The organism is Deltaproteobacteria bacterium (assembly GCA_026388545.1).
Taxonomy (GTDB): domain Bacteria; phylum Desulfobacterota; class Syntrophia; order Syntrophales; family UBA2185; genus JAPLJS01.
Genome location: JAPLJS010000047.1, coordinates 1 through 53,844, shown reverse-complemented (window position 1 = coordinate 53,844; position 53,844 = coordinate 1). Strand labels below are relative to the sequence as shown.

The window sequence follows — 53,844 nt, the reverse complement described above, 5'->3', positions numbered from 1 at the left end:
GTATCGCGAAGCACCCTTGCAGAGGCAAACGAAAAACGGGACTGGCGAATGTATGCCGACTTCTGCCAAATTCTGATTTCTCAAGCACGCTCCCTTTATGCCGATGAAGACTTCGGTGTCGAACTCAAAGAAACCGCCTACGCTTTGGATTCAACTACTATCGACCTTTGCCTATCGCTTTTCCCTTGGGCGTCTTTCCGCAAGCATAAAGCTGCCGTCAAAATGCATACTCTCCTGGATCTTCGCGGCAACATCCACTCGTTCATCGAGATTACCGAGGGAACGCTCCATGACGTCAATATCCTTGACATCCTGGTTCCGGAACCGGGATCTTTCTATATCATGGATCGCGGTTACCTGGACTTTGAAAGACTCTACGTTTTTACCCAACTTCTTGCCTTCTTCGTTACGCGGACCAAGAAAAACACCAAGGTCCGGAGAGTCTACTCCCATCCGGTGGATCGAACCAACGGTCTTCGATACGACCAGACAGTAATGCTGATCACGCCCCAATCACTGGCGGGTTATCCGGAGAAACTCCGCCGCGTAAAGTACTTCGATGCCGAGCGAGAGAAACAGCTCGTTTTTCTCACAAATAATTTCGTCCTTCCCGCATTGACTATCGCCAAACTCTACAAGTGCCGATGGCAAATCGAATTGTTCTTCAAATGGATCAAGCAACATCTTCGTATAAAGGCCTTCTACGGAACATCCGACAATGCAGTAAAAACTCAGATCTGGATCGCCGTTTCTACCTACGTCCTTGTTGCCATCATCCGAAAACGCCTCCACTTGGAGATGAATCTCTACACAATTTTGCAGATCCTGAGTGTCACCCTCTTCGAAAAAGTGCAACTTGATCAGCTATTTACAAATTACGATTACAAAAAAATGCCGGATTTAAAAGAGCAGCCATGTAACCAACTAAATTTGTTCGACTATTAAGCGGACGCGTATGATACTAAATATATGCAAGTATGTCAAATATTTTATATCTTTCTTTTTTATCCTTCACCCTAATCATCGAAATAGGGGATGACTTGCAGAAGGGCAGCGTCCGCCTTTGTCATCACTGAAGTATTGCCCGTTAATTGCCATCTCGAAAAAGCGGGTAACGTCAATTGTGAGAGAGGCCTTCAATGAAAGCGTGAAGGCCGAATTACATTCGTCTTGAGGAAGAAGCGTAAATCTGATAAAATCTTTTTATATCCATAGCAAAGACCAGGAGCTTAGTGCGCAAGCCTCGCCTTGTGCGAATTTTTTCTCTGCCGAAGGAGCCTCTTTTTCTAGGGACTTCATTTTTAATATTTTGAAAGGAGAGTGTAATGGGATTAGTTTATGAGAAGGAAGGGCATATTGCAAAAGTAGGTCTCAATCGCCTTGAGGAAAAGAATGCTCTTGATCCCGGAATCTTGATGGACCTGCATCGTGCGTGGACGGACGTCAATCAGGACGAGAAGATGCGAGTAGTTATTCTCTATTCCTGTTTGCCTGAGATCTTCTGTTCCGGGATGGATCTAAAAACGGCTATTCCAGTACTGACAAAGGCCAGAGAACCTGAGAACGATGCAGAACGATGGCTGATACAGGTGGGACCGCATGTGGGGGAAGCCATGCTGAAACCCAACATTGTAAAAAAGCCGGTAATTGCGGCCATTAACGGTTATTGCCTGACGGGAGGGTTTGAGATGGTGATGGGTGCTGATCTCAGGATCGCCTCGGAAAATGCAGTTTTTCAAATGAGGGAAGCTAGTCTGGGGATCATGCCGGTTGGTGGTTCGAACGTTTATCTGCCTCACATTTTGACACCCTGCAGGGCACTCGAAATCCTTCTTACATCAGGGAATTTCCGTGCAAGGACTTTGTGTGAGTGGGGTTTTATCAACCATGTGGTGCCATCACAGGATGACCTGATGAAGAAGGCTATGGATATGGCGGACAAAATTGCCGGCAATGGTCCCCTTGCAGTTCAAGGAATAATTCAATGCTTCCGGGAAACCCGGGATATGTCTTATGCAGAAGCCTTCAGGAAAGAAATCGAGATCGGTTTACCGATATTCGGGAGTGCTGATGCACGTGAGGGCATTCTTGCCCAGAAGGAGAAACGTAAACCAAATTTTCCCGGAAAATACTGACGCTTTCGCAAAAAGTCCTTTTGCCGGAGCTTTCCCCCGCGACGGCAGGGGCAAAGGCAGATTCCTAATGTGTTGTGCATCTTTCATCACGGCTGCGTACATCTATGCAGGCATCGTTCCGAGGGACGGAGAGTGTTACCGACACTCCGCCAGGCAGATGGTTGAACATGCAGTATGCCGCCATATCTTCACTACTGCAATCATTTTTGTCTTCTGTCTTCTTGACAATCCGGGATCATGATATTATATTTACAGATAAGTGAGAAGATCGATTAACGAAAAATACTTGAACATCACGGAAACATCACGAAGGAGGCTGATTATGAAAGATCGGATGAATGCACTACAGGTTGCCTTGAACAACGAGATGAAAGAACATGAGTTTTATTTAAAAAATGCTGAGAGAACCAAGAATCCCGTCGGGAAGGCAATGTTTCAGCAGATAGCCGGAGAGGAACTGGAGCACCACGAGAGGCTGAAACAGCTCCACGGGAACTGGGAAAAGGAAAAGAAATGGCCCGACACCGTTCCCCTGAAGGTGAAAGATACCACTGTTAAAAATGTTCTGAAGATTGCGGCACAAAAAGCGCCCAAGACAGCGAAGGGCGATGCTGATGATCTAAAGGCAATCCGTACAGCGATCGAATTTGAGGGTAAAGGTGCGGAGTATTATGCAAAACTCCGCGACGAAGTCTCCGATCCAAAAGAAAAGGCGTTCTTTAATCTTCTTGCTAATATTGAACACGAACACTACGTGTCTCTCAAAGACACGGAAGAATATATGACTGACCCCGTGTCCTGGTTCAGAAAGAAGGAAAATACAGGCTTGGACGGAGCCTGATCATACTGTGGGATTTCTTCCCCGCTGGTTCTTCATGTGATTGAGATACCTAAAGGGATCTTTTGGGACATTACGTTCATAAAGATCCCTTTTTAATTTCTCTATCTTCCCCGTCATTCTTCCTTTGATCTGCTCTTCTTTCTGAAAATAACCCTGATTGGTGATTGATCAAAACCGAATGCCTCTCTGATCCTGTTGATCAGGAAGCGCCTGTATGAAAAGTGAACGGCGCCGGGTTCACGGATAAAAAAAACAAACGTGGGTGGAGCGACGGCTACTTGAGTCGTATAGCTGAAGGTATTTGATCTGTTTTGGTGGCGCGGTGGGGGGGTCAATTCGACTAATTTTCTGACAACGCTATTAAGTTCGGCGGTGCTGACACGTTTTGTATACTGGCTTAAAACCGTTTCAATGATGTCAAAGATTTTGGATACCCGCTGCCCGGTGAGTGCCGACACAAAGATGATAGGAGCATAGTCCATAAATTTAACCGTATCTTTGATATTATTTACATAATTTCCCACCGTGGCGTTATCTTTCTTTACGGCGTCCCATTTATTGACGACAATGACGCAGGCAACCCCACTTTCGAGTGTCAACCCTGCAATTTTTGCATCCTGTTCGGTCATGCCTTCCTCGGCATCAATGAGAAGAAGAGCGATATCACAGCGGTTTATGGCTTTAAGAGCCTGGACAATGCTGTATTTTTCGAGAGTAAGGCTTACTCTGCTTTTTCGCCTGATGCCTGCCGTGTCGACCAGCAGATATTTTTTACCGTTCAACTCGAAGGGGGTATCTATGGCGTCTCTTGTTGTGCCCGGTATAGGGTTAACGATGGTTCTTTCATATCCGAGGATTTTGTTCACTAACGAGGATTTTCCGACATTCGGTTTCCCGATCACCGCTATTTTGATCCGCTTTTCCCCGTGAAGATGTTCTTCAGCGGGAGATGAAAGAGAGAGAGCTACATCATCCATTAATTCGTGAATTCCCAGGCCGTGCTGTGCGGAGATGCTGTAAACCTTTTCAATTCCCAGTTCGTAGAATTCAAAAATATGGTTTTCGTGCTTCGGACCGTCGATCTTGTTGATAACAAAGAAGACCGGTTTTTCAAACTCTCTGAGGATATTTGTGATTTCCCTGTCGGATGGTGTTAAACCTTCCCTGCCATCCATGAGAAAGATAATGATATCAGCCTCTTCAATGGCTAAATGTGCCTGCTCTCGCATCTGTGTAAGAATTGTATCTGTAGATGTCGGCTCAAATCCACCCGTATCGATCAGTGTGAAATCTTTATCATACCATGTGCAATCCACATAGTTCCGATCTCTCGTGGCGCCCGGCTCGTCAATGACAATAGCCTTGTTTTTCTCTGACAGGCGATTAAAAAGCGTCGATTTCCCGACATTGGGCCTGCCGATGATGGCAATAACAGGTTTCACTCGACATTAACCTCATAACAGTACTTCATTTCGCAATATCCTTGTCATTTCAACCCCTTCGTATCCCCGCCGTCGGCGGGGACAAGCTTACTGGGGGTAACCTCCGGGAGTGATCTTCATTGAAACCAAAACTGAAGAAGATCACCGTTGTTGCAATTCTATCTGAGAGTGTTACATTTTATCTCTTAGATGATTGATCTATTATTAATGATGTTCAGTAGCATATTCGGCTAACGATAACAATTCTTTCCTCGTTTAGTTTAGTCCAAAGCAAAGGGCTTGAAGTTGCGGGATATTCTGCACGGGGCTTACGAGGGATGTCCCTTTCTTATTCCACTTCCACGAGGGGAGGCAGTCACCACGACGGCAGGCCAAATTACGCCACAGCCCATCCCGGATGGACCGGCAAAAGGGAGGTACTGCTCGAAAAAAGACTTGGATGCAATGCTTGATACATTCTACGATTTACGGGAATGGAACCGGGACGGCATTCCGACAAACGAGAAACTCATCGAACTCGGGTTGATATAAGAAATCGTTCAAAGTTTATGTGCTTCTCCGTGATATTGAACATCAGTAGTGAACGGCTGGAGGAAAAGGACTTATCTAAAAACTGAATTATTGAATAGGCTCTCTTAGTATTATTCTAAGGCATCATGATAGGATTCTTTCAGTTGTTCAGAACCTTTGAAACATGAACAAATGAAACCTCTGCATTTTTGTGTTCCTCCATGAAGAATCTGAGAGCACGTGCTGTTTGGGGGAAAGGATGGCCAATCCCGATGGCGGTTCCGTAGTGCAGAGCACATTGTTTTAATTTGCGGAGTTGTAAAAGGATGGCCGGTTCGAAGGGAATGGTATCCAGAAAATAGTGCCGGTACGCTGCAGGCATATGCAGTGTTCTGGCAATCTTGTATCCCTGTGATTGCAGGGAAGTACGGCTATCGACAAAAAACAGCCCGCTGTCTTTAATAATCCTGAGGGTTTCCGTCATTTTTTCATGTGATCCTGTAAATCGTGAGCCCATATGGTTGTTGATTCCTGTCGCAAGTGACAAGCCGGCAATATTCTCTTCTATGATTCTGTTTATCTTTTTCGGACCGTCTCCTACATAAAGGGCTCCGGGTCCCGGGTCAAGTCTCGGATCGGAAGGCTCCATGGGCTGGTGAAGCATGACCTCGTGCCCGTAATGATTAATTTTTTCAGCCAGAATATTGGAATATCTCAGCCGGGGAAGAATTGAAAAGGTCAGGGGAATGTTCAATTTCAAAAACTGTCTGGTTTGGGATACACTGTGTCCGATATCATCGATAATCAGCGCAATGGAAGGGTTCAGGGAAGAGCCGGCGGTGCGTTTCTCGTAGGCGAAGACGTGTGAGAAGCCGCTGAGACCTAAAAGATAACCTCCCAGCAGAGAGGCGCCTTTTAATAGAAAGCTCCTTCTATCCAATAGTCTCCTCTTTTTCAGACTTAAAAATTACCATATGCTTTTCGCTCGGCGCCTGCAAAACTATCTGAACTTTCTGATTGCACATTCTGTATAATAGGTTTGATTAAACCAAGAAGCACTTTTTCAAGCTAATACAATATATAGTGGTTAATGTCAAGTATAGATACAACATATTGTTGTATTATTTCTTGGGGATTTATGTTTCAATAATCATGTGGGTTTGTCAGTACTTGTGCATAACACATTGTACGGGTGGTGGGGCATGTGCTTTGAGTGCGGCTTAATATAGGGGATGATTTAGGCGAAATTGCCCATGATGAAGGCGTGATCCCTTAACCAATCACGCTTTTTCCTGTAGTCCGGAATAATTGACTGAACTTTTTTCCAGTATTCGGGTGAATGATTTTGATAAAAGAGGTGACAGAGTTCATGGGTGATTATGTAATCAAGAACGGAAATAGATGCCATGATAATTTTCCAGTTGAAGCGGACAATACCCGAACGGGAGCAACTGCCCCAGCGAGTTTTCTGATCCTTGATCTGGATAGAAACTGGCCATCTGCCCAGTTGATGGGCAATGCGAGGTAATCGTTCATCAATCTTCTTTTTTGCATGTTCCTGGTACCACTCTATTAAAGATTCCTTTACCGCCATTCCTGCATCTTTCTCTTGCAGGTTTTTGCTGATCTCCACTTGAAGACGACCGCTTATGAGGTGGCATGTATTACTCAGTCTGTTGACCGATCTAAGAACTTTCAGGCGATACTGCCTGCCCAAATACGGAAATGACTCACCGCTTACAAATTCCTTCGGGGGGTGAAGCCTGCGCTCACGTATTATTCGCTCCTGCTTGTCGAAAATCCATCGGGCCTTTTTCTCCACGAGTGAACGTATTTTTTCCCCACTGAGCCGCTTCGGTGCGCGGACCGTTACAATTGTTGGTTCTACATAGATAGCCACGGTCTTTTTCCGGCTACTATGGACGATTTCATAGTTAATCTGCTTGTTACCAAATTGAATGATATTCATATTTAAGTTTCTTTCAGGTGAATCCTGGCCAGGTTCATAATCTCGCCGGTGAGAGGCTCTACCTGCTCTTCCTGAAATCCCCTTTGTCTCAAAAGGCTCTTGATCTCTCGTCTCATTTCTCTTTGAACATCATTTTTTTCCGTCCAGTCGATGACCGTCTTGGCCTTGATGGCCTCAATCACCTCTCCGGTAAAGGATGCCTGCTCTTTCTCAGAAGCTAAAAATAGGGATTCTCTGAATGGAGAAAGCACACCGTAGAAAGAAAATTCCTTCACATTTTGCAAACCCAGTGAGTGTGCATAAACCTCTCGTTGTTTTTCCTGGCTGCTCATGTCCAGAAGGTCCAAGAGTAATTTTGCCTCGTCCTGCCGCTCTTTCCTGTCTTCTTCTATCAGTTTTTCCAGCCGGTCTCTGAGAGAACCGTAGAAGGCAGGATCGGTGGCAATTTTTTCTGTGATGGTCTGACGGATGGCATATTCTACATGGCTGGCCTTTGCTTTTGAACTTCCCTTAACTTCCAGTTTTTCCCGGAAATCAGGGGCTGTGATATTGATGGGTTCTAAAATCTGTTCCATTCCCGTTTCGGCGATATGCGCATGGATAAGGGCTTCCACCTTCCGGCTGCACTCAATGAGACTGAGGCGCTCATCGCGATAGAGGTTTCTCGCGCCTTCTCGGATGGTGCCGAAAAATTTAAAATCTGCTAAATACGGCGCCGCCTTCGGGTCCGGCATGAGGAAATCCATACTCTTCGCCATGCTCAGAAATGCGGCGTCGAAATCCGCCCGGACATCTTTCGGCTTAAGAATCTCCATGCATTGCTGGAGAATATCTTCCGGTTTTTCCCGGGTGCGGTCTATCTTCTCAAAGAAACTGAGAGTCTTTTTATGCCAGTAATCTAAATTGGCAAGCTCTCGCGAGATGTCGTCCACACCGAAGATGCCTTCCAGGTCTTCTTTCTCGAAGATGACCAGCGCCTCGGCCAGTTCCCGCCCGATTCCCACATAGTCAACAACGAGACCGAATTCTTTCCGGTGATAGGTACGATTCGTCCGGGCCACGGCCTGAAGCAGGGTGTGCTCCTTGAGCCTCTGATCCAGATACATGACCTGCTCAACCGGGGCATCAAAACCGGTCAGCAGCTTATCGCAGACAATCAGGAACTGAAGCGGATTCCGCGGATCGTTGAAGGCCTCCTTGATTTGTTTCTCATCTTCCCTTGTGCGCCTATACTTTTCCTTCCATTCCTTTGGGTCGCCATTGTTTATGGTGATGACAATTTCGGATCGCTCAGGGCCGATCAGCTTATCCATTATTTCTTTATAGCGAATGGCCATCTCTCTGTCCGCAGCCACGATCTGCGCCTTGAAGCCGTTCGGCCTGATCTTGTCATTGAAATGTTCCACCATGTCATGGGCGATGCCTTCAATCCGCCGGTCAGCCCTGGCAATGGTCGCCGCTGTGCCGTATTTCTTTTTGAGGATGGCCTTCTCTTCTTCTGTTTTATCCTGAAAAAGGTCTTCAAATAACTGATCCAGGGATTTGCCGACGACCTGTAGTCTCGCCAGGCGGCTTGCGTAACGCACTGGTACGATTTCCTGGTCTTCTTCCGCATTATGAATTGTGTAGGCATCCAGATAACGCTCCCCCGGCGGGCTGAAATGACGGTAGGTATTGCGGTCCCGCTTGCTGAGCGGGGTGCCGGTGAAAGCGAAGAAAGAGGCATTGGGCAGGGCGCGACGGAGGTTGAGAGCATAAAAGCCGTACTGGGTACGGTGGGCTTCATCGGTCAGGACAATGATATTTTCCGCCTCAGAGAGGGGTTTATCGGGAGGCTTCCGGAACAGATGCACCGTGGTCAAAATCGTCTGTCCAACGTCCTGACTCAGCAGCTCGTAAAGTTTCCTGTGGGTGCCGCCTTTTTCCCTTATCTGTATGGGATTGGGGAAGCGGCAATTGCGAAAGGTCTTGCTGATCTGGTCGTCCAGGTCTATGCGATCCGTTACCACCAGGATAATGGGGTTTTTCAGTTTTTCTTCCTCCCGCCGGAGCTTGACGGCGGCAAAAAGCATGGTGAGAGATTTGCCTGATCCCTGCCAGTGCCAGATGATTCCCTTCTTTTCCTCTTCTGTCGTAACCCTTTTCAGAATCTTATTCACAGCCGTAAATTGCTGATAGCGGCAGACCTTCTTCACCGTTTTCGCCTTTTCCTTTTCAAAGACGATAAAGTTTTGGATTATGTCGAGGAGGTTTCTTTTGTTCAGGATGCCTGCGATCAGCACCTCTTGCTGTGTCGGGCGCTCCGAAAGATCATCTTTTTTGATCAGATCGAGTTTGAGCATCTCTTGAACCGAGGGATGCTCCGCCATATTGGGAAACTTTTCCTTGCCTGGGGCTTTCCACTCGTGGGAAAATTCCGCACTGGATAGAATTGTTCCATACTTTGCGCCGAAAAGATTGAGGGCGATGAGTATCTGGTTCGTGTGAAAAAGGTTTGGGATTTCTTCCTGATAACGTTGTAATTGTACGATCCCTTCACTAATGCCCATCTGTTTGGCTACAGGGCTTTTGCATTCAATCACAACAAAGGGGATGCCGTTGATAAAGATCACAATATCCGGGCGGTCTGTCTGTTTCGGACCTTTTACCCAGAACTGATTGACCGCAAGAAATTCATTCTTTTTCGGATCATCGAAGTTTATGTAACGAACGGTCAGTTTCTGACGTTTAGCCCCAATATCCTGGTTAATGGATATCCCTGCTACCAAATCCTGATGAAAGGTACGGTTTGCCTCGATCAGATTTTCGGCATGGATGTGGGTGATTCTGCGGACGGCCTTGTTGATGCTCTCTTCGGTAAGGCGGGGGTTGATCTCGGCAAGCGTTTTCTTGAGTCTTGATACAAGCACTACTTCTCTCCGGGATGCCCGTTCGCAGTCATCCCGCAATTCCGGGTCCAACTCATCGCCGTGGATGTACCCGTATCCCATGCGTTTTAACTGCGCGATCGCCGGGCTTTCGGAGAGGGTATCTTCGTTAAATATCGGCTTCATGGTTACACGTTCACCCGAACCTTACCGGTTAACAATACCTGCATCAAGCCTTTTTTCAATGATTCCAGTTGGTCTTTGTAACTTGACTCTTTTTTAATGTCTTCGTCAAGAGAATTTAGGATATCTACGATCTGTTTCTGCTCGCCTATCGTTGGCTTTATTATGGGCATATTGGCATACTCTTGCCCATTGATATTTGGCTGTGCACCCGCTCTAAGTATACCTTTAACCCAATTGTAGTAAAGAATAGAGTGAGTATAATGGAATAGAAATTCTGGTAAAAGCACTGTGGGATTTGGTCGGAAACGGATCATGTATCCTGCGAATGCAGATAAACCATCTTCCTCTCTGTATAGATAAGTTTTTCCGACCGTTGCGCCACTTCTGGCGAATAGAAAATCGCCTTTATTGAGAAGATATGGTCCAGCAACATCTTGTCTTATACTTTGCCATGTAGCTGCTGATAATTTTCCATCTTCTGTTACATCTGTTATGCGGATATATCGCGGCAGACGGTCATTCCTATCTATAGCAGCTACGTTTGCCCCATATTCTGGTTTACCATCACAAAGGTCTCCTAATCGCTTGACTTCCCATTCTTCCGGTATCTCCCCAATCTCAGTCTTCTTAAATTTCTGATGACCGATGCCGCGGATCAGGAGGCGCTGCATCAGGCCTTTTTTCGCTTCTTTGGTATTTTCGATGATCTGGGCTGTCTTTTCAATTGCGTCATCAACGGTTGTTAAAATTTCTGCAATCTTTTTTTGTTCGGGAAGTGGGGGTAGCGAAATTTCAAGTGCTTTTAGTTCTGGGGCCTTAATAGTCTTAATAGTTGTTGCTGATGATGCATCATTCAGACGTTTTTGAAACAAATCACTTAGAAGAAATTGTTTCATCCACAAGGGATATACCTTGTTATGATTTGGAGAGATCCTCATAAGATTGGCTGTCATGTTAGCATTTTCTAAACTGTTTGAAATATATCCTATTTTCCCCATCGTACCCCTTACGGAGAGAACAAAATCTCCTTCATGTAAAATAGTTTTGGGAAATTTGAGAGATGTTTCTTTCGCAATATAACGATATTCCGACATATTATTTGAAAGTTCACCATTACCCTTTATCAATTCTCCTCTTATTTCAGGCACACCTTGATGTGGATCGACATATTCGATGTTGTAATATGTTGGGTATCTGTAAACTTCATCACATACATCTTCCAAACTCAGAAGCTCCCAATCCACCGGAATCTTGCCGATAGGCGTGTCCTTATATTTAATACCCGTTTTTAAACTGCTTACCTGCTCTGCCATGATTGTGCTCCGAAGACCTGGAGAATGAAGGATTCAAAGGCCTTTTCATATTCCTGTGGACTTACGTCACTTCCCGGCAATGAGGGAATGTCCAGGCCGCTTCGGGAGAATTCGTTTGCCACTAATTCAAAAGAATCCCGGAGGCGCGAACTTCTCATATAATCACTTAAATCTTCCCGGTTCACCTCATTGAGTGCTGTCCAGCACTGGGCGAGGGCCGAATACAATGCCATCCAGTCGATCCAGAGGGGTCTTTTGACCTCTGTGATACTGCCTTTCGATAAAAATTCCCACCACCGCTCCTGGGACAGCCAGTATTCTGTTTTCCTTTTCCCTTTTATACGGGTGAGGACAAGACCGGAGCGGGAAAGGTCAATCAGGGCGTCCTGCGTTCCCCGGAGTGAAAGACCGATTGATTTTGCCACCTCCGAGGGATGGCCGCCGTCATGCGTAAGCAAATATGTCAGGCACTCCGCCCGTGAGCTGACGCCGAAGAGCACCCGCAACAGGAAGCGTAAGGTCGTATGCGATGTAATGGGTACCTGTCTTGTTAATTTACGGAGCGTTAACATGGGGCGATAAAAGCCATAGGCCATAAATGCAGTATCGGGATTCCCTATCGTGGGATAGGGTTGACCGTCCTTCTGATAAAAGAGAGGGGTTGCATGTCCAGTTTCTGCGGCTGTAGATGGTTTATAGAGATTAGCGAGATTCATCCATTTTCTATCGTCGCTGTTCACTGCGAGCCAGGCGGCTACGGCCCCCATGAGCATGCATTTTGCTGCCTCTTGTTTTCTTAAAATTCCTCTTAATCTCTGCAAGTCAATCCAGTAGCCGTTGACAACCAGCCAGTCCATCACCTCATCGAAGAGCCTCGGTTCATACCTCCCCATTTCGAGGGTAAAGAGCAATAAGGCTTCGGGATCGATAACCCAGGGATCATCAGACCTGGCTTCACCCAGCACCCCTAAAGCCGACCACTGACGCCAGAGGAAAGAGAAAATATTTTCCATGAATATGTTTCTAAATTCTTTCAGAGACATTTTTATATCCCAGGTAGTCCAGAAGATTCTTCAGAGTCTGCCGGTATCCATCCGATATGTCGTGTGTCATGCTCCACCGTGCCGCCTGCTCCAGTTCTTCCGCGCTTGGATTCAGGGCAATCAAATCGTCAAGATGCTTTCCAGTTCCTTGGTCCACAGCGGCATAGAGCTTAAAATGTATCTGATCGTAGCGCCCGAGAAAATGAACGATCAGCTTCTGCCCGTATTGCCGGGTGATGACCCTCTCCATTACATCTTTTGGGAGACCGAGATCGACAGCCGAGGCTGGTCCCGCATTGAGCCAGCCTTCAGGGAGGTTGAAATCGCGGGCGACTTTTCTCACGGCCGCGGTTAGTTCAGGGATCAATGGCTCGGCTTTGATAAGATCTATATTACCGGCCTTATCCCTTTTTACAAAGGCCAGCACATCCACATCTTTTGTAGTTCGTTTTACGAGACCGAGAACGTGCAGGGCCGAGCCGCCGCACACGAGAAGCTCTACCGGTTCTTTTACCGAATATGCCAGATGCTCTCCCAGCGCGCTCAGGATAACATCGACATCTTTCTCATTGCGGATCATATTTATGCCTTGTATCCTAATTCTTTGAGAAATGAATTCATCTTTTCTTCGATCACTGTACGCTCCTTTTTCAGTGTGAACAGCTCATCGATGACTTGCTGAATGTCAATGAGGGCTTCTTCTTCCGTGACGTCAATGTAGCGGGTGATGTTCAGGTTATAGTCATTGGCGCGTATCTCATCAAGGGGTACAGGCCGGCAGTATTTTTCGACAGTTCGGTATTCCCGGTAAGCGCTGGCGATTTTTTCAATGTCTTCTTTCCGCAGCTTGTTCTGATTCTTTCCTTCAAGGTAATCGTTTGCCCCGTAAAGAAAGAAAACCTTTCCCTTGCGCACCTTTGGCTTGTCCCGGTTGATGATGAAGAGGCAGGCAGGAATGCTTGCGCCAAAGAATAGATTGGAAGGGAGTCCGATAACGGCCTCCAGCAAATCATCTTCCAGGATTCCTTTTCTGATTTTACCCTCGGCGCCAGCCCGGAAGAGAACCCCGTGCGGCATGACGACACCGGCACGTCCGTTGACAGTCAGTGTAGCGATCATATGCTGGACAAAGGCGTAATCCCCATAGCCCTTCGGCGGGATGCCGTAACGAAACCGTCGATAGGGATCATGCTGTGCCTCTTCATAACCCCAGTTCTTGAGAGAGAAGGGGGGATTGGCAATGACGATGTCGAAGGTCATGAGTTTTCCGTCTGCTTCAAGAAGTTTCGGTGATCTGAGCGTGTCACCTTTTTCTATGCGGCTATCGGAAAGTCCATGAAGGAGTATATTCATTTTGCAAATTGCCCAGGTGCCGATATTTCTTTCCTGTCCACGCAGAGTGATGTTTCTTGGATTTTGTCCAATGTCCCGGAGGTGATAGAATGATTGAATAAGCATCCCGCCGGAGCCGCAGGTCGGATCACAGATTCTCATCTTCTCCTGGGGATCGAGAGTCTCCACGAGAAGCGTAACGACTTCTTTGGGTGTGTAAAATTCGCCTCCCTTCTTCCCGGCGTCATCGGCAAACTGGTCAATCAGGTATTCATAGGCCCGTCCCAGAATATCGGGTTCGCTTAAATCTTCATTCCGCAGGCGGATTTTGGAAAAATGGGTGATTAATTGCGAAAGGGTAACATCCGGTAACCGGTCTTTGTCGTTGAAATCCGTGACTGCAAGCACACCCTCCAATGTCGCCGTATTCGCTTCTTCCAGTGCATCATTGGCTTTATTGATGACCGTGCCTAAATCCTGAGTATGGGTCTTGATGTGATCCCACCGTGCGATATCCGGAACGAAAAATTCATGTTCATCACGCTCTTCCCAGGCCAGTTGCTTGTTTCCCGTTTCCTTTTCAATCCTCTTACCCTCCTCTTCAAAGACGTCGGAGAGACGCTTCAGGAAGAGCATTCCGAAGATGTAATTCTTGTAGTCTGCCGCATCAATGCTCCCCCGAAGGATATTGGCCGACTCCCATAGATGGGATTTCAATTTCTCCAGGTCTATTTTAGACATAATATTGACCTCAAAATTTAAAATTCACGATTGCATTTGTATATAATGAGAAAGCTTTAAATATTTCCACTTTGTCATTTCGACTATAAGGAGAAATCTTATAAGTTATTGATAAACAATAAGATTGCCGCGTCACTTTGTTCCTCGCAATGACATGGCGTGAAAATTTTCAAAAATCTCAGAGAAATGTACCTGAGAAAATAAAGTATGTCAATAATTATTAATATTATAGTTTAACATCAATTAATATGATGATAAACTAAATTAACAGGGTTATTCATTAAATGACACACCATCATCTTTCAGGGATACATAACCTGTAGGCCCAATAATCAGATGATCGAGAGGTGTTAGATCTACGGTAAGACAGGCTTTAACCAGTTTTCGGTTCAATGATAGATCATGCTGGCTTGGCTTTAAATCACCGGAGGGATGGTTATGGACGAAGATGAGTCCTGACGCATTCAATTCCAAGGCTCGTTTGATAATTTTCCTGGGATAGACGGCAGACTGATCAACAGTTCCTCTGAACAGGTCTTCAATCGTAATAACAATATGGGCAGTATTCAGGTAGATGACTTTAAAGACCTCATCTTTTAAATCGGCCATGGAGAGAGAAAGATATTCGACGACATCTTCCGGACCATGAATAGCCGTTTTTCTTAGAACCTGCTCTTTTAACTGGCGTTTGGCCATCTCAGTTGCGGCAAGCAGCTGAGCCACCTTGGCCGTTCCTAAACCTTTTATCTTTTTCAGTTCTTCGCTGTCAGCACTGAGCAATCCCTTCAAGCCGCCGAAATGTTGCAGCAATTCACGGCTTAACGTGACTGCATCCTTTCCCTTTATGCCGCTACGGAGCAGAATTGCCACCAACCCAGCATCGGAGACCGATTCCGGTCCTTTCTCCAGTAACAATTCCCGGGGTCGTTCCGATTCAGGCCAGCCTTTGATACCTTTTGCGTTGCTATTGATATTTGATTTCTTCATTTTTCCTTCAAGTTTATGTTTTGTCCGTATATCCGAATTCCTTGAGCATCCGTGCATCATGGGTCCAGTCTTTACTCACTCGGACAAACAATTCTAAGTAAATCTTTGAGGCAAAGAATTTTTCCATGTCCAGCCGTGCACGCGTGCCGATCTCTTTGAGCATGGAGCCCTTTTTGCCGATAAGAATCCCTTTTTGTGAGTCTTTCGCCACATTGATCGTTGCCTGGATGCGTATCAGGTTTTTCTCTTCATCTTCTTTGAATGAATCCACGACAACTGCTGTTGTATAGGGGATTTCCTGATGGGTGAAAAGGATGATCTTTTCTCTGATGATCTCTGCAGCAATAAAACGTTCGGTTCGGTCGGTCATCACATCATCAGGAAAGTACCTGGGGCCTTCAGGCAGAAGCTTCCATATCTGTTCTATAAGGATGGAGATGCCATCACCGGTCAGGGCGGAGATCGGGATAATCTCGGAAAAAGGAAAAAGTCGCTGCAACTGGTCGATAAAGGGGAGAATATTATCCTTCCGCACAAGGTCGATTTTATTGATAAGCAGAATTACGGGCAGTCTGACGTTCTTAAGGGAATCAATAATCAACTGGTCGTCGCGATGAACACCTTCAGTGGCTTCCACAAGCAGCAGAAGAATGTCGGCACTTCTGAAGGTATCCGTTGCCGTGGCTACCATGAATTGATTCAGCGGTGTTGTCGCCTTATGAATGCCCGGTGTATCGAGGAAGATCAGTTGCCCGCTTTCGATATTCTTGATGCCCATGATCCTGTTTCGCGTGGTCTGGGGCTTATGGGTGGTAATGGCAATCTTTTCACCGATGATTTCATTGAGAAGAGTCGACTTTCCCACATTCGGTCTGCCGATAATGCCGATGAATCCTGATTTGAACATCTGTGATTTCTCCCTGCAGAGTTAACGTATATGGTGCAGAACGGTTGTGAGTACTAATATAAATCCTTTTGATGATTGAATCTGTTTATTTTTGATTTCTTTCCATCCGCAGTCATGGAAAGAGTTCCTCTTTCCTGGTTTGAGTCAATGGAAACAACAATTGTGGTCAGGTTGTACAGCTCTTTCAGTGTGTGCATGTTTTTATTTCCATGGCCGCGGAACGAAGATACATCTTTTGGAGACACTGAAAATAGTACTTCTTTGTTGCTGACCTGTCTGGTGATGAGCAATGATGAAGCCATATCGAAAAACATGGATTCTTCGACCAGTGAGCGGAATGCCGGATGATATGGGCCTGCGATGATGCTGCCCGCCTTCTCCATTTCCCGGGTTGTCTGCAGACCGAGACGGATGACAGGGATACGGGCTTCTTCAAACTTTGTTAAAGCGTGCTTGCACATTTCGATGGCGTCAGACATGCAGAGAGGGGTATAGGCTCCGTTGAAAAAGAGTTCCGCAAGACCTGTATCCTGAAAGACAACAGTGGGGTGAATTCTGACCATGTCGGGCTTCAGGGCAATTGTCTCACTAATTGTATATTCAAATCCCGGACGGCTATCCCCCGGAAGCCCCACCATGAGGTGTATCCCCGTTTTAAATCCGCGATCCTTGAGCATCTCCATGGCACTCATTACTTCAGAGGATGAGTGACCTCTGTTGGAAAGGTTCAGTACCTCATCTACCATGGACTGGGCGCCGATTTCGACGGTTGTAACACCAAAGCGTTCGAGCAGATCCAGGCGTTCATTGTCAATGTTGTCAGGTCTTGTGGATACCCTTACATCGTGCACCTGCCCTTTTTCGATGAACGGACTTGCATACCCCAGGAGTTCAGCCTGGTAGTCTCTCTCCATACCGGTGAAGTTGCCGCCGTAAAAAGCAATCTGGACGCGATCCCTCTTCCGTTTTGTATGACTCAGGTATTTGTATACCGTTTCCCGGAAGATGCTTTCTGTAATCCTCCCGGTATAATTCCCGGCGGTCTTATGTTCATTGCAGAAAATACATCGGTTCGGACAGCCTTGATATACAATAAAAAATGGGATAATCATCTGTGTCATTACAGCCCATCGCTATTCTTCATCAGGGGAAGGGGGCGTATTCTGAAGTTTCGCGAGCTCTTCCAGGGCTTTCTGTGCTGCCCGTTGTTCCGCTTCCTTTTTGCTTTTTCCTGTGCCCGTGGTCGTGATCATGCCCGCGACAGCGAGACCAATCTCGAAAACTTTGTCATGATCGGGACCGATTTCTCTGATCATGGTATACTTAGGCGTCTCTTTAAACCGGTTCTGGCAGATTTCCTGGAGAGCTGTTTTATAATCTCTATAGACAAGGCTCTTTGTTCCTTCCTCTATCAAAGATTCAAAGATGTTTTCCAGGAATTTGTATGCCTTTCCAAATCCGCAATCGAGATATATGGCCGCTGTAACCGCTTCAAAGGCGTTCGAGAGGATAGATGTCTTCGTTCTTCCCCCTGAGCTTTCTTCCCCCTTACCGAGGAGGAGGTAATCTCCGATATTAAGTTTCCGGGCCAGGTCGGCAAGTGAGTGTTCGTTCACAACATAGGCCCTCAGTTTTGAGAGCTGACCCTCTGCATAATCGGGAAATTTTTTTATCAATATATCACTGATGGATAGCCCAATGACGGCATCTCCCAGAAATTCAAGCCTTTCATTGTCTTTACAGGAAAGAGTCGGATTTTCATTGACAAAAGACCGGTGTATCAACGCGTTATTGAGCAGATGGATATCGTTGAAGTTGCTGGCAAGTGTCTGCTGAAAATACCTGAGGCTTGTAAGTCTTTCATCAGTCATCGGTGATAATCCTTCCATACAGTTTTCCGTCTCGAGAAGATTCCGGTATCACGTTTACCATACGATTTGCCAGTGAAGAGTTGCCATTTCGTACAAAGATGGGTACGTAATTGTCAGAAAATCCCTTCATATATCCTGTATTTTTGTCTTTTTTATCCTCAAAAAGAACAGTCAGCTTTTTCCCTATAAACCTTTCAGCGAAGGCGTTTCTCTTTTTTTTTCCGAGGTTCCTCAGTAGTTCACTACGCCTCTTTTTAACGGCATCATTAATTTTTCCGGGGAGCTTTGAGGCGAGAGTGCCAGGTCGTTCTGAATAGGGGAATACATGAAGGTAAGCAACGGGGAGTTCCTCAATTAACCGGAGTGTGTTGTTAAATTCTTCCTCGCCCTCACCGGGGAATCCGACCATGACATCAACGCCGAGGGCAATATCGGTAACTGCCTCACGGATTTCTTCCATGCGATCTTTGAAGAACGCTGAGTCATAATTCCTTCTCATGGCGGAAAGTATCCTGTCGTCCCCACTCTGTAAAGGAATGTGAAGGTGCCTGCAAATGATGACGGCTTCTTTCATCAGTTGAATCATATCATCCGATATTTCCGTGATCTCTAAAGAACTGATGCGCAATCTCTCCACGATTTTGTTCTTCTCAACATATTCCAGTAAGGTGAAAAGATTTGAAGGGGTAACTAAGTCCTGGCCATAGACCCCAAGATGAATACCTGTAAGGACTATTTCTCTATAGTTGGACCGGGCCAGCGCTTCGATTTTGTTTAAAACCTCACGTTCGGGAAGACTCCTGCTTGAACCTCTTGCGTAAGGAACGATACAGTAGCTACAAAAACTGTTACACCCATCCTGGATTTTAAGGAATGCCCTTGTGTGTCCAGGGAATTTTAATGGGCAAAGCCCTGAAAAACCTCTGGCTGTGCAGATATCGCTTACGAGTATTTGCGGATTTCCTTTCACTAAATGCTCCATAATCCGGGGAATATGATCTTTTTCTACGTTTCCTGCGATGAGTGTCACACCGGGAATTCGAGCGATATCTTCAGGTGCGACCTGGGCATAACAACCCGTAACGATAATGGATGCATCAGGATTTGTCCGGATTGCTCTTCTGATAAGCTGCCGTGATTGGTAATCCGTCCGGCCTGTAACTGTGCATGTATTGATGATGTAACAATCGGCCTTTGTATTAAATGGCACTGGTGAAAAGATACTCTTGTCGAGCTTCTCTAAAATACCTGCCGATTCATACTGATTAACCTTGCAACCGAGAGTTGATATGGCAACTTTAATCAATTTCACTGCCTCTATCGATACTGTGCCTTTTTAAATTTAAGCGCCTTAAGCGGTATTTGTCAAGGCCAGTTAAAGGATTGCTGGATTTTTGCCAAAATATGCGGTAGACTTTATATATATCGATTACGGAGGTTTAACAATGGAAAACATTGCAGACTACATAGCAACCCATCAATTTACCGTTGGGGTTTGCGCTTTTGTTGCAATTTTAATAATATATTTTCTTTTCAAGAAACTTATCAAGCTTGCATTGTTATTTATTATTGGACTCTTGGTTTTCACCGGATATGTTTATTTTAAAGATCCTCAAAAAATGCCCAAAAATATTGGAGAGACTATGCAAAAGGCCAAGGAGGAAACGGGGAGTGTGGTGGAAAAGGGCAGGGGTGTATATGATAGTGTAAAGGGGATATATAAAAAGGGCGAAAAACTGGTGACTAAAGATTTAGATAAGTATATGGAACCGGACAAAAAAACCCCCAAGGAGAAATAAAACGTCCACCGTTGAATCGAATTTGCTCTATGGGAAATTAAAGAAGACATACGGTTATAGACTTAAGAGAGAGACTCACTCAGAAAATATTAACCACCATCGCTCTTGGGGGGCAGGCTAAAACGCACAGTTCGCATCCGTTGCATTTTTCCGGATCAAACAGGACTTTCATAGATTGTCTTTCGAGAGAGAGGGCATCAGTTGGACAGAATGCCGTACAGGCGCCACAATGTACGCATTTGTCGATATTCTGGCTGACGTTTTTTGAAACAGGTTCGACTTTAAGGCCCTTTTCTTTTAGAAAGCGGATGCCTTTATCAAAATTTTCTTTCAAACCACTCAATTCAACGACAATAACCCCTTCTCTTCGGGGTAGGATCTGAGCCTTGAGGATGTTGAAGTCGAGATCGTGTTTTTTTACGAGCTGACATATTATAGGCTGGTCCACATTGTCTGCTGTATAACGAATAACGACTTTCTTTGAATACATACGTCTCTTTAATCTCCTAACTTTTCGTAGATGTTAAAAGAACACAGAACCCTTGTCAAGCAATTAGTTGTTCTGTTGCCGTGTGTGAATCAGACCAATTTTTTTCATGCGTCGAGCAGCGTATCCCAGTCCATGAGACTGAAAGTCCTGTGGAGGGAATGATCGTCATCAACCATAGTATGGTAAAGGTTTGTAAAAATCGTTTGGGAAACGTTCTTCACGGAAAATGGAGGAACTACATCATCATTCTTCCCATGATAAATAACCACAGGAATATGGAGCTTCTTCTTACAATACACCATTGTGAATTCTTCGATATTAAGGGCAGGCGCCAGGAGAATGAGCTTCTTGATTTTCTCTTCATTATTGAATGTATATACGGTGGCCATTAATCCCCCGTAACTGGAGCCGACCAAGACCAAGTCTGTTTTATTGATGAGGAGGTTATTCAATTTGTTCATTCTTTCTTGAAAGGTGCCGATAAAATCTTCAATAATCATGTCCGGGTATTTTGATCTGAAAAATACACCTTTCGCCCCCTGACTTGAACTTTCGAGCCCGTGTATAAAAACTCTTGTCAAACCCATAATAGCTCCTTTCTTAATTATTTTAGTATTTTGCATACAAATCGAAAATAGATTGAGATTTTTTTACGACAGGTACTTTTGAAATTGATTTCAGTATGGCAGTGTGTTAAAAATTTCACAAGAGGAGATTTTTTTATGTCCACCATTCACCCTTTTAAAGCACTCAGGCCGCAGAAACAATGTATTAAGGCGGTTGCCTCATACCCTTATGATGTGTTGAACAATGACGAGGCGCGGGAGATTGTCAAAGACAATCCCTTGAGCTTTTTGCATGTAGAGAAATCGGGGATTGACTTGCCGCCTCATGTGGATGAACATGACGAACGTGCGTATGAGATTGCAAAATCAAATCTTGAAAAACTCAATCGAGGTGGGGTTTTGTTTCAGGAAAAAACACCGTGCTTTTATATATATCGACAAAAAATTGGTTCTCATGAGCAGTACGGTATCGTCGCGGTGGTAAGCCTGGCCGAATATGAATCAAATCATATTAAGAAACATGAGCTGACAAAGGCGGATAAAGAACTTGATCGTACCCGCCATGTTCTCACAGTAAATGCCCATACGGGGCCGATATTTATGGCATACCGGGCTCAGGATTTTATTGATCGCCTGGTTGAAAAAATAGTCGGCAGTGATCCTGAATACAATTTTGTCGCCGACGATGGGATATCTCATACAGTCTGGGTTATCAGTGATGAAAAAGATATTGCAGAAGTAACAAGCTCATTTGCAAAGGTTGATACCCTTTACATCGCAGATGGCCACCATCGGGCCGCCGCTGCCGCAACGGTGAGAAAATTGAAAAAGGAACAGAATCCCGGAAGCCGTGGAGATGAAGCATATAACTATGTAATGGCTGTTTTATTTCCCCATAATCATCTTAAGATCATGGGCTATCATCGGGTTGTGAGTGATTTGAACGGCTTGGACGAGCCGGAATTCCTTCGCAAGGTTGGTGAACAATTTTTTGTTTCTGAAAATTTTGTGAAGAAATCACCCGGGCAAAGCCATGAAATCGGGATGTATTTACGAGACAAGTGGTACAAACTAAGGGCGAAAGATGGCAGCTATGACAAAGATGATCCCTTTAAGAGTCTTGATGTTTCTATCCTTCAGGATAATCTGTTAAAGCCTGTTCTGGGGATTCAAAATCCGAGAACAGATAAAAGGATTGAATATGTAGGTGGTGTAAGAGGAATGAAAGAATTGGAAAGACTGGTTGATTCAGGAGAATTTGCTGTTGCATTTTCCCTGTATCCGACAAGTATGGAACAACTCATGGCTGTGTCGGATGCCGACAAAATCATGCCCCCCAAATCTACCTGGTTTGAACCAAAACTCCGCAGCGGCATATTTGTGCATCTCCTAACATCATGAAAAAGACCGCTCCTGACGTCTCAACGTTACAAAAAGAAGGGGAGACAGTCGATGATATCCTGGGAGGGAGTCTCAGGATTTTTCAGAAAAAGAGGGGATATCGGTTTTCCATTGATGCTCTTCTTTTAACCCATTTTGTTCGCCTGAAAAAAGGAGACTATATCGTTGACCTGGGAACGGGGAGTGGGGTGATAGCCGTCATAATGGCCAAGCGTTGGGAATGCGGCAAAGTCGTCGGTGTTGATATTCAGGAAGAACTGGTTGACATGGCGAAACGAAGCGTAGAAGTAAATACGCTCAGTGATACGGTTGAGATACGCTGGGGAGACGTCAGGAAGATTGAACAACTTTTCAATTCTCAGTCCTTTGATGTCGTTATTTTTAATCCTCCTTATAGAAAACTGAAATCAGGCAGAATTAATCCGAATAATGAGAAATCTGTGGCACGGCACGAGATCGAAGGAACGGTGCACGATTTTCTCAAAGCATCGGGATATGTTTTAAAAAAATCGGGACATGCCTACATTATATACCCTGCGACAAGGATGGTGGAGCTTTTGTCATCGATGAGTATGGCAGGTATCGAACCAAAAAGAATGCAAATAGTACATTCATTTGGTGCTTCCCGGGGAGAATTTGTCCTGGTGGAAGGGATAAAAGGCGGGCGTGAAGAGCTGGAGGTTCTGCCCCCTCTATTTATTTATTCGGAGGGGGGCAAATATACGGAAGAGATGACCTGCATTTTCAGGGAGCTTTCCGGGTTGCAGAAAGCCTCCTCCGAATAATATTTTTCGTCATTACTCTTTTCAGGATTTCCTTCAACTCCTTGTCTGCAACAGAAGAGACACTCCTTTCGACCATCTTTTTGTCTTTATCCCTCAGGGAATAGGACTCTGGAGAAAATGACGGTGGATCCGAATTCTTCGCCAAGGCGGAAGAAGAAAATTCACCGATGGAAAAATGGACGTTCTTGATTAATTCCTTCCCCAGGATCTGGTTGAAGTTTTCAATAATTTCGTGCTTAAGAATATGAAGCTGCTGCATCCATACGGAAGAAGAAACTTTAACGAACAGGGTATTTCTTTTGAGCTTATCAGGGCGGGTCTGTGCTGAAATCTGTGGACCTACAGCTTTATACCAGACTTCCAGCAAACGCTGTTCCTCGGAATTGAAAAAGATGTTGTGCTTTTTCAGGATGCCTTGCAGTATGTCGCCGAGTTTTTGAAGATTTGCTTGCTTTCTTCTTTTACGCATAGTTTTTTCTTACATAGTTTCATGTTCAGGTCAAGGACACTATTTTTTTATTTACGATAATACTTTTGAAAATATACGTTTTGTTTCATTCCGAGAAGCAAAGCGACGAGGAGTCTTGTTTGCTATATATAGGTTGTAAGATTTCTCCTTTCAGTCGAAATGACAAAGTGGGATTTTTTCAAAGCTCTCACTAAATGGCTAGTAATTTCTGAATATTTTATGGGAGGGAAAGAGACAATATGGATTTATCGGAGATGATAAAACAGATCAAGGCTCATCCAGCATATCATAATGCAGGAATGATCCTGTGTCACAACGGAGTGGTAAGGGCAACCTCAAGAGGCGGGGACCCGGTAACAGAGCTGATTGTAAACGTTGACCGACCGCGATTGGCTGAGATTATTGCGGAAATGAAGAAACGTCTGGGTATCATCGAGGTTCTTGCCGAGGTGCGGGAAGGAAACCTTAAGGTCGGGGATGATGTCATGCTTGTCGTCGTAGCCGGTGATTTACGGGAAAATGCATTTCCCGTTCTCATGGACGCCGTTAACATGATAAAGGAGCAAGTAACGAAGAAGGTGGAAATGTAAGAGCATGGGATCAGGCCATTAAAACCTGATCCCATTTCACCGGAGTTTACGTAAGTTTTTTCAGTTCCTCGGCAAAGATATCATATGTTTTGCGGCCGAAGAGGACAAAACGAACCAGCTCAATATCACTGTGTTCCTTGAGATAATCGATGGACGTCTTGAGTGCGATGTGTGCCGCTTCGTTTACGGGATAGCCATAGACGCCTGTGCTGATGGCAGGAAAGGCTATGCTTTTCAGCTTCCTTGCAGATGCGAGTTTGAGACTCTCCAGATGGGCGCTTTTCAAAAATGCTGCCTCACCTTTCGTACCATCCTGGTAGACGGGACCAACGGTATGGATGACATATGTTGCCTTGAGATTCCCCCCGGCGGTGATCACCGCCTGCCCCGTGGGGCATCCTCCGATTTTTCGACACTCTTCCATAATGGATGGTCCGCCCGCCCGATGTATGGCGCCATCCACTCCTGCACCCCCTGCGAGTCTTGTGTTGGCGGCATTTACGATTGCATCCGTTTCCTCGTTGGTTATATCTCCTTCAGCGAGGGCAAGAGTAGCATTGTTAATTTTTACTTCCATGATTCAACTCCTTTCCGCCACGGGGATTGTATCCCCGTAGACGAGCAGATGGTATGTTTTTTCAATCCTGGTACAGTTTTCCTTACGGTCCATTGACCAGCAACTTCCGATTACCGAGACAACCTTTTCCCGATTGATTTCTTTAGCTCCTTTTTCACCTTTTTCGATATAAACTGCCCCGCTTGCCGGCATCACTTTGCAGTGAATCATAGTGAGCAGGATGATACAGTAACGGTTGATTTTTAATGTAATATTATAAAACTGTAAAGTGAAACTTTATGATTCCTTTATGAAAAGGCCTTTTATATTGAAAATTCCGTATTTAAATGATATACTATAAAGATTAAACAATCAGAAAATGTTTGTTATGTTAAAGATAGACAAGGCAAAAGATCCCGAAAATATCCTGCGGGAAGAAATGATGAAGGAGAGGGCGGAAGTTCTCGGTCGCGCCGGTGAAAAATTGTCTGATGCCATTGAAAAAATAAGTAAAATTGAGCGGGTTATTGAAGAGCGGTTAAAAGATTTCCACGCTATTGTCGAAAAATGCAACGGTGAATGTGACAACGGTGATCTTGTTTTCTTGGGGCAGAAAATAATCAGAGAAATTAATGGCGAGATTGGTAAATTTAATCACGCAAGAGAGTATGCCAAATTGAGGTATTACTATCTAATTGTAACCAGAGAAGCAATGGGTATGCGGCGTCATCACTGGGTCGAAGAATCATACAGGATTCCTCCAAGGAAAAAATATTTTAGAGACGGATAATGGACCGATATATAAAACAGAGAATGAAGATGGTGGAATCCCAGATAAGAGCAAGGGGGATAAGGGATCCACGAGTTTTAAAGGTTATGGAAACGGTTCCCCGACACTTCTTTGTAAATGAAGCTTTGAGAGACCAGGCGTACAATGATAATCCACTCCCCATAGACGGAGGGCAGACTATATCTCAACCTTATATCGTGGCTCTCATGACGGAAGCCATGGAGCTTGAGGGGAATGAAAAGGTTCTTGAAGTCGGAACGGGATCCGGGTATCAAACCGCCATATTAGCGGAACTTGCCGATCATGTGTTTTCCATCGATCGTATCGCATCACTTGCAGGTGGGGCAAGGAAACTTATTGAATCCCTCAATTATTATAACGTGGCAATCAGAGTGGGAGATGGAACATTAGGGTGGAGAGATGAAGCCCCTTTTGACGCCATAATGGTAACAGCCGGTGCTCCGAACATTCCAAAAACCTTAGTGGAACAACTTGCTGTTGGAGGAAGACTTGTTATCCCTTTCGGCGGCCGCCATTCTCAGGTGCTTATTAAATTGACCCGGTTATCCGTGGATGTGAATGATGTAAAAAAAGAAGACCTCGGTGGATGCCGTTTTGTGGATCTTATCGGAGAATACGGATGGGAGTATTGAAATTACATCTTGAAAGTGTTTTGTCCCGATCTAATTAATATGTCCTGGCGACTACTCATTATCCCGCTTCTTTTAGTAAATCTCTTATACGCATGTACAGGCCATTATACCAAGACCGTAAAAACGAAAGGTGTATACCATAGAGTGAAAAGTGGAGACACCCTTTGGAGCATCGCCAAGGCTTATAATATCAATGTCCAGGAACTGGCTGAGATAAATAATATCACAGATCAGAAGCTGTTAGGGTTCGACAGTGTTCTATTTATTCCTGAGGCAGATCAGGTTATCGATGATGTTATGTCCTCGGTCAGCAAAATGGAGTCTCCTGGAAAAACCACACAAAAAGAAGAAAAAATATCAGCATCCAGGCCTGGTAAAGAAGCGCTATCAAATGATAAAGTACCATTGAAACGAGATGTTGTATCACCGTGGGACGTTTCCAAGGGTAAAGTGGCGGTGTCATCAAAAGAAGAATCAAAGGGTATGACAGCCAAAAGTAAAGAAGGTGTTTCCGCTTTAACGGGCCACATACCATCAAAGCAGGAGACAGGAAAAAAGGTTGAACAGAAAAGTAGAGAAAGGAATAACGGGGGAGAGTCTGAAAAGATAAAGTTCGACAAGGAACGATTCATATGGCCCGTTAAGGGGAAGGTCCGATCAAAGTTCGGTATCCAACCGATGGGTATGTATTATAACGGGATTAAAATAGCAGCAAGGGAAGGAACACCTGTGCTCGCTGCGGCAAGCGGGACAGTGATTTTTTCTGATCCTTTGAAGGATTATGGAGAAACAATTATAATTAAGCATGAAGACAATTACGCCACAGTTTATACAAATTTAAGCAATAGAATGGTAAAAGTGTATGATCAGGTTACAAAGGGAGGTCGTATAGCCTTTCCGGGTAAACCCGAGAAAAAAGGGGAAGCTTACCTGAACTTCGAAATCCGTCATCAGAATAAGGCCCGAAACCCCCTTTTTTTTCTTCCGTGATTCTTAAGATTGATCAGATGACCGCCTTCCAATTTTCTGTTGTTATAATCTATCAGCCGTTTAACATTTCGATGGATGCCTGGAAAAAAGTGAACTTCCCTGGGGTGAAAGGTGATATTCATGTATCTGCAACGGTGTCTACAATGGATGGGGCTTCGTTGTGTGTAAGGAGTTAAAAAATGCAAGAAAATTATTCATTTGAACAGGGTCCGATAAGACCACCCAGTGAGGCGAAAAGCCTTCTCATACGGGCAACAAGGAATTGCCCTTGGAATAAGTGTGCTTTTTGCCACACGTATCGCAATACAAAATTTGAACTGAGATCTGTTGAAGAAATAAAAGACGATATTCAGAAGGCGAGAGATATAGCGGACTACATAAGGGAACTATCCTGGAAACATGGAGAGGGTGGGCATGTCGGAAAAAAAATCGTGAATCTCATATACAGTTCTGAAGATGTTTATAACGATAGTTTCAGATCGATAGCTGCATGGCTTTATTATGGTGGTGAGTCTGTTTTTATTCAGGATGCAAATTCGATCATCATGAAGACGGATGATCTTGTTTACGTACTATCGTTTATTAGAGATAAATTTCCGTCTGTAAATAGAATTACCTCATACTGCCGGTCAAAAACAGCGACCAGGAAATCTGTCGAGGAATTTAAAATGCTGAAAGAAGCCGGCCTTTCACGAATTCACATAGGTATGGAAAGCGGGTATGATCCTCTCTTGAAATTAATAAGAAAAGGAGTGACGGCCAGTGAGCACATAGAAGGAGGCCGTAGGATAATGGAAGCAGGAATTTCACTCTGCGAATATGTAATGCCGGGCCTTGGTGGAGACCGGTGGTCAAATGAACATGCCGAGGAAACGGCGAAAGCTATCAATCAGATAAATCCCGACTTTGTCAGATTAAGGTCTCTTCATGTTGTAAAAGGAACGGATCTTTTTGAAATGATGCTTAGGGGTGATTTCAATCCAATCGGTGAAGAAGACGTCCTGAAAGAAATAAGAAAATTTATTGAAAATCTTGATGGCATTGAAACAACCATAGTGAGTGATCATATTCTGAACCTCATCGAAGAATTAAACGGGAAGCTTCCGGAAGATAAAGAAAAACTTTTGGGAATCATCGACGGGTATTTTTCTCTATCTGAAGAAGAAAGGCTCATATACAGGATTGGGAGAAGAATTGGAATGTATACGAGGCTCGCCGACCTTTCGGATAAGAGCATGTACAGTAGGGTAACGAGTATTATTGATCAATACAGATCGCAGAACCAGGGTCAGCTGGATAAAGATTTATTAAAAATAATGAATACATACATACAATAACACATTCCCGACCATAATGGATGTATATTGACTATTATTTTAAAATGTGATACAAAGAATAGTTTTAAATTAATTAGCGGGTGAGGGAGATGTTTAAGGTAGGAGATTTAGCGGTTTATCCGGCTCAAGGCGTTGGAGTTATCGAAGCAATTGAGAGCAGAGAATATATGGGGAGTAAACAGCTGTTTTACGTTATGAAAATCATGAGCAATGATATGAAAATAATGATTCCCACAGATAGTGCGGAATCCGTTGGTCTCAGAGAGATCATCGCGGAAGAAGAAATTCCCAAAGTGTATGAGATCCTTCGAAACAAGGACGTTACTATCGATAAGCAGACATGGAACAAGCGATATAAAGAATACCTGGATAAGATTAAGACGGGATCAGTATTTGAAATTGCGAGAGTATTGCGAGATCTTTTTATTTTAAAGTCTGATAAAAATCTCTCCTTCGGTGAAAGGAAGATGATGGATACGGCAAAGAGCTTATTAGTTAAAGAAATATCAGTTGCGAGTCACGCAGAAGAAACAAAGGTAGAACAAGATCTTAAAACGATATTAACTGTGCAATGAGCTTCAAGGAATAGCGTAATGTGTAATTTCGGTTATACTTTTTTAAAATAAAATTTTTGCGGAAAGCGAGTCGGTATAAAAGCAACATAATTGGATAAGAAAGGAGGTGATACTATTGATTGTAAAAATTCTTCTCATGGCAGCATGTTCAATGAGCGGTTATTTCATTGCATTTACGTATTATGGATTTCCTCTAGCACTGATAGGATTATTTTTAGGATTATTAATTGCGATTTCTGTCATACAAGCTGAACAGGCCATAAGAAAGGTATCACTCAGAGTTATATTTGGTGGTGTATTGGGTATGATCATCGGTCTTTTCATTGCCTTTTTTCTGGCCTATGGTCTCAATTTTGTAGGTGTTACGTGGGAGAAGCAGCAGGTTGCCCCATGGATATATGCCCTTCTGACAGGTATTATGGGATATCTTGGCCTTGTTCTTGGATCAAAAAAAATTGAGGAGTTTAGTTTATTTAGCTTTAGTCAGACAAAAGAAAATTCTGATTATAGGATTCTTGATACGAGCGTTATTATTGACGGCAGGATTGCAGATATTTGCGATACCGGCTTTATCGAAGGTACCCTAGTGGTTCCCCGGTTTGTTTTAGATGAGTTACAGTACATTGCCGACTCTTCCGATTCTATGAAACGTTCTCGTGGCAGGAGGGGGCTCGATATCCTGAACCGGATGCAAAGAAGTAACGGTATTAATATTGAGGTAGTCGATCAGGATTTCCCGAAGCTTAAGGGTGTTGATGCGAAGCTCGTGGCAATGGCAAAAAAAATGAATGGTAAAATTGTGACAAATGATTTTAACTTGAATAAAGTTGCCGAATTGCAAGGCATAAAAATTTTAAATGTCAATGAACTTGCAAATGCCCTGAAGCCAGTTGTATTACCCGGTGAAATAATGAAGGTGAAGATTATTAAAGATGGAAAAGAGCCCGGACAGGGGGTAGCGTATCTTGATGACGGAACTATGATAATTGTCGATAATGCACAGAAGTACCAGGGATCAAATGTCGATGTTATTGTAACCAGCGTACTGCAAACGACAGCGGGCAGGATGATATTTTCGGAATTGAAGGAGGCGATTGCAGAGAAGAAAGCCTACGGGTTAAGTGTAAAACAATAGAACTATGCTGAAGCCCGGAGAGCTCAAAAGCGCCGGGCTTTTTTTATTTATGGATGTGTCGATGAAAGCGGTTGCGATTATCCCTGCCGGCGGTTCGGGGAAACGAATGCAGGAAAATCTATCAAAACAGTATCTTTTACTGGATGGTATCCCTGTGCTTGCGCATACTCTGAGAGTATTTCAGGGATCGCCAAAGATAGATGAAATATTTCTCATCGTGCCGGGGGATGATATCAAGTATGCTCGAGAATGTATCGTTGAGAAATTTGGTATTTCGAAAGTCAGCCGCATAGTGGCAGGAGGAAGGGAAAGACAGGATTCGGTAAGAAATGGGATTGATATTTTGAGAAGTGATCATGATATTGTTGTCATTCATGATGGTGTCAGGCCGTTCATATCAGAAAGATTAGTCCATTTCGCCATTCTTGAAGCATTAAAGCAGGCGGCCGTGACGGTTGGTGTGCCGGTCAAAGATACTGTGAAATCAGTTGATGGTCATGGGGAGATTTTAAAAACTCTCAACCGCGACAGTCTGTGGCTGACGCAAACACCTCAGGCATTTAAACGGGATGTTATAAAAAAGGCCTATGAAACTGCATATAGGGATAATTACTATGGGACTGATGACGCCTCACTCGTTGAGAGGCTAGGCATCACTGTGAAGATGATTTGCGGCTCCTATGATAACATCAAGATTACAACAAAAGACGACATTATGCTGGCGGAGGTACTCGTAAAAAGACTTAAATCAGATGGCTAATCCATTGGTGAGTGCATACTATTTGGAGTTAATATATATAATTCATAGTGCTCGGTAATGCGATAGACAGACGCATAACGAAAGAAAGGACTAAAGTGAGAATCGGTTTTGGATATGATAGCCACCGGCTTGTTGAGGGAAGAAGATTAGTCCTTGGAGGAATGGAGATACCCCATGAAAAGGGGCTTTTGGGCCACTCTGATGCAGATGCTCTTGTCCATGCCGTCTGCGATGCCATTATTGGCGCCATCGGAGGGGGCGATATTGGCAGGAATTTTCCCGACACAGATCCCACTTATACGGGTATATCCAGTCTGAAACTGCTTCATCAGGTTGGTGTCTTGGCAGGAGAAAAGGGATTTGTAGTAAACAATATAGATTCTACGGTCATTCTGGAAAGGCCGAAATTGATGGGTTATACGCATGAGATGGCGTTGAATGTTGCGAATGTATTAAATATTTCTGTTGACAGGGTTAATGTCAAAGCCAAGACCAATGAAGGGATGGGGTTTTTGGGACGTGACGAAGGTATTGCCGCCTTTGCGGTGGTTACAATCAGCGAGAAGGGCAACAGATGATGCCGCTTAGACCGAGAGTCAGATTTGCACCGTCGCCGACGGGAGATCTCCATGTCGGTAATGCACGGACAGCCCTGTTTAACTGGCTCTTTGCCAAACGCTATGGGGGTGATTTTATCCTCCGGATAGAAGATACGGATCAGGAAAGGACTTCCTCTGTTTTTGAAAAAAACCTTTTAGAAGATCTGAAATGGCTCTCCATAGGCTGGAATGAAGGGCCGGAAAAAGGCGGCGAATTCGGTCCTTACCATCAGATTGAAAGGCTTCATATCTACAAAAAATACCTGAAAGAATTGATTAAAGCTGACCGGGTCTATCCCTGTTATTGTACGGAAGAAGAATTGGAGGAACAGCGTATCAGCCTTCTTGCCATGAAAAGGATGCCGAGGTACATGGGAAAATGCAGGTATCTGGCGGAAAACGAAAGAAAAAAACATGAAGAAGGAGGGAGGAAACCGGCCTTTCGTTTCAAAGTGGATGCAGGACCTATTGAATTTATCGACCTGATTCGGGGATCAATGAAATTTGACGGTGAGGCGATTGGTGATTTTATCATAGTCCGTTCCAATGGTATTCCTTCCTATAATTTCGCCGTGGTCGTCGATGATCACCTCATGGGAATTACCCATGTTATCCGCGGAGAAGACCACCTTTCCAACACAGCCACCCAGAAACTTCTCTATCGGGCTCTTGGCTTTGCCCCTCCTGTATTTGCACACCATTCACTCATTCTGGGTAAAGACCGAGCAAAGTTAAGTAAACGTCATGGGTCGGTCTCCGTTCGGGAATTCAGGAGTAAAGGTATCCTGCCTGAGGCGCTTTTAAACTATTTATCGCTTCTCGGTAGCTCCCTTGGGGAGGGGAAAGAAGTTGCTGACATAGACGAGATCATCAATGTATTTTCCCTTGATAGGGCAGGCAAAAGCGGCGCCATTTTTGATGAAAGTAAGCTAAGATGGCTAAACGCCATATATATCAGGAATTATGACGTTAATAAGCTGACGGAATTGCTCATTCCCTTTATTGAAGAGGCTGGATATGACCCTGGTCTCCTTGATCGTGGGTGGCTTTATCAGGTTGTGGAGGCCCTCAGGGATAATCTTGTGACATTGGCCGATATCGGGGAATACTTAGATATCTTTGTTGATGAAAAATACCACATTTCGGAAGAAGCAACAGCGATTCTTCGGGGGGATACCGCTACTACTGTTTTGAAAGTCCTTCACGAGGTGCTGAATCAAAATAGCATTTCTCATGAACACTTCTACTCTCATCTAATCGATATAGTCCGGAGAAAGACGGGTTTAAAGGCGAAGGATATTTTTATGCCGATCCGGGCTGCTTTAACCGGAAGGACTTCGGGGCCGGAACTCGAAAAGATATTTTCCATCCTAAGAAAAGAATCGATCCTCAAAAGGGTTGAGAGCATAGTAACATAAGCCTGAGGAATCATTTGAATCTCTTATATTATGTAAGTCCTCTTGTGGCGAGGGCTGGCATAATTTTGTACCGTGCAGGATCACCGTATGATGCCGTTGTAAGAGAGTATCAGGAATATCTTATGTACGAACGGCAACTGGATGAAGAGGTTTGAAAGGTTATGCCTGAAGATAAAAAAAATCTGTTGGGAGAGATTCTCGTTGAGCGCAGGGTAATCACGGAAGCCGATCTCCAGGATGCCCTGGATGAACAAAAAATAAGTAAAAAGCGCCTTGGTAAGATACTGATCGGCAAAGGTAAAGCTTCTCCGACCGATATCCTCAATGCCCTTTCCCTTAAACTCACCCATAGTACTCAGACCGAGATAAAGAGATCAACTCTATCGTTCATTGACAGATTGAAAAATACGAGGATACCCATAAAAGTCCGATTGTCTGTTTTCATAACTCTTTTGGTAGTAATAATTATGGCCTTCTTGAGCTTCTTCTACTTCCGGAGTCAAAGGGATGAATTTATTTCTCAGACGGTGCGTCTTGGTAAAGCTATAGTCGTCAATCTGGCTTATAACAGTTCTGTTCCTCTTCTTGAGGATGATGAAGCAAACCTTCACATTTTGTTGGAAGAAGTATCCAAGATAGAGGATATCGAATATGCCATGATCCTTGGTAAAACGGAGCTTATCAGAGCACATACGGATATAAATAAAGTCAATCAACCGTATGATTATATATATGGTGCAACGGTTTTGCGGAGCGACGATCAATTGGAAATAAAGAGATATTATGACAAGACGAAAGAAATACTCGATTTTTATATGCCAGTGGAATTCAATAAGGTTAAGGTGGGGGGTATTCACGTGGGAATCTCCCTCGAAACGCTACAAAAAAAGATATCAGAGACACGACTATTTGTTATATCTCTGACGTTATTAATCATATCGGCCGGTATCGGAATATCATTCTTCATCAGCACAAAATTTTCAAAGCCCATTTACATGCTTGTGAACGGGACCAGAGAAATTAAAAATGGGAATTATAATTTCAAGATAGACCTTTTGAGTAATGATGAGCTTGGTGATCTGACGGCTTCTTTTAACGATATGGCGGAGGGTTTAAGGAAAAAAGAAATTATTCAGGACGCGTTCGGTAAATATGTGGCGCCTGAGGTTGTCGATATGATCCTTAAGCATCCGGATGAGAAATGGTTAAAGGGAGAAAAGCTTGAAGCCACAGTGATGTTTGCGGATATAAGGGGGTTTACTTCATTTTCGGAAAATACGGTTCCCGAAGAGGTTATTGCCGTTTTGAATAATTATTTTACCCTGGCTACTGAGATAATATTTCAGTATGACGGGCATGTGGATAAGTTTATTGGGGATGAAGTTATGGCGGTGTTTGGAGTGCTTTTAGAACATGAGGATCACCCAGCCAGGGCGGTAATGGCCGCTGTAGCCTTACAGAAAGAGCTCAATACAGTAAACCTTAAATTGGAAAGCTCGGGGAAAAAACCGGTGAAAGTTGGTATCGGCATAAACGTTGGAGAATTGATTGTGGGGAACATAGGCTCAAAAAAAAGAATGGAATATACGGTAATAGGTGATACGGTAAATGTCGCCTCCCGTCTGACAAGCTTAGCGGGGCCGGATGAAATTATTATCAGTGATTCCGTATATCAGAAGGTTTGTGAATTTGTCATTGTGGAAGAACTCGATCCGGTTATGGTTAAAGGAAAAAGTGCACCTGTCAAAATATACAGGGTGAAGGGTATAAATCAGCACGTTTGCTAAACCAGAACATTGAATTTTCGTAAATGGCTGTATTGTTAGTTGTGATCTTAATGAGAGTGATTTTTGTGACCTGTTTTGCTATTGTTTGAGGGCCTCCAGCAATCTTTTTGACCTCTGTATATATTCTTTTGCTTTATGGTGGTTTGGGTCGATCTCAAGAACAGTATTCCATTTCGCAATTGCCTCATGGAGCTTCTGTTCCCTGAAGAATTTAAGCCCTGCTCTGTAAAAATTGTCTGCCATATTCTTCAACATAGTTCTGGTTTTTCTTACGTAGGGTTCAGTATTTCCGAATCCCCTTTTCACCTTTGTAAACATATTCAATGCTTTCATGTAATCTTTTTTGTTATAATAAAAAACTCCCAGGTTGTAATACGATAGGTTAAGATATTTTGCTATCTCGGAGTTCCTGGGATCTTTTGATTTCGCCTTTAAGAGCTCATCAATTGCAGCTTGATACTCGCCGCTTTCATAAAATGAAATGGCGATGTTAGGATAATCGCTTTCCTCATATTCTCTACTTTCTTCGCCTCTTCCTCTGGCGCTGTCTCTGCGTACGATTGTACGTGATCGCAACTTTGATTCTGCAAGTGCAATGTTTTGATTTTTTAGTTCATTCACAACTATCGGGTAATCCGGTTTAATACGAAGGGCAGTGAGAAATTCTTTTATGGCAGCCGAAGAATCACTCTCTTTTAATGACAATCCGGCTTTATAATGCTTTTCCGCCTCCTGATCACGTATTGGGGAAAGCCTATTCAATTGTTCTTTCGCGGAACTGTTTGCCGGGTCAATAGTAAGGGCAATTTTAAGCTCCTCGATGGCCGTTGCGATGTCTCCTGTTTGTTCGAGGCTGGATGATTTTTTCATATGCTCTTCAGGAAGGGTATGTTTGAATGCAGGGGCGCATCCATTGAGGAGAACAGCACATGACAGGAGCAGGAAAAAATACTGAAAAAACCCCTGCATGGTGTGTGTTATTTTACCCGATGAAATCATACCTATTCTTGTCTAAAAGTCTGCAGCGACTGTGTGAAGTCGTCTATGTCATCACTGTTGAATATCATTGATCGGTTCAGGGAGAAGTTGTTGGTGAAAAATGGATTGCTGCCTTTAATCACAGTGAATCCGCTTTCGTAGCCGAATTTTTTTAGTTTTTCTACAACTTCGGTGTTAAAATTTCCATATGGGTACGCAAGGCTGGTGGCATTAATACCAAGATTCTCTTTAATGACCCGTTGAGATTCTTCCAATTCTCTCTCTAATGACTCTTTCGTTATTTTTGTCAGGTCGGCATGACTGACCGTATGAGATTGTACCTCGATGACTCCTTCATCGATCATTTCCTTAATTTCATCCCAGCAGAGAGTCACATTATTGGGTTTTGTTTTGATCAAAGCTGTGTAAACGAACAGCGTGGCTTTAAACCCGTACTTTTTGAGAAGTGGTGCAGCTATAGTCATGGCAGTTTTCCACCCGTCATCAATGGTTATAACGACCGAATTTTTGGGTGGTCGCCTCTTGTAGTTAATGAAATTATAGAGAGTGTTGAGGGAGATTACATTATAGCCGTTCTGTTTGAGATACGCCATCTGTTGGTCAAACATCTCTTCAGATATACTTATTTTTGTGCTGGTTTTTTTCTTGCTGAACTGGTGGTAACAAAGAACGGTTACCGTTTGATATCTTCCTGGATAAAGCCCACCAGGGTTAGCCGGTTTCAGGGGAATTACTATATCCTGATCCGGGACAATACTTTTATTCTTATTAAATTCAGCTATAATGTAAGCAAGCCGTCTGTCCCCATAGTACTTTTCTGCGAGCGACTCATAGGTGTCGGAAGAATTCGCAAGAACGACGGCATAGTCCTCTGAAATCCTTGCCCTGTCGCTTACTTCAGGCCGAACGGCCGTTTCTTTAACCATTTCTTTTGAAGGGGCGGCACAACCGCTTATGAGAAGAAGAAATGTGATAAGCAAAATGCGATTGATTATTGAAAAAATCGGATGGTCGGATGTTTTAAACCCGGTGAATGTTCCTGCAGCAATTTGACGGATGCCCCGATTTGGTAATGGATATCCGGATGTGAATCTAAATGCCTTCAAATTGCATTCCCTCGTAAGGAAGCGTCTAGTCGATAATTATTAATAAATACATTCAGTAAAGCGCCCCGACCCCATGTCGTGGCTTGTGGGATACGCCTCCGATCGATTTGTGAAGGTTAACAGCCCCCTGGGAAAATTTGGATGTATAGTACGGGGAGATTTGTTACCATTGGCCTTATAAAGTTTTTCTGCTTTGCGACCGATAATAATCGAAATTATGTATGATAAAATATTCTCAATGAGTTCAAAAATCAAGAAAATATTTTATCGTAGGGGTGAAGACACAGCCTGCAAAGTGTGGCGTTTCAGTGTCTGAAGCAATGATAACATTAAGATTTCTATCTTGACCAGAAGGAGTCCATAAGATATAATTACTGCGATTGTTTTCATGGTATGTCAAACTAATTTTAATAATGAGCGAAAGGGGGATCTATGAAATTTATAGATGAGATCGATCTCAAGGGAAAAAGAGTTTTGTTCAGGTTTGATTTCAATGTTCCTTTGGACAATTCCTTAATAATAACTGATGACATACGCATAAGGGCAGCACTTCCGACGATTAATTATGCCCTCGATGAGGGAGCAAAAGTGATCCTTATGTCGCATCTGGGACGTCCCAAGGGGAAGTCAGCACCTGAGTTCAGCCTCGCTCCGGTGGCAAGAAGGTTGTCGCGACTTATTAATAAAGAGGTAGTGTTGGCGAGTGACTGTATCGGCGATGAAGTCAAAAAATTGGTTGAAGGAATGCCTCCGGGATGCGTTGTGCTTCTCGAAAACCTGAGGTTTCATATTGAAGAGGAAAAGAATTCTGACGAATTTGCAAAAGAACTGGCGAGCCTGGGGGATGTCTATATTGATGATGCGTTTGGAAATGCTCACAGAAAACATGCTTCGAACGTGGGAATTATCAAGTATATTAAGGAATATGGCGCTGGTTTCCTGATAAAGCAGGAATTGAATTATTTGAAGAAGGCGGTAGAAAATCCAGCGAGGCCTTTCGTTGCTATTATTGGAGGGTCGAAGGTATCCGGTAAACTTGAAGCCCTGCTTCACCTCATCAAAAAAGTCGATAAAATGATTATTGGGGGAGGCATGGCTTTTACCTTCCTGAAAGCTCTGGGGAATGAAATTGGTAAATCCATTTTTGAAGAGGAACTGTTGTCAATAGCGAAGGAGATCATGGAGACAGCCAGGCAACTGGGAGTGAAATTTTATTTACCCGTTGATTGTGTCATCGCTGAAGATATGAGCGCCGAAGCGGAAACCAAGATTGTACCCGTGCAGGAAATCAATGCCAAGTGGAAGGGGCTTGATATCGGTCCTGCCACCATTACTCTTTTTACCGAAGCGCTCAGTAATGCCAAAACCATTTTATGGAATGGCCCGATGGGAGTTTTTGAAATTGATGCATTCAGCAGGGGGACTTCGGCATTGGCACACAGTGTGGCAAATTCCTATGCAATTACCATCGTCGGGGGAGGCGATACGGATGTGGCAATTCATAAAACCGGTGAAAGCGATAGAATTACCTATATATCAACCGGTGGTGGAGCTTCCATTGAACTTCTGGCAGGCAAATCACTCCCTGCCATTGAGGCCCTTGATGGTACTGACAGCCCACGCTGATTATGAATCGGAATAAGAAAAGGGGGGAGGTGAACCCCCTTTTTTATTTAAAGATGATTATTAAAAGGGCAAATAGGGCAGAGAAGTTACATGCGAAATATAAAGATGATTCTGGAATATGATGGGAAAAGATATCATGGATGGCAACGGCAGGGTGACATGGCTACAATCCAGAAGGTTCTTGAAGAAAGCATCAGTACTATAACGCAGGAAGACATCAGGGTAATGGGTTCAGGGAGAACGGATGCCGGTGTTCATGCTATTAGTCAGGTAGCGAATTTCATGACGAGTTCGAATATAGAGGTGAGAAACCTCCTTAATGGGATAAATAGTCTTCTGCCGTTGGATGTTGTGGTTAAAGAACTGATCGAGACAGATAAAGATTTTCATGCACGGTATAATGCGAAATGTAAAGTGTATTTATATCAGATATACAACAGGCCGGTTCGATCGGTTTTGTACAGGCACAACGCCTGGTTTATCCGTGAACCTCTCGATATTGGCAGGATGAAGGAAGCGGCTCTCCTTCTTAAAGGAACGTTTGATTTTTCTTCCTTCTGTGCCGCTAATTGCGGTATTAAGAGTCATATAAGAACTGTGAAAAACATTAATATAGAAATGAATCACCGCGGTATGATGAAAATTTGTATAGAAGCCGATGGTTTCTTGAAATATATGGTAAGAAATATAGTCGGTACACTTGTTGATGTCGGGAAGAGGAAGATATCCGTAACAGAGTTAACGGGCATCATGGAAGCAAAGGACAGAAGACGAGCGGGTATAACGGCGCCTGCTCATGGACTATTCTTAAAGGAAGTGAGATACTGATGAAGATTTTGATATTAGGGTATAAAGGTATGCTGGGCAGTGATCTTTTACTGCGGCTTATTCCCTTTCATGAAGTAAATGGTAAGGATATAGAAGATTTTGATATTGCCTCACGAGCGTCTTGTGAGGAAGTCATTTCAGAAGACAATCCGGATGTTGTTATTAATGCGGCTGCTTACACCGATGTTGATGGATGTGAATCGAAGAGAGAACAGTGCTTTTCGGTCATTCCGACAATTTTCTCCTCATACGATCGGCATGGCTTTACGGGAGGAACGGGAAAAACTTTGTTAATACCATTATCGAAAAGGCAAAAACGGAAAAAACGCTCAAAGTCGTTGATGATCAGGTCGGTTCTCCAACATTCACGTGGGATCTGGCGGGTGCTGTTCAACTATTGATTGAAGGTCAATATTCCGGGATCTTTCATATAACAAACAGGGGGAGTTGCAACTGGTATGAATTCACTCTGAAAATATTGAAAACTGCCAGTATCACTGATGTTACCGTGAAGCCTATAAAATCTGATGATCTGGCAAGGCCGGCGAGCCGCCCGCATTACAGTGTCCTTGGCTGTCGAAAATTCATTGAAACTACGGGAAAAACCATGAGATATTGGCAAGTTTCCCTGGATGACTATATCGGCAAAATGGGGTATTAGGATGTTATATGGTGTGTCGAAGTTGCGATAAACCGTTATTATTACTTTAATGGTTACCGGAAATAATCTTGACACCCTAAAGTGATTTCAGTATATTTTCATAAATTTATTACCTTATCTGTAACATGGGTAAAGATCGGACTAAATGGTGAATCTCTGTATTCGTAAAAATCTTTTACTCTTGAAACATATTTGACATCCTTGTAATAAGTTATGAAAGGCCCGCAGAGTTGAGTTAGTTAATCATTTTGCCGAGTGGCGGTTCAAAAACATTAGAATGTTATACAAATTTTAGAGGTTTTCTGTTATAGGGATAGTAGACTCACATTGATCATCAAGAAGGTAATAAAGTAGGTGGGTGATTCTATGAAAAAATTGGTTTTATTTATTACGGTAGCTGGTCTTAGTCTTATATTTTCACTCTTTACGGCATATGCCTATGCCCAGGATAAAATCCGGGTAGTGGGTATGGCTACCATCCATGAGGATGCAATTGATATTGCCCGAGATAAAGCAATTGATAATGCTCAGCGTAATGCTGTGGAAGAGAAAGTGGGCGTCATGATAACCAGCTTTTCAGAAGTTGAGAATTTTCAGGTAAAAATGGATCAGATACTGTCAGAATCCAAGGGATTTATCAATTCCTATAAAATAATTTCAGAGGGGAGAGCAGGGAATAACTACAAGGTGACAATTGAAGCCGATGTCGTTGTCGGCAGATTGAAAGATCGCATGACGGCGATAGACCTTATCATGACCAGGAAGTCTAAGCCCCGTTTGATGATGATATTCAGCGAGAAAGCCCGGAAAGATGCCATAGCGGAAGCAGCTATGGCCAAGTATTTCCTCTCTCATGGATTTAAGCTTGTAGATGCCGATTCTGTCAAAAAAAACAGGGGACAAGGGCGTTTCCAGGCTCTTAGCAATGATCGAAAAGAAGTTTCGAATATCGCTCGCCGCTATGGAGCAGAGGTCGTTATTCTCGGTAAAGTGGAAATAATAACAAAATCTTTTAAGATGGGCGATGTAGAGGTGTCTTCCAACGAAGTTACTGTGTCGGGAAAGGTTATAAATGGTGATACGGGAGAAGTTATTGCAACGGATAGCAAGACACGCAAAGGTGACATAAACGTTACTGCCGAAGAAGCAGCTAAAGATCTGGCTAAAGGAATGAAAGAAGAGATACTGGAGCGGTGGTCATCGGAATTGACAAATGTAGCGACAGTCAAGCTGGAGGTTTCAGGTTTAAATACTTTTAAAGAGCTGTCACGTTTCAAAGAACTTTTAGCCGCGGAAGTAAAGGGATTTAGACAAATGCATCAGCGGTCTTATTCTCATACTAACGGGGAGGTTGAATTGGATGTTGAGATCAAGGGGAATACGCAGAGCTTGGCCGATGATGTCGCTGCAATCACAATGAATGGCAGAAAAATAAAAATATTAGAAATAACACAAAACAAGATTGAAGCTAAGGTACTGCATTGATTATATTTTTAAAATTATGACGCGAGGGAGGCCGTAATGAAGATACAAAAATATCGGATGTCTCTAATCGGTTTGCTTATTCTGATTTTTCTGGCGGGTTGTGCGGTAAGTGAGAGTTACAAAACCGGTCAGGAATTGAGCAACGTAAATCGATGGGAGGAGGCAATTGGCTATTTTGAGACTGCATTGAAGGAGAGCCCCGATAAACAGGAGTATAAAGATGCCCTGCTTGAAGCCAAGCAGAAGGCAGCCAAAATACACTACGAAAAAGCCAAATCAGCATTGGCTAAAGCCCCGGAGCAGAATGTGCCGGCTCTTGAGCAGATTTCAAAAGAGAGTGGCCTTGCATATAATTTTGATCCTAACAATAAAGATATCAAATCCTTCCATGATAGTCTCAGGGAAAAGATCAATAACCTTAATATAACAGTGAAATCGCTGTACAGCCAGGCCGATGTGGATATGCAAAAAGAGGACTGGACGGCCGCACTGGCGAAATTGAAACAGGTCAACAAGATGTTCCTCAATTACGAGGATACAGGTGCGAAGCTTGCCAAAATCGAGCAGGAAGGCGCCAAGTTGTTTTATCAGCAGGGTCTCACGTTGAGTAAACAGGAGGATTGGAAAATGGCGGCCCAGGCATTTAAGACCGCTATGGATATTAATCCCGGTTATTATGATGTTGCAAAGCTCTACCAGGATGCAAAGTCCAAGGATAATGCGGGCTACTTCGTGACCGTGGCTGAAAAGGCGGAACAGGCGAAAAACTGGGGGAAGGCTATTTTCATGTATGAAAAAGCAGCTGAATATCAGCCGGAAAACCAGCCGCTCTTGAAAAAACTGGATAATCTCAAGGCGAAGGTCGGACAACTATACTTTGACGACGCCGGTAAGCTTTTGGATCAGGGAAAATTTTATACGGCTTTAAAAAAGGCAGAAATTGTAAAGTCTTACAAACCCTCAGTGCAGGGAGATGCCGGTTACAAGGAATTTATCAGCAAGTTCTCTACAAAGGTGATGGATAGGGCTGATAAATATCGTGAGCGTGAAATGTGGGGTAACGCATTGATCTGGTACCAGAAAGTAGAAGCATTAAACCCGCAGTATCCGGAGTTGTTCCAGAAAGTATTGGAACTCAGGGATCAAATCAACAAACGAATCAGAAAATCCATTGCAGTGTTCGATTTCGGCAGCCCCAGCAATAACAAAGATGCGGGGAAAATTGTTGCCAACAAGCTGATAACGTATCTTCATAGAAATGCCAGTGGTGACCTTCGAATTATCGAACGTGAAAACTTGCAGTCTATCTTAAGGGAGATGCAGCTTGGGCAAACCGGTATTGTCGATGTAAAATCAGCTCAGACGGCCAAAATGAGAGGAATTGACACGTTTATCATGGGTGATGTTCTCCAATTCACCTCCAAATTCACCGACCACCCGAGCACCAGTCAGGTGAAAGTCCTCGTTGACGAGCAGGATGAGCCCAATCCGGAGTTTCAGCTGTGGCGAATGATGCACCCTAGACCATCCGAGGAGGATAGGAAGTCTATGCCTCCCATGACGGTGAAGAAAAGAATCTATCAATTTATCTCTTACCGACAGGGAACTGCCAAAATCAACGCATTGATAGAAGTATCCTATAAACTCGTGGATACGGCAACAGGGGAGAACATTTATGCCAATACTATACCGGGGAGAATGATCAGGGAGGATAAGTATCAGGATGCTGTGCCGGCTGCCAATATACCCCATGATCCCTTGGAACTTCCAACCGAATCAGAGGCCCTTGATGAATTAACCAATGAAAAGATTTCTGAAGTGGGACGAAGCGTACTCAAACAATTTCAGAGCCTTGAGGTTGAATATTTCAATCAGGGTGAGCAACAAAGATTGAAACGACGCAATCCTGAGCTTGCCATTGAAAGATATACGGATGCCATTTATGATGAGAAATCAAAGGGCATTTCTACCCCGATTTCCCAGAACTCATTGGAATGGATTGATAAATTGATACAAAACAGGTAAGTTTTAAGAAAACTCCGGAATGTAGCCGGAACTTGTATTTGGAGGGAAGAAATGGAGAAAAGGGTCGTCCATTATTTATGTGTATTTCTTCTGATGATACTCGTCTATCCCGCTGTAGCTTTTACTGAAGCAACCCCTCAAGTCAAGTTATCCGTTTTTAATTTCGGCACAATAAATCTGGAGGCATCGGGTTACAATACAACGGTCACCAATATGTTGATAAATACCTTGAGTTCTGAGCCTTCTTTTGCGTTGCTTGATCGTAAGGAGCTTGAGGCTTTTTTGAGTCTCAATGACCTTCAGCAGGATGATAATCTGGAGAACGTCGTCAGTATTGGTTCAAGATTGGGCCTTACTGTAATCGTTGTCGGTAACGTGCGGAAAAATGGATCGATAATTGTAATTAATTGTAAAGTCATCAATGTTGAGCAAAAAAGGGTTATCCTTGATGCCCAGGCAAGATCCCTTGGTGATGCCGGCCTTATGAGTGAAATAAGGAAGCTTAGTGCTTCGATCACTACGGCCATATCAAGTTATGCCTTGAAACAGAAGGATGTGGAAAAGAAAGAAACGTCATGTCCTGTTAATGTGCAAAAACGATCGGGCAATAAGCGGGTTTATCTAGGCTGGGAAGATCCGCCGGGGGTGAGCGCATCCGGATATGAAATATTTCGCGGCAATGCTGAATCCGGACCGTTTGTCAAAATTGCGCAGGTAAATCGACCGGAACATCTTGATCAAGACCTGGACAGGAATACCATCTACTATTATAAAATAAGGGCTTTCAGTAGCAAAGGTATTCAGAGTGATTTTTCAGCCATTATTCCTGCCGAAACAGCATTGACTCCTAATCCTCCCGTTATTTTAAGAACGGAGGGTCATGTAAAAAGTATCGAAGTGACCTGGTCGCCCGGCCCGATTACCAGCGAAGACCCTTTAAAACTAAAGGGATATAAACTCTATAGAGCTAAAACACCGCAGGGGCCGTTTAAAGAGGTTGCCGATATCTTGGGTAAAGATATCGGTATTGGTGTAGATTCCACGACAACCCTTGATAAATTGTTTAAGGTAACCTATGTGGATAGGGGGCTTGCAGATGGGGAGGACTATTATTATAAAGTGACTGCCTATAATGAGAAAAACCTGGAGAGTGATTTTTCTACCTGTATTAAAAGCACCACAATACCCGTTGTCGGTTCCCTTTTCGCACAGGGGGATATGATACGGGAGATTAAATTGTCTTGGAGTCCCATTGATTCACTATTTATTAAGGGGTATTATATTTTCCGGAGTACATTAGAAAGTGGAAATTTTACTAAAATAAAAAAGGTTGATGCATCTGACGCAGGGAGCGGGGAAAAACTATATTATACAGATAAAGAAGGGCTGGGAGATAAGACCCGATATTTTTATCGGATAACTGCTATTGAGAACCCGGATACAGAAACGTCACTATCTGTGGCGGTGTCGGCCGTTACAAAGGGTAAGCCGCCAACTCCACAAGGATTGAAGGCACAAAATGGGCTTGTCAAAAAAGTTGAAGTGACATGGACGGTAAGTCCATATGAAGAAGTCGAAGGCTATAATCTCTACTGGTCTAAGGAAAAGGTGGGTAAATATTCGTTACTGAAGCGGATTGACGGCCGGACGATAAATAGCTTTTCACATGGCGGAGGGGGTTTTGAAAAACTCGATGATAATAATACATATTACTACACGATAACAGCCTTCAACAAGGTGGATGTGGAAAGTGATCTGTCCGAGACAGCCTTCGCTACGACGAAGCCACGACCAACAAAACCCACAGGAGTGAAGGGAGATGAGTTAAAGGTTAAGGAAGTGCCTCTTACATGGCTTCCAAATCCTGAAAAAGATATCGCCGTATATCATATCTATCGCGCTACAGGTTCCGAAGAAGACTTTTCCCGGATCACAAAGGTTCAGGGTACGACCAGTTATAAAGATAAAGAATTGAAAGATGGGTATGCATACAGGTATAGGATCCAGGCAGAGGACAAAGATGAATTACTCAGTGATTTTTCAAATACAATCACTGTTCAGACAAAGCCCAAGCCTAAGAGTCCTGAAGGATTAACCGCTGAAGTCCGTCAAGGGAAGGTTGAGCTTACCTGGAAAGCGGGGAATGAACGTGATATTTCCCATTATACTGTGTATGAGAAGCGTTTTTTTGGTCTTGAAAAGATTGATACGGTAAAAATAACAAATTTCAGTGAGACTGGTCTGGTAAAGGGAAAGAGCAAGGCATATGCTGTGACTTCCGTCGACAAGGATGGTCTTGAGAGTGAACCAAGCCAGGAGGTAACGATTAGCGGAAAATAGGCAGAATGCATAAAGACTGTTTCACTGCGGGAAACCGCCCATGTTGCAGAGGAAAAGGCATCTGCCCTTTTGAATGTGATGAGGAGGTATTTACAATGGCCTTTTGGCAATTTACCGGTTTATGGCAAAAAACGAGGTCAGATACAATCACTGGTGGGCAGAAATTGATCTTTCTTGTTATTGCGTTTCTTTTTCTTTGTACTTCATCCTTTGCTGCTGACATTATGAAATATCAGGTGGTTCCCGGCAGTGATGACAAGGCGTATCTTGTTGATACGACAACGGGGGCTGTATGGGTCCTGACCTATCGGACACTGGCCACCGGACGGGAACCTATAGCGATACCCTATAAATTCATAAAAATATCACCAAAAAGTCATCAAGAATTCCTGGTTGAGACTGTTCAAGGAGCTTCAATGCCGCCAGGTGAGAAACCTTAACTATTTCTGAATCAGCAAGATTCGGATATGGTTCACTCCGCCCCGCATGGTGATTGTGCGAGGGCAGGATTTTAAATTCTGGTCAGAAAAGTGGTGAAAGTGACCCGTTGGGGTTGTCGCCGTTGATTACAGAAAGCGCCATTTGGGGAGGCCTCTCATGAAAAAGGGATTGCAAAGATCCATATTAATCATTGTATTGCTACCTTTACTTTTTATGATCCAAAGCTGTGTGATTGCCACAAAAGGAACCGCCATTACTCCTCAAATCCGGGACTTATTTAAAGGGACTTACAACATTGATCCCTTCATGGATAAACACAAGCCAAATACCGTGGCGGTTCTGCCTTTTTTTAATCAGGCGAAAAGCCAGTTGGGATCCGATGAGGTTCGCAGGGGATTTTACAATCATTTCAGTTCGTTGCCCTATAAAAGCATGAAACTCTATAGCGTGGATAATATTTTAAGGAAGGCCGGGCTAACCGATGCTGAAGCCATCAATAAGATTTCCCCAAAGGAATTGGGCAGGATACTTGATGTGGACGCTGTGATCTATGGCAGTATTTCAGATTTTGACAAGTTATTTGCCGTTGTTTATTCTTCCGTCTCGGTGGGGGCTGAGATTAAGATGTATGATACAAAGACGGGAAATTTTCTCTGGAGCGGCAAGCATGTAACCCGTATCCAGGAGGGTGGTATTTCTACAAATCCCATCGGACTTATTGCGACGATAGTTGCCACTGCCATGAACGTGAGAGATATTCAGCTCCTGAGGGCATGTGACGATCTGTTCCGGGACATGGTCAAGACAATCCCCGTTCCGGCCATAGCCGAAGCCCTCCGGCCACCTGTAATCACTCTGCTTACCCAGGATACGAAAAATCAGCCGAAAAAGGCAGGTGATGAAATTAAAGTGGTCATTCAGGGTGCGCCCAAGATGCAGGCATACTTCAATATTGGTGAGTTCAAAAAGAATATAGACATGCAGGAAGTTGAACCGGGAGGATATCTGGGTGTCTATAAGGTCATCCCCGGTGACAATATCACCAATGCAATGATTACCGGTTATCTCAGGGACGAAGCCGGGAATACGGCTGAGTGGGTTGACGCCGTGGGGACGGTAACCCTCGATACCATACCGCCTGAAAAAATTAAAACCGTCAAAACAGTAGGACGAAGCGCCGTGGTTCTTCTGAACTGGGATAAATCATCAGCCTTAGATCTGGCAGGATACCGGGTCTACCGCAGCAACACTCCGCTCAGCGGTTTTCAGCAAATTGCGAAGACGGAATTGAATGAGTATCGTGATGATAAACTGGTCAATACACAGAAGTATTACTATCAGGTCACTGCCATAGACTGGGCCGGTAACGAAAGTGAAAGAGCGGATGCAATAACCGGGATGCCTGTGGCGCCTGGGCCAACACCTGTATCAGGGATCATTGAATCTGATACTACCTGGTATGCGGGCGCCAGTCCCTATATAATCGAAAATACAGTTGTAGTTAAAGATAAGGCCATTCTCACCATTGAACCGGGCACGGAGATCCGGTCAAAGGGTGGCGCCCTTGTGATTGAAGGACGTCTTAATGCCCAGGGGGATGAAGAGCACATTGTAGTTCTTGACGCCGCGGAAGGTGTAAAATCCTGGGTAGGGTTAATTTTTAATAGTGTTAAGGAAAAGGAAAATCTGGTCAAGTTCTGCCGTATCAGGAATGCGGTAACGGGAATCCTTTGCCAGGCGTCTTCACCGCGTGTTGAGGCATGTGAACTCCTTGAAAACGGTACTGCAATAATGATTTTAGGTGCATTTTCAAAGCCACGGGTGGTGAAAAATACAATCCATAAAAACAGAGAAGCCGCGGTTTCAATTGCGGATGGAGCCCAGCCGAAACTAACGGAAAACAATATCCAGAATAACGCGAAGGAAGGCATTCTCATTCAGTCATCTGCACCGGTAATACTTTATAACAGGATCACACATAACCAGGGGCCGGGAATTACCGTAAAGAACAGTCAGGCCGCAATCACACAGAACAATATCAATGACAACAAACCCTTTGATATCGTGAGTAATATAACAGGGGAGGCGGTCAATGCCCTGAACAACTGGTGGGGTTCTTCCAAAGGTCTTGAAATTCTTGCGGGAATACAAGGGAAAGTCAACATCAAGTCGGTATTAAATGCCCCTTATCCCGATGGGAAGCCACTTGAACTTCCCATACTTTCCCATGTGCTGAGTGGGGGGGCCATCAAGTCGGATGCATTTCTTGTCCTTTCTAACAGTCCTTACCGCATTACAAGGGATGTTATCATTGATGGTGGAGCGACCCTGTATATTGAACCCGGAGTGATAATCCAGTACGACCAGAATACATCCATGATTACGGAAGATGGCGGCATCATGGCTAAAGGCACGGAAGGTCTTCCAATTATATTTACGGCTTCTGGGACTTCACCATCTCCCGGGTTTTACACCAATGCAGTTCGATTTACGAAATCCACCAAGGTAAATAGCGCCTTTGCATATTGTGTCGTTAAATATGCCGATACGGCCTTTGACATCCATTACGGCACACCGGAAATTTCCTATTGCCACATTGCTAAAAATGCACATACGGGTGTGTTTTGCCGAAACGATGCGGCGCCCAAAATATCATACTGCACAATCACAGAAAATTTTGGAGAGGGTGGAATCATAGTCAGAGGGATGTCCAGACCGAAGATCAACTATAATAATTTCATAAAAAATGATATTGTAGATATTCAGGCCTTCTCCACCATACGAGTTGATGCTACAAACAACTGGTGGGGGAAGGCAGCACCCGACGAGAGGAATATTTTTAAGACCAACGACGATAGCATCAACGTTACACCGTGGTTGCAGGCTCCGGAAGGTAAAGCATTTGCTGAAAAAAAATGACATGATTTCATCATTGAAACCTTTGAGGTATTCTGCTATTTTACGTTCGTATTTTTAAATGAAAGGTACGTCAATCAATTTGAAACAAGGATGATTATTTAGTTTTTTGGATGCATTTCCAAAACCATTAGCAAGGAGGATAATATGAGGTCGAAAATAATTGTTGCAGTAGGGATCATCGCCGGCATGGTGCTCCTTTATTCGGGAGTCGGTTTTTGTCAGGAAAAAGTGAGCGGGTCGGAATGGACACAGATCATCGAAAAGATGGGTGATAAAGGGAAGATTAACTGGTCGGAAGGCTATATTGAAGCTCTGGGGATCGGCGCCCCTCCCGAGAGGTATATAGGGAAACCCAATGCCCGTCCCATGGCTTTGAGAGCAGGCAAGATTGATGCCTATCGCAATTTACTCGAGATAACAAAAGGAGTGCGTGTTGATTCCACGACGGTCGTCAAGGATTTTACGGTCGAGAGTGATGTCATTAATGCACAGGTCGAAGGCCTTGTTAAAGGTGCTCAGGTAATAAATCAGGAGTACATGTCTGATGGAACTGTGGAAGTGACGGTCAGAATGCCCTTGTCGGGTAATTTTTCACAAGTCATTATACCCAAGGCCCTCGACAGGAGACGTGAGATGGCGCCTCCCGTCATACCACCGGCAGCTCCGGCAGCACCAGTTCCGGCAGCAGGGGTCGTTTACACGGGAATGGTAATTGATGCCCGAGGTCTTCAAGCACGACCTGCCATGTCCCCCAAGGTTCTTGATGAAAATGGAAAGGAAGTCTATGGATCCATGAATGTGGATCGTGAGTATGCCGTTCAACAGGGCATGAGCGGTTATGCGAGAGATCTTACGGCAGCCCAGAGTAATCCAAGGGTGACAAACAATCCGGTCAGTGTTAAGGGAATTAAAACCGAAGGCCCCGGCAAGTCCGACATTGTTATCAGTAATGCCGATGCGGAAAAGATCAGAGGTACTTCAGAAAACCTGATCTTTTTGAAAAAATGCCGGGTTATGGTGGTTCTGGATTGATCTGATACGATAATTGATCACTATTTGACCGCAGTTGCCACATCCTGGTAACTGCGGTCTTTTCGTATAGTGTATATGCTAAAAAAGTTGCTGGCATCTCACGGAGTCAAGGGGTCCAGTGGTCAAGGATTCAAGTGAATAGACCATACCCTTGACCCCTTGAATCCTTTTTACAGCAAAGAGGGAAGACACTCATTTTTTTAATGATAGGTGATTAATTGTGGCCGGGAAAATTATTGTTCTACCTGAAAGTCTATCCAGTAAAATTGCAGCGGGAGAGGTTGTCGAGAGACCCGCATCCATTCTCAAGGAACTCCTGGAAAATGCCGTCGATGCCGGTGCTACGGATGTTACCATTGAGCTTGAAAAAGGAGGCTGTGGATCAATCAAGGTTGTCGACAATGGTGAAGGCATAGAGAGCATAGATGTTCCGCGTGCTTTTGAACGTTTTGCTACAAGTAAGATATACCAGTTTGATGATATTTATAAGGTAAGATCGTATGGCTTTCGAGGGGAGGCGCTTCCGAGTATTGCCGCGGTTTCCCGGGTCGAGATGGTTACGAGGAAACAGCCCGCTTTATCGGGCACAAGAGTGATTATAGAAGCAGGACAAGTCAAGACTGTTACCGATACGGGGTGTCCGGTCGGAACCTCTATCCTGGTGAGTCATATCTTTGATCCCGTTCCCGTACGTAAAAAGTTCCTCAAAAAAGAGATGACGGAGCAGGGATATTGTATGGATGTGATGACAAGAATTGCCCTTTCCCGTCCTGAAATCAGAATGAGAGTCGTTGCTCACGGCAGGGAGATTTTGAATATACCTGCGGCCAGGGATATTTCAGAGAGAGTCTCTCTTGTTTTGGGGACGGATTTCATGGACCATATGGTATCGGTTAAAGGCGTTAAGGGGAGCATAACGCTCACGGGATTAGCCTCTAAACCCGAGTACAGCCGATCCGGGGCGAAGCAATTGTATTATTATGTGAACAAACGATTTGTCAGGGATTATCTTTTAAACCATGCCGTAATGACAGCGTATCGGCGTTTGATCGAGGCAAAGAGATATCCCGCTGTAATTATGTTTGTTGATTTTCCTCCCGAAGATGTCGATGTCAATGTCCATCCCGCAAAAATGGAGGTTCGTTTCAGAAATCCGAAGGAAGTTTATGATAGTATCGTTGAGACTCTGGCTACTGCCCTGGCCAATATTGCCCCCGTTTCATCAGGAGAGAGGGGCCCGATGATGCCCGATGGATATAGTGAAAGAGTTCGAGAAGCGCTGAAGCGATACACGATATCATCAGGGAGTGAGAAGCTGTTTTTTAACAAAGGTGTTCGTGACTCCGTGATGCCCGAACCCCTAACCGGGAAAGATCAGGAGAAGGATGTTACACAATTACACAGATTGTCGGAAGAAAGTCACGGAGAACAGGAGATTTCATGCGAACGGTTGAATTTTGCCGACCTTGAATATATCGGACAGATTGCCGGCACGTACCTCGCTTTTTCTTCACCCGCAGGCATGACCCTCATTGACCAGCATGCGGCTCACGAAAGGATTTTGTTTGATAAACTTAAGAAGGGATCGTCTGCGCCGGGTGAAAAAGTGATCAGCCAGCGGCTGCTGATGTCGGAGCTTGTGAGCCTTGCGCACGGTGAGTACGATACCTTGATGGAATATGCAAAAATATTTGAAGATGCGGGCATAGAGGTGGAACCCTTTGGAGAAAAGACGGTTATTGTGAAATCTGTACCTGCCATGCTGTCTCATAGTGAACCCAAGGAATTGTTTTTTGAGATCCTTGAGGAATTTTCGAAGACGGAACGATCTCTGGGGTTGGAAGAGCGGAAGGAAAAAATGTTTGCCCTTTTAGCCTGCAAAGGGGCGGTTAAGGCGAATCAGAAACTTTCGGAATCAGAGGTGGCAATGCTTTGCAGGGATCTGGATGCCACAACGTTTTCCTCCACCTGTCCCCATGGGAGACCTGTGTTTATATCATTCACCATCAGGGACATGGAAAGGATGTTTAAAAGATAATATATATAATTGGTATAAACGACAGTAAATCCCGCCTGATCGCTATCGTCGGACTGTTACCACCGATTCACCAACTGTCCATAATGTTTTTTCAGTGTTGAAAGGTGGAGTTAGGATCAGTGGTAACAATCATCGATAATATCTTCTCAGTCTAAAACGATCATGACGCGGCATTTCTGCAAAAAGGTCAAGTTGTCCTTCGCTGCCCTGATCTGCTTGGCGTCTTCATTGCTGATCTTGAATTCCGTCATACTCGCACCTTCCGCAGTGATGGCCTTTACGGTCAATGGGTTGTTGGTGACTCTGGGGTTACTTTGGGATGCTGTCAGATCGCGGGCGTAACCGCAGATTCCCTGCTGCATGGCGTATTCCTTTTTTACAAGCAGAGTACCATAGACCTCGGCGCCGTTCTCGTCAAAAATCTTTGGGGATATGGCGGGTCGTCCCTGGAGGCCTCGTGCGTCCACTACTAATCCCGTATATACCTCATCAGCAGGCGCCTTTTTTTGGAGAAGGGTACCGGCTTATGTTCTTTTGTGTCAGTCTTCTTATCATCGGCAATGGCCTTGGGAATGACCGCTTTGGCGAGACCGGAGAGAGGCATTCTTACCGTCACCTCCACCGTACCGTCAGACAGGTATGCCTTGTTCACCATAGCAGCACCTTTGACAAGGCCTGAAACCGCGGCGTTGATTACATCACTCTCCACCACAAAGTCCTTTACCGTTGTTTTAGAATCAATCTGTACTCCTTGAACGGTTTCCAACAGATTTCTATACGCGTCGACCTGGGCCGCCCTCAAAGCCATGGGGCGCGCCTGGGGTTTTCCGTAATATTGCTCAGGCGGTGCGCCCGTACCTACGGCTTCAATATAACCTTCCTCGTAGTTAACCAATCCCTTGTCGCCCACCTTGTCGGTCACCTTCGATTCGATGATCTTCGTCCAATCTGTCATGCCTACCTTGCCTTCGCTGCTCTCCTGACAAAAGCCGATCCCGGCACACAGAAAAATTACACCTACGATAAATGAGATTACTCCCTTATACTGCGACTTCATAATCTGCCTCCTTAAAATTTTTCTTATATATCTCATAATTGGTAATATTTTAACACTGAGGAAATGATTTCCATTTTTTATCTTGATGTTTATTCTGCTATCGTTAATTGTTTTTTGCTACCGCACGCCTGTGCCTCATTAACATCCGATAGTTGCTGTTCGGTAAGGGAATTGATTGATGACATTTTTATCTGCGGATTCTGTGATAAAGCAAATCGAAAGTCAAGAAAAACAGGTTCATCCGGTTCATGCGTACTTTTGAGTTGATAATCTGTTGAATTGAGCCTTGACGAAATTACACCTACCTATACGTAAGTGCGCCACGAAGGTGCATGGAAGATGAGGGTAGGTCCCTCGGAGTCGGTTTGCAGGAACTGGCTTCAAACCACCTTAAGCTGCAGTGGTAAAGAGCCATTGTGGTGAGCGTTAAGGAAAAGGCAAGG

General features: G+C 44.1%; 51 protein-coding genes. 29 read left to right on the top strand and 22 right to left on the bottom strand.

Annotated features, from left to right (window positions below):
* The 3 genes from NTW12_05560 to NTW12_05550 form a co-directional block, all read left to right on the top strand.
* Positions 1-945 (top strand): IS4 family transposase (locus tag NTW12_05560; GenBank protein MCX5845813.1); only part of this gene is annotated, 945 nt, incomplete at its 5' end.
* A 380-nt stretch (positions 946-1,325) separates the two neighbouring features.
* The gene (locus NTW12_05555; protein ID MCX5845812.1) at positions 1,326-2,135 is read left to right on the top strand and encodes an enoyl-CoA hydratase-related protein; all 810 of its coding nucleotides are present in this window, start codon (positions 1,326-1,328) and stop codon (positions 2,133-2,135) included.
* Positions 2,136-2,457: 322 nt separating this feature from the next.
* Entirely contained in the window at positions 2,458-2,976 is a 519-nt protein-coding gene (locus tag NTW12_05550) for a ferritin family protein (protein MCX5845811.1), read from the top strand.
* 113 nt (positions 2,977-3,089) lie between these two features.
* Here the strand turns inward: NTW12_05550 and der are convergent, their stop codons facing one another.
* Positions 3,090-4,418, bottom strand: a complete 1,329-nt coding sequence (der, locus tag NTW12_05545) for a ribosome biogenesis GTPase Der (protein MCX5845810.1) — start codon at positions 4,416-4,418, stop codon at positions 3,090-3,092.
* Positions 4,419-4,697: 279 nt separating this feature from the next.
* On the opposite strand from der, the gene NTW12_05540 reads away from it, so the two are divergent.
* Positions 4,698-4,949, top strand: coding sequence for a hypothetical protein (locus NTW12_05540; GenBank protein MCX5845809.1), 252 nt, complete (start codon positions 4,698-4,700; stop codon positions 4,947-4,949).
* Between the two features lie 139 nt (positions 4,950-5,088).
* Here the strand turns inward: NTW12_05540 and NTW12_05535 are convergent, their stop codons facing one another.
* The 12 genes from NTW12_05535 to mtaB all read right to left on the bottom strand — a co-directional run bounded on the left by NTW12_05535 (position 5,089) and on the right by mtaB (position 19,450).
* Positions 5,089-5,868, bottom strand: a complete 780-nt coding sequence (locus NTW12_05535) for a divergent polysaccharide deacetylase family protein (GenBank protein MCX5845808.1) — start codon at positions 5,866-5,868, stop codon at positions 5,089-5,091.
* Positions 5,869-6,165: 297 nt separating this feature from the next.
* Positions 6,166-6,897, bottom strand: a complete 732-nt coding sequence (locus NTW12_05530; protein ID MCX5845807.1) for a SprT family zinc-dependent metalloprotease — start codon at positions 6,895-6,897, stop codon at positions 6,166-6,168.
* 2 nt (positions 6,898-6,899) lie between these two features.
* On the bottom strand, positions 6,900-9,950 hold the full coding sequence (locus NTW12_05525; GenBank protein ID MCX5845806.1) for an HsdR family type I site-specific deoxyribonuclease: 3,051 nt from the start codon (positions 9,948-9,950) through the stop codon (positions 6,900-6,902).
* A gap of 2 nt (positions 9,951-9,952) precedes the next feature.
* A complete protein-coding gene (locus tag NTW12_05520; protein MCX5845805.1) occupies positions 9,953-11,263 on the bottom strand; it encodes a restriction endonuclease subunit S in 1,311 nt (436 codons plus the stop codon).
* Positions 11,248-12,306 carry a hypothetical protein gene (locus NTW12_05515; GenBank protein MCX5845804.1) on the bottom strand — a complete coding sequence of 353 codons (1,059 nt, stop codon included), beginning with the start codon at positions 12,304-12,306 and terminating at the stop codon, positions 11,248-11,250. The genes NTW12_05520 and NTW12_05515 overlap by 16 nt, the downstream gene beginning before the upstream one ends.
* Positions 12,287-12,886, bottom strand: a complete 600-nt coding sequence (locus NTW12_05510) for a hypothetical protein (protein MCX5845803.1) — start codon at positions 12,884-12,886, stop codon at positions 12,287-12,289. Before NTW12_05510 ends, NTW12_05515 begins: the two co-directional genes overlap by 20 nt.
* A 2-nt stretch (positions 12,887-12,888) precedes the next feature.
* A complete protein-coding gene (locus NTW12_05505) occupies positions 12,889-14,379 on the bottom strand; it encodes a type I restriction-modification system subunit M (GenBank protein ID MCX5845802.1) in 1,491 nt (496 codons plus the stop codon).
* Between the two features lie 273 nt (positions 14,380-14,652).
* Positions 14,653-15,366 (bottom strand): DNA repair protein RadC, encoded by a 714-nt coding sequence (radC, locus tag NTW12_05500; protein MCX5845801.1) that lies wholly within the window; start codon positions 15,364-15,366, stop codon positions 14,653-14,655.
* 13 nt (positions 15,367-15,379) lie between these two features.
* Positions 15,380-16,273, bottom strand: a complete 894-nt coding sequence (era, locus tag NTW12_05495) for a GTPase Era (protein MCX5845800.1) — start codon at positions 16,271-16,273, stop codon at positions 15,380-15,382.
* Between the two features lie 53 nt (positions 16,274-16,326).
* The gene (locus tag NTW12_05490) at positions 16,327-17,394 is read right to left on the bottom strand and encodes a radical SAM protein (GenBank protein ID MCX5845799.1); all 1,068 of its coding nucleotides are present in this window, start codon (positions 17,392-17,394) and stop codon (positions 16,327-16,329) included.
* Positions 17,395-17,406: 12 nt separating this feature from the next.
* Complete coding sequence (rnc, locus tag NTW12_05485; GenBank protein MCX5845798.1) at positions 17,407-18,144, bottom strand: ribonuclease III; 738 nt, start codon at positions 18,142-18,144, stop codon at positions 17,407-17,409.
* Positions 18,137-19,450, bottom strand: a complete 1,314-nt coding sequence (gene mtaB, locus NTW12_05480; protein MCX5845797.1) for a tRNA (N(6)-L-threonylcarbamoyladenosine(37)-C(2))-methylthiotransferase MtaB — start codon at positions 19,448-19,450, stop codon at positions 18,137-18,139. The genes rnc and mtaB overlap by 8 nt, the downstream gene beginning before the upstream one ends.
* Before the next feature lie 139 nt (positions 19,451-19,589).
* Here mtaB and NTW12_05475 point away from each other — a divergent pair, with 139 nt between their 5' ends.
* Positions 19,590-19,943, top strand: coding sequence for a hypothetical protein (locus NTW12_05475; GenBank protein MCX5845796.1), 354 nt, complete (start codon positions 19,590-19,592; stop codon positions 19,941-19,943).
* A 79-nt stretch (positions 19,944-20,022) separates the two neighbouring features.
* Here the strand turns inward: NTW12_05475 and NTW12_05470 are convergent, their stop codons facing one another.
* Both NTW12_05470 and NTW12_05465 read right to left on the bottom strand, forming a co-directional pair.
* Positions 20,023-20,433: a 4Fe-4S binding protein gene (locus tag NTW12_05470; GenBank protein MCX5845795.1), complete on the bottom strand. Its 411-nt coding sequence runs from the start codon at positions 20,431-20,433 to the stop codon at positions 20,023-20,025.
* 104 nt (positions 20,434-20,537) lie between these two features.
* The gene (locus NTW12_05465) at positions 20,538-21,020 is read right to left on the bottom strand and encodes an alpha/beta hydrolase (protein ID MCX5845794.1); all 483 of its coding nucleotides are present in this window, start codon (positions 21,018-21,020) and stop codon (positions 20,538-20,540) included.
* 135 nt (positions 21,021-21,155) lie between these two features.
* Between NTW12_05465 and NTW12_05460 the strand changes: the two genes are divergently transcribed.
* The gene (locus NTW12_05460; GenBank protein MCX5845793.1) at positions 21,156-22,400 is read left to right on the top strand and encodes a DUF1015 family protein; all 1,245 of its coding nucleotides are present in this window, start codon (positions 21,156-21,158) and stop codon (positions 22,398-22,400) included.
* Positions 22,397-23,185, top strand: coding sequence for a tRNA1(Val) (adenine(37)-N6)-methyltransferase (locus NTW12_05455; protein MCX5845792.1), 789 nt, complete (start codon positions 22,397-22,399; stop codon positions 23,183-23,185). Before NTW12_05460 ends, NTW12_05455 begins: the two co-directional genes overlap by 4 nt.
* On the opposite strand, the gene NTW12_05450 is transcribed toward NTW12_05455, so the two are convergent.
* Positions 23,145-23,654 (bottom strand): DUF721 domain-containing protein, encoded by a 510-nt coding sequence (locus NTW12_05450; GenBank protein MCX5845791.1) that lies wholly within the window; start codon positions 23,652-23,654, stop codon positions 23,145-23,147. The genes NTW12_05455 and NTW12_05450 overlap by 41 nt on opposite strands.
* 239 nt (positions 23,655-23,893) lie before the next feature.
* Here NTW12_05450 and NTW12_05445 point away from each other — a divergent pair, with 239 nt between their 5' ends.
* Positions 23,894-24,244, top strand: a complete 351-nt coding sequence (locus tag NTW12_05445) for a molybdenum cofactor biosynthesis protein MoaE (protein ID MCX5845790.1) — start codon at positions 23,894-23,896, stop codon at positions 24,242-24,244.
* Positions 24,245-24,290: 46 nt separating this feature from the next.
* Here the strand turns inward: NTW12_05445 and NTW12_05440 are convergent, their stop codons facing one another.
* Both NTW12_05440 and NTW12_05435 read right to left on the bottom strand, forming a co-directional pair.
* Positions 24,291-24,821: an O-acetyl-ADP-ribose deacetylase gene (locus NTW12_05440; GenBank protein ID MCX5845789.1), complete on the bottom strand. Its 531-nt coding sequence runs from the start codon at positions 24,819-24,821 to the stop codon at positions 24,291-24,293.
* Positions 24,822-24,824: 3 nt separating this feature from the next.
* A complete protein-coding gene (locus tag NTW12_05435; GenBank protein MCX5845788.1) occupies positions 24,825-25,031 on the bottom strand; it encodes a hypothetical protein in 207 nt (68 codons plus the stop codon).
* A 157-nt stretch (positions 25,032-25,188) separates the two neighbouring features.
* Here NTW12_05435 and NTW12_05430 point away from each other — a divergent pair, with 157 nt between their 5' ends.
* The 11 genes from NTW12_05430 to NTW12_05380 all read left to right on the top strand — a co-directional run bounded on the left by NTW12_05430 (position 25,189) and on the right by NTW12_05380 (position 34,844).
* Positions 25,189-25,590, top strand: coding sequence for a hypothetical protein (locus NTW12_05430; protein ID MCX5845787.1), 402 nt, complete (start codon positions 25,189-25,191; stop codon positions 25,588-25,590).
* Positions 25,590-26,243, top strand: coding sequence for a protein-L-isoaspartate(D-aspartate) O-methyltransferase (locus NTW12_05425; GenBank protein MCX5845786.1), 654 nt, complete (start codon positions 25,590-25,592; stop codon positions 26,241-26,243). Before NTW12_05430 ends, NTW12_05425 begins: the two co-directional genes overlap by 1 nt.
* A 15-nt stretch (positions 26,244-26,258) precedes the next feature.
* Positions 26,259-27,233: a M23 family metallopeptidase gene (locus tag NTW12_05420; protein MCX5845785.1), complete on the top strand. Its 975-nt coding sequence runs from the start codon at positions 26,259-26,261 to the stop codon at positions 27,231-27,233.
* 179 nt (positions 27,234-27,412) lie between these two features.
* A complete protein-coding gene (locus NTW12_05415) occupies positions 27,413-28,570 on the top strand; it encodes a radical SAM protein (protein ID MCX5845784.1) in 1,158 nt (385 codons plus the stop codon).
* A gap of 89 nt (positions 28,571-28,659) precedes the next feature.
* Positions 28,660-29,145, top strand: coding sequence for a CarD family transcriptional regulator (locus NTW12_05410; protein MCX5845783.1), 486 nt, complete (start codon positions 28,660-28,662; stop codon positions 29,143-29,145).
* Between the two features lie 106 nt (positions 29,146-29,251).
* Positions 29,252-30,280: a PIN domain-containing protein gene (locus tag NTW12_05405; protein MCX5845782.1), complete on the top strand. Its 1,029-nt coding sequence runs from the start codon at positions 29,252-29,254 to the stop codon at positions 30,278-30,280.
* Between the two features lie 61 nt (positions 30,281-30,341).
* Positions 30,342-31,040 (top strand): 2-C-methyl-D-erythritol 4-phosphate cytidylyltransferase, encoded by a 699-nt coding sequence (ispD, locus tag NTW12_05400; GenBank protein MCX5845781.1) that lies wholly within the window; start codon positions 30,342-30,344, stop codon positions 31,038-31,040.
* 95 nt (positions 31,041-31,135) lie between these two features.
* Positions 31,136-31,618 (top strand): 2-C-methyl-D-erythritol 2,4-cyclodiphosphate synthase, encoded by a 483-nt coding sequence (gene ispF / locus NTW12_05395; protein MCX5845780.1) that lies wholly within the window; start codon positions 31,136-31,138, stop codon positions 31,616-31,618.
* Positions 31,615-33,057 carry a glutamate--tRNA ligase gene (gene gltX, locus NTW12_05390; GenBank protein MCX5845779.1) on the top strand — a complete coding sequence of 481 codons (1,443 nt, stop codon included), beginning with the start codon at positions 31,615-31,617 and terminating at the stop codon, positions 33,055-33,057. The genes ispF and gltX overlap by 4 nt, the downstream gene beginning before the upstream one ends.
* A 14-nt stretch (positions 33,058-33,071) precedes the next feature.
* Positions 33,072-33,212 (top strand): hypothetical protein, encoded by a 141-nt coding sequence (locus NTW12_05385; protein MCX5845778.1) that lies wholly within the window; start codon positions 33,072-33,074, stop codon positions 33,210-33,212.
* 6 nt (positions 33,213-33,218) lie between these two features.
* Entirely contained in the window at positions 33,219-34,844 is a 1,626-nt protein-coding gene (locus tag NTW12_05380; GenBank protein MCX5845777.1) for a HAMP domain-containing protein, read from the top strand.
* Positions 34,845-34,922: 78 nt separating this feature from the next.
* Here NTW12_05380 and NTW12_05375 read toward each other — a convergent pair whose 3' ends face one another.
* Positions 34,923-35,714: a hypothetical protein gene (locus tag NTW12_05375; protein MCX5845776.1), complete on the bottom strand. Its 792-nt coding sequence runs from the start codon at positions 35,712-35,714 to the stop codon at positions 34,923-34,925.
* A gap of 131 nt (positions 35,715-35,845) precedes the next feature.
* A complete protein-coding gene (locus NTW12_05370; GenBank protein ID MCX5845775.1) occupies positions 35,846-36,949 on the bottom strand; it encodes a polysaccharide deacetylase family protein in 1,104 nt (367 codons plus the stop codon).
* Positions 36,950-37,381: 432 nt separating this feature from the next.
* Here NTW12_05370 and NTW12_05365 point away from each other — a divergent pair, with 432 nt between their 5' ends.
* From NTW12_05365 to mutL, 10 genes are all read left to right on the top strand, one after another.
* The gene (locus NTW12_05365) at positions 37,382-38,575 is read left to right on the top strand and encodes a phosphoglycerate kinase (GenBank protein ID MCX5845774.1); all 1,194 of its coding nucleotides are present in this window, start codon (positions 37,382-37,384) and stop codon (positions 38,573-38,575) included.
* Positions 38,576-38,665: 90 nt separating this feature from the next.
* Positions 38,666-39,403, top strand: coding sequence for a tRNA pseudouridine(38-40) synthase TruA (gene truA / locus NTW12_05360; GenBank protein MCX5845773.1), 738 nt, complete (start codon positions 38,666-38,668; stop codon positions 39,401-39,403).
* A 214-nt stretch (positions 39,404-39,617) separates the two neighbouring features.
* Positions 39,618-40,064, top strand: coding sequence for a sugar nucleotide-binding protein (locus tag NTW12_05355; protein ID MCX5845772.1), 447 nt, complete (start codon positions 39,618-39,620; stop codon positions 40,062-40,064).
* A 366-nt stretch (positions 40,065-40,430) separates the two neighbouring features.
* Positions 40,431-41,549, top strand: coding sequence for a flagellar assembly protein T N-terminal domain-containing protein (locus tag NTW12_05350; GenBank protein MCX5845771.1), 1,119 nt, complete (start codon positions 40,431-40,433; stop codon positions 41,547-41,549).
* A gap of 36 nt (positions 41,550-41,585) precedes the next feature.
* Entirely contained in the window at positions 41,586-43,574 is a 1,989-nt protein-coding gene (locus tag NTW12_05345; GenBank protein MCX5845770.1) for a hypothetical protein, read from the top strand.
* Positions 43,575-43,625: 51 nt separating this feature from the next.
* Positions 43,626-45,914 (top strand): hypothetical protein, encoded by a 2,289-nt coding sequence (locus NTW12_05340; GenBank protein MCX5845769.1) that lies wholly within the window; start codon positions 43,626-43,628, stop codon positions 45,912-45,914.
* Positions 45,915-46,009: 95 nt separating this feature from the next.
* Positions 46,010-46,354 carry a hypothetical protein gene (locus NTW12_05335; protein MCX5845768.1) on the top strand — a complete coding sequence of 115 codons (345 nt, stop codon included), beginning with the start codon at positions 46,010-46,012 and terminating at the stop codon, positions 46,352-46,354.
* A 157-nt stretch (positions 46,355-46,511) separates the two neighbouring features.
* Complete coding sequence (locus NTW12_05330) at positions 46,512-49,274, top strand: DUF799 family lipoprotein (GenBank protein ID MCX5845767.1); 2,763 nt, start codon at positions 46,512-46,514, stop codon at positions 49,272-49,274.
* Between the two features lie 144 nt (positions 49,275-49,418).
* The gene (locus NTW12_05325; protein ID MCX5845766.1) at positions 49,419-50,306 is read left to right on the top strand and encodes a hypothetical protein; all 888 of its coding nucleotides are present in this window, start codon (positions 49,419-49,421) and stop codon (positions 50,304-50,306) included.
* 220 nt (positions 50,307-50,526) lie between these two features.
* The gene (mutL, locus tag NTW12_05320; GenBank protein MCX5845765.1) at positions 50,527-52,344 is read left to right on the top strand and encodes a DNA mismatch repair endonuclease MutL; all 1,818 of its coding nucleotides are present in this window, start codon (positions 50,527-50,529) and stop codon (positions 52,342-52,344) included.
* A 146-nt stretch (positions 52,345-52,490) separates the two neighbouring features.
* Here the strand turns inward: mutL and NTW12_05315 are convergent, their stop codons facing one another.
* Both NTW12_05315 and NTW12_05310 read right to left on the bottom strand, forming a co-directional pair.
* On the bottom strand, positions 52,491-52,811 hold the full coding sequence (locus NTW12_05315) for a hypothetical protein (protein ID MCX5845764.1): 321 nt from the start codon (positions 52,809-52,811) through the stop codon (positions 52,491-52,493).
* Positions 52,812-52,813: 2 nt separating this feature from the next.
* Positions 52,814-53,401 carry a hypothetical protein gene (locus NTW12_05310; GenBank protein MCX5845763.1) on the bottom strand — a complete coding sequence of 196 codons (588 nt, stop codon included), beginning with the start codon at positions 53,399-53,401 and terminating at the stop codon, positions 52,814-52,816.
* Positions 53,402-53,844 lie beyond the last annotated feature (443 nt).

Coding starts and splice junctions, on each gene's coding strand:
- NTW12_05555 (MCX5845812.1), top strand. CDS start 1,326: ATGGGATTAGTTTATGAGAAGGAAGGGCATATTGCAAAAGTAGGTCTC.
- NTW12_05550 (MCX5845811.1), top strand. CDS start 2,458: ATGAAAGATCGGATGAATGCACTACAGGTTGCCTTGAACAACGAGATG.
- NTW12_05530 (MCX5845807.1), bottom strand. CDS start 6,897: ATGAATATCATTCAATTTGGTAACAAGCAGATTAACTATGAAATCGTC.
- NTW12_05525 (MCX5845806.1), bottom strand. CDS start 9,950: ATGAAGCCGATATTTAACGAAGATACCCTCTCCGAAAGCCCGGCGATC.
- NTW12_05520 (MCX5845805.1), bottom strand. CDS start 11,263: ATGGCAGAGCAGGTAAGCAGTTTAAAAACGGGTATTAAATATAAGGAC.
- NTW12_05515 (MCX5845804.1), bottom strand. CDS start 12,306: ATGTCTCTGAAAGAATTTAGAAACATATTCATGGAAAATATTTTCTCT.
- NTW12_05510 (MCX5845803.1), bottom strand. CDS start 12,886: ATGATCCGCAATGAGAAAGATGTCGATGTTATCCTGAGCGCGCTGGGA.
- NTW12_05505 (MCX5845802.1), bottom strand. CDS start 14,379: ATGTCTAAAATAGACCTGGAGAAATTGAAATCCCATCTATGGGAGTCG.
- radC (MCX5845801.1), bottom strand. CDS start 15,366: ATGAAGAAATCAAATATCAATAGCAACGCAAAAGGTATCAAAGGCTGG.
- era (MCX5845800.1), bottom strand. CDS start 16,273: ATGTTCAAATCAGGATTCATCGGCATTATCGGCAGACCGAATGTGGGA.
- NTW12_05490 (MCX5845799.1), bottom strand. CDS start 17,394: ATGACACAGATGATTATCCCATTTTTTATTGTATATCAAGGCTGTCCG.
- rnc (MCX5845798.1), bottom strand. CDS start 18,144: ATGACTGATGAAAGACTTACAAGCCTCAGGTATTTTCAGCAGACACTT.
- NTW12_05475 (MCX5845796.1), top strand. CDS start 19,590: ATGGAAAACATTGCAGACTACATAGCAACCCATCAATTTACCGTTGGG.
- NTW12_05470 (MCX5845795.1), bottom strand. CDS start 20,433: ATGTATTCAAAGAAAGTCGTTATTCGTTATACAGCAGACAATGTGGAC.
- NTW12_05465 (MCX5845794.1), bottom strand. CDS start 21,020: ATGGGTTTGACAAGAGTTTTTATACACGGGCTCGAAAGTTCAAGTCAG.
- NTW12_05460 (MCX5845793.1), top strand. CDS start 21,156: ATGTCCACCATTCACCCTTTTAAAGCACTCAGGCCGCAGAAACAATGT.
- NTW12_05455 (MCX5845792.1), top strand. CDS start 22,397: ATGAAAAAGACCGCTCCTGACGTCTCAACGTTACAAAAAGAAGGGGAG.
- NTW12_05450 (MCX5845791.1), bottom strand. CDS start 23,654: ATGCGTAAAAGAAGAAAGCAAGCAAATCTTCAAAAACTCGGCGACATA.
- NTW12_05445 (MCX5845790.1), top strand. CDS start 23,894: ATGGATTTATCGGAGATGATAAAACAGATCAAGGCTCATCCAGCATAT.
- NTW12_05440 (MCX5845789.1), bottom strand. CDS start 24,821: ATGGAAGTAAAAATTAACAATGCTACTCTTGCCCTCGCTGAAGGAGAT.
- NTW12_05435 (MCX5845788.1), bottom strand. CDS start 25,031: ATGATTCACTGCAAAGTGATGCCGGCAAGCGGGGCAGTTTATATCGAA.
- NTW12_05430 (MCX5845787.1), top strand. CDS start 25,189: ATGTTAAAGATAGACAAGGCAAAAGATCCCGAAAATATCCTGCGGGAA.
- NTW12_05425 (MCX5845786.1), top strand. CDS start 25,590: ATGGACCGATATATAAAACAGAGAATGAAGATGGTGGAATCCCAGATA.
- NTW12_05415 (MCX5845784.1), top strand. CDS start 27,413: ATGCAAGAAAATTATTCATTTGAACAGGGTCCGATAAGACCACCCAGT.
- NTW12_05410 (MCX5845783.1), top strand. CDS start 28,660: ATGTTTAAGGTAGGAGATTTAGCGGTTTATCCGGCTCAAGGCGTTGGA.
- ispD (MCX5845781.1), top strand. CDS start 30,342: ATGAAAGCGGTTGCGATTATCCCTGCCGGCGGTTCGGGGAAACGAATG.
- gltX (MCX5845779.1), top strand. CDS start 31,615: ATGATGCCGCTTAGACCGAGAGTCAGATTTGCACCGTCGCCGACGGGA.
- NTW12_05380 (MCX5845777.1), top strand. CDS start 33,219: ATGCCTGAAGATAAAAAAAATCTGTTGGGAGAGATTCTCGTTGAGCGC.
- NTW12_05375 (MCX5845776.1), bottom strand. CDS start 35,714: ATGAAAAAATCATCCAGCCTCGAACAAACAGGAGACATCGCAACGGCC.
- NTW12_05365 (MCX5845774.1), top strand. CDS start 37,382: ATGAAATTTATAGATGAGATCGATCTCAAGGGAAAAAGAGTTTTGTTC.
- truA (MCX5845773.1), top strand. CDS start 38,666: ATGCGAAATATAAAGATGATTCTGGAATATGATGGGAAAAGATATCAT.
- NTW12_05350 (MCX5845771.1), top strand. CDS start 40,431: ATGAAAAAATTGGTTTTATTTATTACGGTAGCTGGTCTTAGTCTTATA.
- NTW12_05345 (MCX5845770.1), top strand. CDS start 41,586: ATGAAGATACAAAAATATCGGATGTCTCTAATCGGTTTGCTTATTCTG.
- NTW12_05340 (MCX5845769.1), top strand. CDS start 43,626: ATGGAGAAAAGGGTCGTCCATTATTTATGTGTATTTCTTCTGATGATA.
- NTW12_05335 (MCX5845768.1), top strand. CDS start 46,010: ATGGCCTTTTGGCAATTTACCGGTTTATGGCAAAAAACGAGGTCAGAT.
- NTW12_05330 (MCX5845767.1), top strand. CDS start 46,512: ATGAAAAAGGGATTGCAAAGATCCATATTAATCATTGTATTGCTACCT.
- NTW12_05325 (MCX5845766.1), top strand. CDS start 49,419: ATGAGGTCGAAAATAATTGTTGCAGTAGGGATCATCGCCGGCATGGTG.
- NTW12_05310 (MCX5845763.1), bottom strand. CDS start 53,401: ATGAAGTCGCAGTATAAGGGAGTAATCTCATTTATCGTAGGTGTAATT.